This is a genomic window from Microbacterium sp. LMX7-1.2 (assembly GCF_040675935.1).
Taxonomy (GTDB): Bacteria; Actinomycetota; Actinomycetes; order Actinomycetales; family Microbacteriaceae; genus Microbacterium.
Genome location: NZ_JBEGIL010000001.1, coordinates 559,042 through 610,989, shown reverse-complemented (window position 1 = coordinate 610,989; position 51,948 = coordinate 559,042). Strand labels below are relative to the sequence as shown.

Annotated in this window: 71 protein-coding genes and 1 tRNA gene (1 of these 72 only partly in view); 27 read left to right on the top strand and 45 right to left on the bottom strand. The window is 69.1% G+C overall.

Annotation, left to right across the window (positions count from 1 at the left end; translation table 11 throughout):
- Positions 1-134: 134 nt before the first annotated feature.
- The 40 genes from MRBLMX7_RS03125 to MRBLMX7_RS02930 form a co-directional block, all read right to left on the bottom strand.
- Positions 135-482, bottom strand: a complete 348-nt coding sequence (locus MRBLMX7_RS03125) for a hypothetical protein (RefSeq protein WP_363366154.1) — start codon at positions 480-482, stop codon at positions 135-137.
- Positions 479-712 (bottom strand): hypothetical protein, encoded by a 234-nt coding sequence (locus MRBLMX7_RS03120; RefSeq protein ID WP_363366153.1) that lies wholly within the window; start codon positions 710-712, stop codon positions 479-481. The genes MRBLMX7_RS03125 and MRBLMX7_RS03120 overlap by 4 nt, the downstream gene beginning before the upstream one ends.
- Complete coding sequence (locus tag MRBLMX7_RS03115) at positions 712-870, bottom strand: hypothetical protein (protein WP_363366152.1); 159 nt, start codon at positions 868-870, stop codon at positions 712-714. Before MRBLMX7_RS03115 ends, MRBLMX7_RS03120 begins: the two co-directional genes overlap by 1 nt.
- Positions 867-1,160, bottom strand: a complete 294-nt coding sequence (locus tag MRBLMX7_RS03110; RefSeq protein ID WP_363366151.1) for a hypothetical protein — start codon at positions 1,158-1,160, stop codon at positions 867-869. The genes MRBLMX7_RS03115 and MRBLMX7_RS03110 overlap by 4 nt, the downstream gene beginning before the upstream one ends.
- Before the next feature lie 53 nt (positions 1,161-1,213).
- Positions 1,214-1,576, bottom strand: a complete 363-nt coding sequence (locus MRBLMX7_RS03105; RefSeq protein ID WP_363366150.1) for a hypothetical protein — start codon at positions 1,574-1,576, stop codon at positions 1,214-1,216.
- A 33-nt stretch (positions 1,577-1,609) separates the two neighbouring features.
- A complete protein-coding gene (locus MRBLMX7_RS03100) occupies positions 1,610-1,903 on the bottom strand; it encodes a hypothetical protein (RefSeq protein ID WP_363366149.1) in 294 nt (97 codons plus the stop codon).
- Positions 1,904-1,950: 47 nt separating this feature from the next.
- Positions 1,951-2,253 (bottom strand): hypothetical protein, encoded by a 303-nt coding sequence (locus tag MRBLMX7_RS03095; RefSeq protein WP_363366148.1) that lies wholly within the window; start codon positions 2,251-2,253, stop codon positions 1,951-1,953.
- A gap of 174 nt (positions 2,254-2,427) precedes the next feature.
- Positions 2,428-2,559 carry a hypothetical protein gene (locus MRBLMX7_RS03090; RefSeq protein ID WP_363366147.1) on the bottom strand — a complete coding sequence of 44 codons (132 nt, stop codon included), beginning with the start codon at positions 2,557-2,559 and terminating at the stop codon, positions 2,428-2,430.
- A gap of 145 nt (positions 2,560-2,704) precedes the next feature.
- On the bottom strand, positions 2,705-3,163 hold the full coding sequence (locus MRBLMX7_RS03085) for a hypothetical protein (protein ID WP_363366146.1): 459 nt from the start codon (positions 3,161-3,163) through the stop codon (positions 2,705-2,707).
- Positions 3,163-4,614: a DNA cytosine methyltransferase gene (locus MRBLMX7_RS03080; RefSeq protein WP_363366145.1), complete on the bottom strand. Its 1,452-nt coding sequence runs from the start codon at positions 4,612-4,614 to the stop codon at positions 3,163-3,165. Before MRBLMX7_RS03080 ends, MRBLMX7_RS03085 begins: the two co-directional genes overlap by 1 nt.
- Positions 4,611-5,411, bottom strand: coding sequence for a hypothetical protein (locus tag MRBLMX7_RS03075; RefSeq protein WP_363366144.1), 801 nt, complete (start codon positions 5,409-5,411; stop codon positions 4,611-4,613). The genes MRBLMX7_RS03080 and MRBLMX7_RS03075 overlap by 4 nt, the downstream gene beginning before the upstream one ends.
- A gap of 32 nt (positions 5,412-5,443) precedes the next feature.
- A complete protein-coding gene (locus MRBLMX7_RS03070) occupies positions 5,444-6,250 on the bottom strand; it encodes a hypothetical protein (protein ID WP_363366143.1) in 807 nt (268 codons plus the stop codon).
- Positions 6,247-6,729, bottom strand: a complete 483-nt coding sequence (locus MRBLMX7_RS03065; RefSeq protein ID WP_363366142.1) for a hypothetical protein — start codon at positions 6,727-6,729, stop codon at positions 6,247-6,249. The genes MRBLMX7_RS03070 and MRBLMX7_RS03065 overlap by 4 nt, the downstream gene beginning before the upstream one ends.
- A 187-nt stretch (positions 6,730-6,916) precedes the next feature.
- Positions 6,917-7,459 carry a hypothetical protein gene (locus MRBLMX7_RS03060; protein ID WP_363366141.1) on the bottom strand — a complete coding sequence of 181 codons (543 nt, stop codon included), beginning with the start codon at positions 7,457-7,459 and terminating at the stop codon, positions 6,917-6,919.
- Entirely contained in the window at positions 7,456-7,866 is a 411-nt protein-coding gene (locus tag MRBLMX7_RS03055) for a hypothetical protein (RefSeq protein ID WP_363366140.1), read from the bottom strand. Before MRBLMX7_RS03055 ends, MRBLMX7_RS03060 begins: the two co-directional genes overlap by 4 nt.
- 62 nt (positions 7,867-7,928) lie before the next feature.
- A complete protein-coding gene (locus tag MRBLMX7_RS03050; RefSeq protein WP_363366139.1) occupies positions 7,929-8,066 on the bottom strand; it encodes a hypothetical protein in 138 nt (45 codons plus the stop codon).
- Positions 8,067-8,149: 83 nt separating this feature from the next.
- A complete protein-coding gene (locus MRBLMX7_RS03045; RefSeq protein WP_363366138.1) occupies positions 8,150-8,764 on the bottom strand; it encodes a hypothetical protein in 615 nt (204 codons plus the stop codon).
- Positions 8,761-9,159, bottom strand: coding sequence for a hypothetical protein (locus tag MRBLMX7_RS03040; protein ID WP_363366137.1), 399 nt, complete (start codon positions 9,157-9,159; stop codon positions 8,761-8,763). The genes MRBLMX7_RS03045 and MRBLMX7_RS03040 overlap by 4 nt, the downstream gene beginning before the upstream one ends.
- Complete coding sequence (locus MRBLMX7_RS03035) at positions 9,156-9,410, bottom strand: hypothetical protein (protein ID WP_363366136.1); 255 nt, start codon at positions 9,408-9,410, stop codon at positions 9,156-9,158. Before MRBLMX7_RS03035 ends, MRBLMX7_RS03040 begins: the two co-directional genes overlap by 4 nt.
- Positions 9,407-9,571 (bottom strand): hypothetical protein, encoded by a 165-nt coding sequence (locus tag MRBLMX7_RS03030; protein ID WP_363366135.1) that lies wholly within the window; start codon positions 9,569-9,571, stop codon positions 9,407-9,409. The genes MRBLMX7_RS03035 and MRBLMX7_RS03030 overlap by 4 nt, the downstream gene beginning before the upstream one ends.
- Positions 9,568-9,999 carry a hypothetical protein gene (locus MRBLMX7_RS03025; protein ID WP_363366134.1) on the bottom strand — a complete coding sequence of 144 codons (432 nt, stop codon included), beginning with the start codon at positions 9,997-9,999 and terminating at the stop codon, positions 9,568-9,570. Before MRBLMX7_RS03025 ends, MRBLMX7_RS03030 begins: the two co-directional genes overlap by 4 nt.
- Positions 9,992-10,189, bottom strand: a complete 198-nt coding sequence (locus MRBLMX7_RS03020; protein WP_363366133.1) for a hypothetical protein — start codon at positions 10,187-10,189, stop codon at positions 9,992-9,994. Before MRBLMX7_RS03020 ends, MRBLMX7_RS03025 begins: the two co-directional genes overlap by 8 nt.
- A complete protein-coding gene (locus tag MRBLMX7_RS03015; protein WP_363366132.1) occupies positions 10,189-10,662 on the bottom strand; it encodes a hypothetical protein in 474 nt (157 codons plus the stop codon). The genes MRBLMX7_RS03020 and MRBLMX7_RS03015 overlap by 1 nt, the downstream gene beginning before the upstream one ends.
- Complete coding sequence (locus MRBLMX7_RS03010) at positions 10,652-10,942, bottom strand: hypothetical protein (RefSeq protein ID WP_363366131.1); 291 nt, start codon at positions 10,940-10,942, stop codon at positions 10,652-10,654. Before MRBLMX7_RS03010 ends, MRBLMX7_RS03015 begins: the two co-directional genes overlap by 11 nt.
- Positions 10,939-11,184, bottom strand: a complete 246-nt coding sequence (locus MRBLMX7_RS03005; protein WP_363366130.1) for a hypothetical protein — start codon at positions 11,182-11,184, stop codon at positions 10,939-10,941. The genes MRBLMX7_RS03010 and MRBLMX7_RS03005 overlap by 4 nt, the downstream gene beginning before the upstream one ends.
- Positions 11,181-11,474, bottom strand: a complete 294-nt coding sequence (locus MRBLMX7_RS03000; protein WP_363366129.1) for a hypothetical protein — start codon at positions 11,472-11,474, stop codon at positions 11,181-11,183. The genes MRBLMX7_RS03005 and MRBLMX7_RS03000 overlap by 4 nt, the downstream gene beginning before the upstream one ends.
- Positions 11,471-12,409, bottom strand: coding sequence for a phage recombination protein Bet (gene bet / locus MRBLMX7_RS02995; RefSeq protein ID WP_363366128.1), 939 nt, complete (start codon positions 12,407-12,409; stop codon positions 11,471-11,473). Before bet ends, MRBLMX7_RS03000 begins: the two co-directional genes overlap by 4 nt.
- Positions 12,406-13,284 carry a PD-(D/E)XK nuclease-like domain-containing protein gene (locus tag MRBLMX7_RS02990; RefSeq protein ID WP_363366127.1) on the bottom strand — a complete coding sequence of 293 codons (879 nt, stop codon included), beginning with the start codon at positions 13,282-13,284 and terminating at the stop codon, positions 12,406-12,408. The genes bet and MRBLMX7_RS02990 overlap by 4 nt, the downstream gene beginning before the upstream one ends.
- Entirely contained in the window at positions 13,281-13,529 is a 249-nt protein-coding gene (locus tag MRBLMX7_RS02985; protein ID WP_363366126.1) for a hypothetical protein, read from the bottom strand. The genes MRBLMX7_RS02990 and MRBLMX7_RS02985 overlap by 4 nt, the downstream gene beginning before the upstream one ends.
- The gene (locus MRBLMX7_RS02980) at positions 13,529-13,834 is read right to left on the bottom strand and encodes a hypothetical protein (protein WP_363366125.1); all 306 of its coding nucleotides are present in this window, start codon (positions 13,832-13,834) and stop codon (positions 13,529-13,531) included. The genes MRBLMX7_RS02985 and MRBLMX7_RS02980 overlap by 1 nt, the downstream gene beginning before the upstream one ends.
- Positions 13,834-14,145 (bottom strand): hypothetical protein, encoded by a 312-nt coding sequence (locus tag MRBLMX7_RS02975; RefSeq protein ID WP_363366124.1) that lies wholly within the window; start codon positions 14,143-14,145, stop codon positions 13,834-13,836. The genes MRBLMX7_RS02980 and MRBLMX7_RS02975 overlap by 1 nt, the downstream gene beginning before the upstream one ends.
- Complete coding sequence (locus tag MRBLMX7_RS02970; RefSeq protein ID WP_363366123.1) at positions 14,142-14,738, bottom strand: hypothetical protein; 597 nt, start codon at positions 14,736-14,738, stop codon at positions 14,142-14,144. The genes MRBLMX7_RS02975 and MRBLMX7_RS02970 overlap by 4 nt, the downstream gene beginning before the upstream one ends.
- Positions 14,735-14,875: a hypothetical protein gene (locus tag MRBLMX7_RS02965; RefSeq protein WP_363366122.1), complete on the bottom strand. Its 141-nt coding sequence runs from the start codon at positions 14,873-14,875 to the stop codon at positions 14,735-14,737. The genes MRBLMX7_RS02970 and MRBLMX7_RS02965 overlap by 4 nt, the downstream gene beginning before the upstream one ends.
- A complete protein-coding gene (locus MRBLMX7_RS02960; protein ID WP_363366121.1) occupies positions 14,875-15,195 on the bottom strand; it encodes a hypothetical protein in 321 nt (106 codons plus the stop codon). Before MRBLMX7_RS02960 ends, MRBLMX7_RS02965 begins: the two co-directional genes overlap by 1 nt.
- Positions 15,196-15,212: 17 nt before the next feature.
- Complete coding sequence (locus tag MRBLMX7_RS02955) at positions 15,213-16,403, bottom strand: AAA family ATPase (protein WP_363366120.1); 1,191 nt, start codon at positions 16,401-16,403, stop codon at positions 15,213-15,215.
- The gene (locus tag MRBLMX7_RS02950; RefSeq protein WP_363366119.1) at positions 16,391-17,101 is read right to left on the bottom strand and encodes a helix-turn-helix domain-containing protein; all 711 of its coding nucleotides are present in this window, start codon (positions 17,099-17,101) and stop codon (positions 16,391-16,393) included. The genes MRBLMX7_RS02955 and MRBLMX7_RS02950 overlap by 13 nt, the downstream gene beginning before the upstream one ends.
- Positions 17,098-17,358, bottom strand: coding sequence for a hypothetical protein (locus tag MRBLMX7_RS02945; RefSeq protein ID WP_363366118.1), 261 nt, complete (start codon positions 17,356-17,358; stop codon positions 17,098-17,100). Before MRBLMX7_RS02945 ends, MRBLMX7_RS02950 begins: the two co-directional genes overlap by 4 nt.
- Positions 17,355-17,627: a helix-turn-helix domain-containing protein gene (locus MRBLMX7_RS02940; protein ID WP_363366117.1), complete on the bottom strand. Its 273-nt coding sequence runs from the start codon at positions 17,625-17,627 to the stop codon at positions 17,355-17,357. The genes MRBLMX7_RS02945 and MRBLMX7_RS02940 overlap by 4 nt, the downstream gene beginning before the upstream one ends.
- A gap of 426 nt (positions 17,628-18,053) precedes the next feature.
- Positions 18,054-18,126 (bottom strand) — tRNA-Arg (locus MRBLMX7_RS02935).
- A gap of 16 nt (positions 18,127-18,142) precedes the next feature.
- Complete coding sequence (locus MRBLMX7_RS02930) at positions 18,143-18,949, bottom strand: SGNH/GDSL hydrolase family protein (protein WP_363366116.1); 807 nt, start codon at positions 18,947-18,949, stop codon at positions 18,143-18,145.
- A 70-nt stretch (positions 18,950-19,019) separates the two neighbouring features.
- Between MRBLMX7_RS02930 and argS the strand changes: the two genes are divergently transcribed.
- Together argS and MRBLMX7_RS02920 are read left to right on the top strand one after the other, a co-directional pair.
- Entirely contained in the window at positions 19,020-20,684 is a 1,665-nt protein-coding gene (gene argS / locus MRBLMX7_RS02925; protein ID WP_363366115.1) for an arginine--tRNA ligase, read from the top strand.
- Positions 20,685-20,735: 51 nt separating this feature from the next.
- Positions 20,736-21,587, top strand: a complete 852-nt coding sequence (locus tag MRBLMX7_RS02920; protein ID WP_363366114.1) for a DUF2993 domain-containing protein — start codon at positions 20,736-20,738, stop codon at positions 21,585-21,587.
- A 13-nt stretch (positions 21,588-21,600) separates the two neighbouring features.
- Here MRBLMX7_RS02920 and MRBLMX7_RS02915 read toward each other — a convergent pair whose 3' ends face one another.
- Positions 21,601-22,656, bottom strand: a complete 1,056-nt coding sequence (locus MRBLMX7_RS02915) for a YihY/virulence factor BrkB family protein (RefSeq protein ID WP_363366113.1) — start codon at positions 22,654-22,656, stop codon at positions 21,601-21,603.
- Positions 22,657-22,801: 145 nt separating this feature from the next.
- Between MRBLMX7_RS02915 and lysA the strand changes: the two genes are divergently transcribed.
- From lysA to MRBLMX7_RS02880, 7 genes are all read left to right on the top strand, one after another.
- Positions 22,802-24,214, top strand: a complete 1,413-nt coding sequence (lysA, locus tag MRBLMX7_RS02910; RefSeq protein WP_363366112.1) for a diaminopimelate decarboxylase — start codon at positions 22,802-22,804, stop codon at positions 24,212-24,214.
- 58 nt (positions 24,215-24,272) lie between these two features.
- On the top strand, positions 24,273-25,580 hold the full coding sequence (locus MRBLMX7_RS02905; RefSeq protein ID WP_050721293.1) for a homoserine dehydrogenase: 1,308 nt from the start codon (positions 24,273-24,275) through the stop codon (positions 25,578-25,580).
- The gene (gene thrB / locus MRBLMX7_RS02900) at positions 25,577-26,512 is read left to right on the top strand and encodes a homoserine kinase (protein ID WP_363366111.1); all 936 of its coding nucleotides are present in this window, start codon (positions 25,577-25,579) and stop codon (positions 26,510-26,512) included. The genes MRBLMX7_RS02905 and thrB overlap by 4 nt, the downstream gene beginning before the upstream one ends.
- A gap of 214 nt (positions 26,513-26,726) precedes the next feature.
- A complete protein-coding gene (rho, locus tag MRBLMX7_RS02895) occupies positions 26,727-28,664 on the top strand; it encodes a transcription termination factor Rho (RefSeq protein ID WP_363366110.1) in 1,938 nt (645 codons plus the stop codon).
- Between the two features lie 11 nt (positions 28,665-28,675).
- On the top strand, positions 28,676-29,755 hold the full coding sequence (prfA, locus tag MRBLMX7_RS02890) for a peptide chain release factor 1 (protein WP_363366109.1): 1,080 nt from the start codon (positions 28,676-28,678) through the stop codon (positions 29,753-29,755).
- Between the two features lie 117 nt (positions 29,756-29,872).
- Complete coding sequence (locus MRBLMX7_RS02885; RefSeq protein ID WP_363366108.1) at positions 29,873-30,871, top strand: hypothetical protein; 999 nt, start codon at positions 29,873-29,875, stop codon at positions 30,869-30,871.
- A 92-nt stretch (positions 30,872-30,963) separates the two neighbouring features.
- Positions 30,964-31,377: a hypothetical protein gene (locus MRBLMX7_RS02880; protein ID WP_363366107.1), complete on the top strand. Its 414-nt coding sequence runs from the start codon at positions 30,964-30,966 to the stop codon at positions 31,375-31,377.
- Positions 31,378-31,387: 10 nt separating this feature from the next.
- Here the strand turns inward: MRBLMX7_RS02880 and epsC are convergent, their stop codons facing one another.
- Together epsC and cysK are read right to left on the bottom strand one after the other, a co-directional pair.
- A complete protein-coding gene (gene epsC / locus MRBLMX7_RS02875) occupies positions 31,388-31,957 on the bottom strand; it encodes a serine O-acetyltransferase EpsC (protein ID WP_363366106.1) in 570 nt (189 codons plus the stop codon).
- Positions 31,958-31,965: 8 nt separating this feature from the next.
- On the bottom strand, positions 31,966-32,904 hold the full coding sequence (gene cysK, locus MRBLMX7_RS02870; RefSeq protein ID WP_363366105.1) for a cysteine synthase A: 939 nt from the start codon (positions 32,902-32,904) through the stop codon (positions 31,966-31,968).
- A gap of 100 nt (positions 32,905-33,004) precedes the next feature.
- Between cysK and prmC the strand changes: the two genes are divergently transcribed.
- The 16 genes from prmC (at position 33,005) to MRBLMX7_RS02790 (ending at position 48,786) form a co-directional block, all read left to right on the top strand.
- Entirely contained in the window at positions 33,005-33,865 is an 861-nt protein-coding gene (gene prmC / locus MRBLMX7_RS02865; protein WP_363366104.1) for a peptide chain release factor N(5)-glutamine methyltransferase, read from the top strand.
- Between the two features lie 50 nt (positions 33,866-33,915).
- Positions 33,916-34,620: an L-threonylcarbamoyladenylate synthase gene (locus MRBLMX7_RS02860; RefSeq protein ID WP_363366103.1), complete on the top strand. Its 705-nt coding sequence runs from the start codon at positions 33,916-33,918 to the stop codon at positions 34,618-34,620.
- Positions 34,617-35,789, top strand: a complete 1,173-nt coding sequence (locus MRBLMX7_RS02855; protein ID WP_363366102.1) for a glycosyltransferase family 4 protein — start codon at positions 34,617-34,619, stop codon at positions 35,787-35,789. Before MRBLMX7_RS02860 ends, MRBLMX7_RS02855 begins: the two co-directional genes overlap by 4 nt.
- Positions 35,786-36,289 carry a hypothetical protein gene (locus tag MRBLMX7_RS02850; protein WP_363366101.1) on the top strand — a complete coding sequence of 168 codons (504 nt, stop codon included), beginning with the start codon at positions 35,786-35,788 and terminating at the stop codon, positions 36,287-36,289. Before MRBLMX7_RS02855 ends, MRBLMX7_RS02850 begins: the two co-directional genes overlap by 4 nt.
- 146 nt (positions 36,290-36,435) lie before the next feature.
- Positions 36,436-37,218 carry a F0F1 ATP synthase subunit A gene (gene atpB / locus MRBLMX7_RS02845; RefSeq protein ID WP_363366100.1) on the top strand — a complete coding sequence of 261 codons (783 nt, stop codon included), beginning with the start codon at positions 36,436-36,438 and terminating at the stop codon, positions 37,216-37,218.
- Between the two features lie 44 nt (positions 37,219-37,262).
- Complete coding sequence (gene atpE / locus MRBLMX7_RS02840) at positions 37,263-37,496, top strand: ATP synthase F0 subunit C (protein ID WP_050721281.1); 234 nt, start codon at positions 37,263-37,265, stop codon at positions 37,494-37,496.
- Positions 37,497-37,528: 32 nt separating this feature from the next.
- On the top strand, positions 37,529-38,083 hold the full coding sequence (locus tag MRBLMX7_RS02835) for a F0F1 ATP synthase subunit B (RefSeq protein WP_363366099.1): 555 nt from the start codon (positions 37,529-37,531) through the stop codon (positions 38,081-38,083).
- A complete protein-coding gene (locus MRBLMX7_RS02830; protein WP_363366098.1) occupies positions 38,083-38,874 on the top strand; it encodes a F0F1 ATP synthase subunit delta in 792 nt (263 codons plus the stop codon). Before MRBLMX7_RS02835 ends, MRBLMX7_RS02830 begins: the two co-directional genes overlap by 1 nt.
- 47 nt (positions 38,875-38,921) lie before the next feature.
- Positions 38,922-40,562, top strand: a complete 1,641-nt coding sequence (gene atpA, locus MRBLMX7_RS02825; protein ID WP_363366097.1) for a F0F1 ATP synthase subunit alpha — start codon at positions 38,922-38,924, stop codon at positions 40,560-40,562.
- A 19-nt stretch (positions 40,563-40,581) separates the two neighbouring features.
- Complete coding sequence (locus tag MRBLMX7_RS02820; RefSeq protein WP_050721277.1) at positions 40,582-41,481, top strand: F0F1 ATP synthase subunit gamma; 900 nt, start codon at positions 40,582-40,584, stop codon at positions 41,479-41,481.
- Between the two features lie 21 nt (positions 41,482-41,502).
- The gene (gene atpD, locus MRBLMX7_RS02815) at positions 41,503-42,957 is read left to right on the top strand and encodes a F0F1 ATP synthase subunit beta (RefSeq protein ID WP_050721276.1); all 1,455 of its coding nucleotides are present in this window, start codon (positions 41,503-41,505) and stop codon (positions 42,955-42,957) included.
- Positions 42,958-42,959: 2 nt separating this feature from the next.
- On the top strand, positions 42,960-43,220 hold the full coding sequence (locus MRBLMX7_RS02810) for a F0F1 ATP synthase subunit epsilon (RefSeq protein WP_050721275.1): 261 nt from the start codon (positions 42,960-42,962) through the stop codon (positions 43,218-43,220).
- Positions 43,221-43,295: 75 nt separating this feature from the next.
- Positions 43,296-44,042, top strand: coding sequence for a YaaA family protein (locus MRBLMX7_RS02805; RefSeq protein WP_363366096.1), 747 nt, complete (start codon positions 43,296-43,298; stop codon positions 44,040-44,042).
- Positions 44,043-44,160: 118 nt separating this feature from the next.
- On the top strand, positions 44,161-44,949 hold the full coding sequence (locus MRBLMX7_RS02800; RefSeq protein ID WP_363366095.1) for a large exoprotein: 789 nt from the start codon (positions 44,161-44,163) through the stop codon (positions 44,947-44,949).
- 210 nt (positions 44,950-45,159) lie between these two features.
- Positions 45,160-45,966 carry a PP2C family protein-serine/threonine phosphatase gene (locus MRBLMX7_RS02795; RefSeq protein ID WP_363366094.1) on the top strand — a complete coding sequence of 269 codons (807 nt, stop codon included), beginning with the start codon at positions 45,160-45,162 and terminating at the stop codon, positions 45,964-45,966.
- Between the two features lie 57 nt (positions 45,967-46,023).
- Positions 46,024-48,786: an FtsK/SpoIIIE domain-containing protein gene (locus MRBLMX7_RS02790; protein ID WP_363366093.1), complete on the top strand. Its 2,763-nt coding sequence runs from the start codon at positions 46,024-46,026 to the stop codon at positions 48,784-48,786.
- A gap of 26 nt (positions 48,787-48,812) precedes the next feature.
- On the opposite strand, the gene MRBLMX7_RS02785 is transcribed toward MRBLMX7_RS02790, so the two are convergent.
- On the bottom strand, positions 48,813-49,808 hold the full coding sequence (locus tag MRBLMX7_RS02785) for an asparaginase (RefSeq protein ID WP_363366092.1): 996 nt from the start codon (positions 49,806-49,808) through the stop codon (positions 48,813-48,815).
- A 126-nt stretch (positions 49,809-49,934) separates the two neighbouring features.
- Between MRBLMX7_RS02785 and MRBLMX7_RS02780 the strand changes: the two genes are divergently transcribed.
- On the top strand, positions 49,935-50,429 hold the full coding sequence (locus MRBLMX7_RS02780; RefSeq protein ID WP_363366091.1) for an OsmC family protein: 495 nt from the start codon (positions 49,935-49,937) through the stop codon (positions 50,427-50,429).
- A 46-nt stretch (positions 50,430-50,475) separates the two neighbouring features.
- Here MRBLMX7_RS02780 and MRBLMX7_RS02775 read toward each other — a convergent pair whose 3' ends face one another.
- Entirely contained in the window at positions 50,476-51,255 is a 780-nt protein-coding gene (locus MRBLMX7_RS02775) for a lysophospholipid acyltransferase family protein (RefSeq protein WP_363366090.1), read from the bottom strand.
- Positions 51,256-51,379: 124 nt separating this feature from the next.
- On the opposite strand from MRBLMX7_RS02775, the gene MRBLMX7_RS02770 reads away from it, so the two are divergent.
- Positions 51,380-51,948, top strand: the 5' portion of a protein-coding gene (locus MRBLMX7_RS02770) for an FKBP-type peptidyl-prolyl cis-trans isomerase (RefSeq protein WP_363366089.1). It continues 418 nt past the right edge of the window; 569 of the gene's 987 nt are visible here — the first part of the coding sequence; its start codon is at positions 51,380-51,382; its stop codon lies beyond the right edge, outside the window.

Genomic DNA, 51,948 nt, shown 5'->3' with positions numbered 1-51,948 from the left:
CGACGACGTCGCCGTGTTCGCGGTCGATGATCTCGTGAGGGCGGCAGACGTGGACGTGGCCGGGCATCCCGCGGAATGCGAGGACGACGACGGCGGATGATGGGCAGCCGACGACGTCGCACGGGACTTCCTGGTTACCGAGCACGACTGACCCACTCGGTGAACTCATCCTCGAGCTGCACGACGTGGCGTGCGATCGGTGCGGGCAGCGGGTAGCGCTCGGGCTTCGGCGTGCATGCGGCGCAAGCACGGCCGCGGGCGCGGTCGAACCGTAGCCGTCGGATGCTCGGGACGCGGACACCGAGCACCCGACGCACCACACCGTGGCCGGCGAACCAGAGGCACGCGGGATCGGACACGCGGTGCTGCCGAGTGATGCGTGACCGGATGCGGAGGAGGCGGGCGATCTCGTAGAGGCGCATCCACCACGGGAGGCCGGCGACCATGCGCATGTGGTGACGCACCCAGAGGACGGACGTCACGAGCTGCCCGCCTCGGTGGATGACGAGCGGGCGTCGATCTGGTCAGCCATCTCACGGAGGACGCCCGCGAGATCGAGGGTGACCTGCGCGCCGGCATCGGCGGCCGCGTCGGCGCTCGGCTCGAGGGGCCCGACCTCGGCGACGGCGTTCGTTGAGCCGATCTCGTTCAGCACCTCGGAGTCACCGACGCGTGCGTAGAGCGTGATCGTGAGCGGCTGCTTCTCGGTCATCAGTCGATCTCCTCGTCGTCGGGTCCGCACATCATGAACGAGTGGACGCCCTCGAGCGCGAGACCGGCGGCGACGCGCGAGAAGTGCTCGGCAGCGCGGGCGACAATCTCGGGGTCGCTGGTAGTGACGCGCAGCGTGACGTTGACGGGCGCGCTCACGATGCCTTCCCCGGCGTCCAGCCCGCGGCCTCCATGAGCTCGGAGAACAGCCCCGGCTCGATGACCACGTACCCGTCGGCGTCGAGCGCCGCGACCATGTTCGTGGTCTGCCGGCGCACGGGGTCGACCTTGTGCCACCAGCGCTCGCGCACATCGGCGTCCACGATCAGCGCACGGATCTGCGGGCTCGGCGAGACATGACCCACACCGACCTCAGCGCCGCGTCGACCGGCGCACTGGAAGTCGCGCGTGAGTCCAGGAGTCTCGGGCGTCTGCCGCGGGTACTCCATCGTCCACACGTGGCGTTCGTGTGACCGTGGGTTGTCGCATTGCCGGTCGTCCATCAGACGGCCCGCAGTGCGGTCGTCGACAGGCTGACAGTGTCGCCCGCGATGCCGAGCTGCTGAATGCGCAGCAGGACGGCGGCCGCGGCGGCGAGCGACACGGCGTCGTCGTCGGGTGCGGTGCCGTCGACGTGCAGCCCGACCTCCACGGCGTACGTCGGGGAGTCGTCGGTGCGCGTCTCGGTGACGATCACGAACCCCTCACCGGTCATCCACGCGTGCATCGGTGCGGCGTGCGAGACGATCGCGGCGAGCTGGTGCGCGAGCCAGTCGGTCGCGTGCACAGCATGATCGCCGAGGAGCTGGACGGTCGGGTCGCCGGGAAGGTCGACCTCGGCAACGGTGACAGATGACACGAGCATGATGGGGTGCTCTCTTTCGATCGGTGGGCAGGGTCAGAACCACGACCGCGAGACACGGCCGAGACCAGGGTGCGGCGCACGGTTCGACCGGCGCCGGTTGCAGTCCGTGTGCGCGGCGCGGAACCCGGCCGGATCCGTCTGCAGATGCGGATGCGTCGACACGGGGAAGTAGTGGTCGAGGGAGAACGAATCGTCGGTCGACCAGTCCGGGACCGTGTAGTCGATGCGCTGACCGCACAACCAGCACGGCTCGTCATCACGCTCGCACTCGGTGCGGAACTCGCCCTTGAGACGACGAAAGCGCCGGCCGGTATCGCGGGGAGGCATGAGACCTCCCGACGCGCCGGCACGGCGCTAGGGGTTGGAGGGTGGGATCAGTTGCGCGCGGCGCGGCGCTTCACCTTTACGCGGCCGTTCGGCTGCAGCGTGTACGTGATGACCTGCCCGCCCGGAGCGAACGCGCCGAGGATCAGGAGGATGATCGGGACGATGAACGCAGTCACGATCCCCAGGAGGATCAGCAGGATGATCCCGCCGCAGCCCCACTGGTTGCGCTGGTAGATCACGACCGACGTCTCGTCGGCGTAGCGGACCTCGCGGCCGGAGCGGATCGCGTCGTCGAAGACCCGTGCGAGCTTCGGGTTCGAGGGGCGGGAGACTGCACCAGGGATCGACATGGTCGCGAGTATGCCAGACCGGGGGAGCCGGGGCGACTCTGGGGAAGTCGCCCCGGCGGGGGAAGGGGAACCAGAAATGAAGAACGGACGTCCCAAGGGTGATCCCGAAAACGTCCGCACTCTCAAGGTAGGGGAGTGCAACGGACGCGTGTCAAACACGACACGCGGCGTGTTTCAGGACGCGTGGCCGAAGTCGTGCTCGAGCGCGGTCGTGCATCCGCAGCGGAGCTGTAGCTCGTCGGTCCAGAAGTCGAGGTCCTCGTAGTAGGCCGCGACCTCGACGAGCACGGGGTAGTGGTCGGCCATCATCGTCCCTTCGCTGCGAGGTCGGCTCGTCGGGCGGCCAGGCACTCGCGGCATGTGACCGCGTGCCAGACCTTCGTCCCCGGCTCCTTGCGCCCGCAGTATGCGCGATTCGCGACGGACGTCGCGGCGTGCGTGACGTTGGCCATCAGGTGATCTTCTCGAGGATGATGAGACCCTTCGCAGTTTGGCCGCACTCCCGCCAGCCCGCGCGCTTGAAGCAGTAGCCGGGATTCGGGGAGGCGACGCGCCGCGGGTTCACGTAGGTGTAGAGCCGCTCTCCGGGCCAGCGGTCGGCGGCCCAGTCTTCGGCGTCAAGGATCATCGCGGAGGCAAGGTGCGGTGACTCGTTGCGGAACACCGAACAGTTGATCCCCTGCTGACCGGATGCATCGATGAACTTCCGCCAGACGAACAGAGCGTCGTCCTCGTGCCCGAGGAGTACCAGCTTGTGTCCGGGGCCGACGAATAGCGCTGGATCTCTGCCGTCCGCGTAGCGGCGACTCGAGTAGTGCCGCCGGTAGAGAGCCAGACCGAGCGGATCGCCATCCCGCGATTGCCGCCAGAACAGCGAACCGGTCATGGATGACGTGCTCAGGAGGGGCATCACGAGCCCGCCTCGGCGAACACGGCGTCCCATTCATCCGCGAGATGGACGGGTCGTGAGCGTTCAGTCGGGGCGACTAGGGCGCTCAGGATCGCGTAGGCGAGCAGGGGCGGGACCGCGTTACCGATCTGCAGGAACTGCTTGCCTTTCGAGCCTTGGAACGGGAACGGCTCCGGGTAGGTCTGCAAGGTCGCAGCTTCCGCGACCTCCATGCGATACGAGCCGCTACCTGCGCGGTCGCCGTACTTCTCGCGAGCGGATTCCTCGCCGAGTCGCGCGATGTCGGCGGCATTGACCTTGTGGCCAGGGGCCCACATGCGTGAGTCACCGGCGACCGTCGTCGCGGGACGATCGAACGCCCAGGCCGGGTATGACTGCAGAGTTGCGGCCTCCTCGGGCCGCATCTTCCGCGCCATACCCTCCGCGGACTCGAAGACGAACCCACCAGGCTCCTGCCCACCAGCGGAGGCACGGATGGTGAAGGCGGGCTCGTCAGCAGAGCGCCCCGGGCGGTCACCATAGCGCTCGACCATGCCCGCCCCCATGCGCTTCCGCGCAGTGGGGAACGTCTGCAGCGCAGAGGCGTCGGCAGCCTGCAGCCGGAGGATCCCGCCTTCGCGGTCATTGTCAGCGTCGCCGGACGGCGACCAGCGGCCCGCGGCGCGTTCGGCGTAGACGTTCTTGCGCGCGCCGGATCCGCCGAGCGCGGCCGGGTCGGTGCCGCCGCCTTCGGTGCCGCTCGCGACAGTCGGGTACGGGCGGCCGGTCATGCCCCAGCCCAGGGCCTCGGCCATCGACACCCACTTCTGCACGCCCGGGTCGAGGCGCTCGGGGTCGCGCGAGTAGTAGCGCGAGTGCGTCGGCACGGGCGGCGCGACAGGGCCGTCGAGTCGGGCCATGAGGATCGCGCGCTTGCGGGTCTGCGGGACGCCGTACTGCTCCGCCTGCAGGTTCCCAGTCCAGACGGAGTATCCGAGGCCGCGGAGCACCTCGGCCATCGCCTCCCACACGGGCAGGACGGTCGGCACCTGCTCGAGAGTGACGAGGCGCGGGCGGTGTGCCCAGATGTGCGCGAGGGGCGTGAGCACGAGCGCGGTGCGATCGTCGCCCAGGTCGGCACCGGCGGCGCGGAGCTTCTCGGGGTTCTTCCACGCACCCGACGCGATGAGCATGAGCACCATGTCGAGCGCCTTCCGCCCGGTCCCGCGACCAGCGACGGAGAACGTCTGGCACGGCGGCGACGCGATGTAGAGGTCGTGGAACGGCACGAGCCAGGCGTGCAGCAGGCCCGCCCACACATCGCGGTAGATCGTGCGGAAGCCGACGGCGCGGCGCGTGCGGATCGCCTCGGGCATGATCTCGACGCCGTAGTCGACGATCCCGAGCCAGCGGCAGGCGACCGACCATCCGGTGCCCGCGAAGTGGTCGACGGCGGCGATTGTGGGGGTCATGCGGAACCTTCCAGGAGAGGCGTCGTGGTGCGATCGCCGACGCGAGTCGAGAAGACGTCCCAGGCGCGCTGGATGCCTCCGCTGCCGGGGAACAGGTCGTGGAGCTCGTCCTGCGGTTCGGCGCCGAGGAGGTCGAACATCCACCGGGCGAACTGGGGCGGCTTCGCGCCGACGACACGGCCGGGGTCTGTGGTGCGGACTCCGGGACGGTACTGCAGGACGTCGATGCGTCTCGAGTACTCGGGCGACGGGTCAGACGTCGCGGGGATCCTCGCGACGTGTCGGTCGTCGACGAGCGACGGCTCGAGGTGTCGGCGATCGCCACGCGACGTGTCCGGATCCGCGACGCGTACGGTCTGCAGGGGCGACGCGTCGTGCGCGGCCGTGGTGAAGCGCGACGGATCCTTCCGGCCGCCGAAGTAGATCACCGGCTCCCACGCGTTCAGAGGTCCTCCGCTACGCGTGGCCCGCTCGCCGCGATGCCACGATGCGACACGCACGCCGCGGGGACACAGCCCGAGCACGTAGTGCAGTGCTCGCTCGGACGTCGACAGCGCCCAGCCGTCGAACGCGTCGAGCTGCTCGATGAGACGTGCGTGATCGACCTCGCCCGCGTAGTCGTCGTGGCCCTCGTAGTAGCGGCGAGAGAGTCCGGGGTAGGGCGGGTCGGCGTAGGCGAGGCGCAGCGAGAACGTACCGACGTCGGGCGCGACGCCCACGCCGCCGACGAACCGGTGACGGGCCTGACGGCAGCGAACCGAGCAGCAGATCGCGTCGGAGCGGATGCCGGCGGGCATCGGTCGACGGCACCAAGCGCAGGAGCGCGCGGTCATGAAAGCGCCTCTCTTGCGGTGCGCAGTGCGTCGGTGCGCTTCGTGGCTTCCTTGATCGCGTCGTCGAGGGCGGCGAGGGTGTAGTCCTTCGGATCCTCGGTCGCCATGAACCCGACGACGTAGTCGGCGAGCTTCGCGGCGTCGAGTTCCCATCGGACCCGCCAGGAGATTCCGAGCTCGTCGGCGCGAGCGCTGATCGCCTCGAGGACTTCGCTCACCCGGAGCTTGTCGCTGGTGGACTCGCCTGAAGCGAGCCGGAGCCGTTCGAGCTCGCGGTTCATCTCCTGCATGCGCTCGTGCCGCCAGGCCGAGAGGTTCTCGGCCGCGGTCATCTTCGCCTGCATGGACTCGCCGCCGTAGACGAGCTTGGCGAGGACGGTCGAGAACGCGGCGCGGGGGTCCCCGGTCGGGTTGAGGGCGGGCGCTTTCCGGACGACGATCATGCTGCGGCGACGCTCGCTCGTCGGCGGCGTCAGGATTCCCCACTCCTCGGGAATGTCGAGGCCCGTGATGATCGACGTGTGGGGGATGACGAGGTACCACTCATGGCAGTGCTGTAGCCACGCGTCGGCCTTCATCGGGTCGCGGAGCTCCTGCACGACGTCGGCGCGGGACACCTTCGTCTCGTAGCCGACGATGCGGCCACGCTGCGCCGAGTTCACGGGCAGCCAGAGCGCATCCGCGCGCCGGGTCGACTCGGGCGCCTGGATCTCCGTCACGAGGTAGCCGCCCACGGGCTTGTGCTTCGGCGGCTCATGGTGCCGCTGCAGCGCCGCGATCAAACCCTTCGCCGTGGCACTCACGAGAGCGCCTCGAGCGCGCGGAGGATCTCGGCATCCGTCGTCGCGTTGAACGTGCGGAGGCCGAGCCGCCCGCGGTAGGGGATCGGCTGCTCGAGCGCCCGTGGGTTCGCGAGAACGAGGTGATAGGAGCCCGCCTCGCCCCACTGTGAGCACAGGTCGTATGTCGGGGTGACGGGCAGCGGGCTGTTGAGCTTGTGGCAGCCGCCGCCGGACTCAGGACCCACGTGCACGTCGACGAGGTCGACGACGCCGATGATGTGTCCAAGGTGCAGCTCCTCGCCGTCGTAGCGGTCTGTGTCCATGCCGGCGGCGGACGCGATGTGCCATGCGCGGTCACCGGCGGGCATCTGGCGGAGACCCGCGTGGATCGCGACGGGGCCGCGGTAGGTGCCTGCGATGTTCGTCGAGCGGTTCTCGACGTCCTTCCCGTGGTTGATGATGAGGTTCGACCAGGGCGGCCGTACGGTCATGATGCGCATGAGCAGACTCCGTTCAGTGGGATCTCGAGGAAGCAGTCGGGGCAGATAGGTCGCGGCTCGGGCTCGGCTGTCGGGGTGCAACCGAAGTGCACGAGCTGGTCGTCGATGTACTCGACCTCGTCGCCGACTTCGATCGGCTCGGCGCAGGATCCGGCACAGCGGTCGGGGTGCTTGGCGTGGAAGGTCATCACGACTCGACCTCCGCGAGACGGGATGCCTCGAGTACGAGCGGCGCCGCGGTCTCCGTGCCGCCGCTGAGGCGCTCACGCACCCGCTGCTCGGCGAGGCGCTTGCTCCGGGCCTCGACCTTGGCGGTGACGGTGATCCCGTCGCCGGAAAGCAGCGAGACCGTGAACGTGCGGACGCGGCCGGGGATACCGAGCGCGTCGCACAGGCGGTCGTAGTCGGCGCAGAGCCCGAGTCGGTCGGCCATGCGACCGGCGTCCTCGAACAGCCACGCGATCCGGGGATCCTCGGGGGAGATGCCGCCGGCGGGGATCTCGCCGATCATCCGTGGGACCGGGCGCACGCGGTCCGTCGGGATCCGGAACACCATGCCGTCCCCGGGAGGGGCGGGGCGCACGTTGAGGTAGCCGGATGCGATCGAGCGTGTGCTCGTGATGACTAGCTCCTCGCCGACGACATAGCCGGCGCCGCCACCGCCGGACGCGTAGTGCCCGTAACCGTCGCGTGTGACGACGACCGTGTCGCCCTTCTTGTAGTCGTTCACGGCTTCACCTCCTCGACGGGGATGCCGCACCACGTCGCACCGTCGACGTCGAAGTTCTCCGGCAGCTCAGGACCCCAGACGGTCGCTGCTCGCTCGGCCTGCGCTGCCGTGAGCTGGATCACGCCGCGGCTCGTGACCTCCACGGCCTCGCCGAGGATCTCCTCGAGCACAGCGACGTGAATTCGCTCGGTCTCGGACAGCTCGACGTGATGGCAGGGGCACGTGCAGGGCGTCGCCTCGTCGCGCAGGATGTCCCACGCGTCCCCGATGCACGCGGCGTGCTTTCCATCGCGGCAGTCGGCCCCCAGGACCACACCACCAGCAGCATCAGCCGCGAGAGTGAACGCTCCGAGGACGTGCCCGAGGAACGTCTCGCCCGTGGGCCCGTCGACCTGTTCGGCGCTCATCGCGACGAGCCCTTCTCCTCGACGCCGGACCAGTCCGCACGCCGCAGCGGGTTTGTTGTCTTTCACGATTCCTCCTGTTCCGCCCGGAGCAGTGCGCGCACTCGCGCCTGGTACACCGGATCCGCTTTCATCCGCCCGCGCCACCACGCGAGCAGCACCTTCTCTTGCACGATCCGGCGACCCCTGTCGTCGAACCGCATCGGCATCCCCTGCCGCCGCCACCGGCGCACCGTGTCCTTCGACCGGCGCACCCGCCGCGCTGCTTCCCTGTACGTCAGCCACATCACGCACCACGCGCCTCCGAGTCGTACTGCTCGCCGCATACCCGGCACTCGACGACGAGCACCGCGCGACCCAGCGCGTCTGACAACCACTCGCCAGCGACGGCACGCTCTCCGCACGCCTCGCATGTGCGGCGCCGTGACGGGCGCTCGACGGGTGCGAGCATGTACTGCACCCGCAGCCGGCGGATCATCCCGAACAGGTGATCCTCGGCGTCGTTCATCGGCAGTCCGGAGATCTGCTCAGAGCGCTCTGTGAGCCATCTGACGACCGCGAACGCGAGCACCCGGGCCTGGTAGCCGGTGACCGCCGCTGAGAGCCCTACGGCCGCGCCAGAGCGCCGCCAGGTGACCGCGTCGGTGACGGTCTCGCCCAGACGCTCGGCGACCTCGACCGTGTACTCGATGACCGCGGCCCACAGGTCATCCGTCGTGTCGACCAGGTCGACGTTGAAGGGCAGCCGCGCTGGTCCGCCGCCCCCGCTGACTCGCTCCGACAGGCGAGCGGCCTTGATCCCGCTCGAGTCGGCGCGGAGCACCTCGAGGATGCCGGGGAGCTGGTCGAGATGCCACTCGAACCGGCGCACCCAGCGCGACACCTCGAGGTCGACGATCACAGCGTCACCGCCGACGTGTCTCCCTGGACCGCGGCGCGTGCGAACTCGACGAGGTGGATGATGACCGACACGAGGTCGCCGCGCTCTACGACGCCCTGCAGCAGCGCGGACGCCGACGCGTGCTCGTTGTTCGCGACCATCACGACCGCGCGGTGCGCATCCGCGTCGGCACGGCACGTGAGCCCCGGAGGGACCGCGTACAGCGCGCCCTCGGGGAGCGGCAGTGCCGATACCATCCACGACGCCGCGATCGCCGTCAGCGAGATCGCGAAGTTCAGCGCGTCCTCCTGCGTCCGGACATTCATCTCAGACCACTCGGTGATCGCCTCCGGGCCCTCGAGCTGCAGGCACGCGACGATCATCCCCACACGATCGGCGTCCATCCCCGAGCTCATGGCGAGTCCTCAGCGAATCGAGATCCGACGCGGTCGAGGAGGTCGTGCGCTGCGGGCTCGATCGGTCGGCCGGCGTGGTCGATCGCCGCGGCGTCCGCCTCGTCGGCGGCGGCGATGATCTCCTCGGCGAACTCCCGTGCCTCGGCGGTCGTGAGAGCCTCGCGGGCACCCATGAAGTCCACGTCGACGCCGAACTCGTCGTTCATCTCGGCGGCCGCGAGGTTGAGCGTGACTTCGCGCTGCACGGTCATCGCGCGCCCCCTCGCCCGTCGAGGACGTTCTGCTCGCGGCGCTTCTGCCGCACCTCCTGCACCTCACCAACGACGGCGAGGATGCACAGCGCGACGATCGTCAGCACCACGGCCACGACCAGCACGACGAGCGCCCACATCATCACTTCTCCCGGGTTCATGCCCGTACCCCTTCCAGTCCGACCTGGACAGGCAGCTCGCGCGCCCAGGCATCCCACTGCGCCCCGTAGACGGCACGCATCATCACCACGGCGTCAGCGGGTGAGATCACCCGGACGCCGCCTTTCGTCCCCAGCACGGCCCAGACGCCGCGAGAGAGGTAGAACACCGGCACGACGTGCGCGGTCACCCATGCGCGGATCTTCCAGCCGTAGACGAGCGCCTGCGTCTGCTTTCCGTGCTCGTACTCGCCGTTGCAGACCATGCACGCCGTGAGGAGCCCCGCGCGGCCCACACGGAACGACGTACCGCCCTGCCCGACCCGCGCCCGGTGCTGCATCGTCAGATCGACGTCGGACCCGCATGACGCGCACCGTGACCCATCGCGGTGCTTCACCGCGGCGCGGTCGGATGCCGTGACGTCAGCCATCGATCGGCCTTTCGAACGTCAGCCGTACGGTGCCCGGGCCGAGGATTGATCCGTCCCACACGGGCACGGGCTCAATCACCTCAAGGTCGACGATGTGAGACCCGACCGGCGCCTGACCGATAGCAGCGATCAGCGATCGCGGATCCGCACCGCAGTCCACACTGATGACTTCCTTCTTCGTGACGCCCATCACCGGCTCCGTCCTGCACCCGCGAGCGAGTACGTGATCTCGACCTGACGGCCGATCGACTGCACGCGGGTCGTGTAGCCCGCGAGGAGGTTCCCGACGCGACGCGCGTACTCGAACGCGGCGACCGCGACGTCGTACTCGTCCTGCAGCTCGGCCGTGTCCACCACGATGTGCGCGGTCTGCAACGTCGGAACCTTCCGGGCATGCGCGATCCGGGCTTTCGCCTTCGCACGCGCGAGCTTCGTCGCGGTCCGCCGCTTGAGGGTCTCCGCGTTCATGATGACGAGCACCATCCGCGCCGCGTGCGCCGAGATCAGCTCGAGCTCGGCGATAACCCAGTCCGGACCGCGCACCACGCCGTCGTCGAGATTCGACTCCGCGATCCGGCGCGCATCCTCGGCGTACGCCTCGATCGAATCGAAGTCGACCTGGTCGCCGTTCGGCCACACCACCGGAGTGAGCTCATCGTCCATCGGACACCTCCGGCTCGAATCGCCCGATCTCCACGACGTCGACGAGATCCCCCGGTGCACGCTCGATCACGATCTCCGCGCCGCCGGCCGTCCGCACGCACACCCGCACGACCTGGACGTGCTCGACCCACAGGACCGTCGGCGCGGCGTTCGCGAGGCGGATCCCGTCACCGGGCATCACTTCGGTCGCGGGAACAGGTCCGGGCACTGCGCCCTTCTCGGCACGCCAGTCGACGCCGAGGATCGCACCGTGCTGAGTGCGCACCAGGGGAACGCTCATCGGACGGACCTCCCTCGACGAGTGAGCAGCACGGCGCCGCCGATCGACAGGACCGCCGAGACGACCAGACCGCCGATCAGGAACCAGAGATCGCCGCCCGTCGCCGCCAGGAGGTCGACAGCCCGCTCGATACCCTCGGGCACCCGACGGACGATGGCCTCGGAGATCGGCACCGAGTGCTCCGGCGGGCACGCGTACCCCTCGCACTCGCTCGCGACGGCGAGCACCTGGACCAGGGTCATGACAGGCCCAGCGCTTCCGCGATCTGCGGGCTGACCTGCAGTGTGTAGTCGTCCTTCGGCTGCGCGACGATGTGACGGAAATGCGCCACATCGTCAGGTGCGACGCGGAACTGTCCCAGCGTGATGAGGTTCGCGATGCGCTGCTGCTCGACGAGCGCGAGCGTCGCATGCACCTGTGCCTCGCGGAGGACGATGCGCACTTCGGCATCGCCCGTGGCCTCGGTTGCCGTTGACGCGACCGTCGCGAGCATCGCGCGCGCGGCGTCTGCATGGGAGGTCTGCTTGCTCATGACTCCTGCTCCTCTCCGGTGGCGATCTCCGCCTCGATCTCGTCCTCGCACGGGCCGCAGATGCCGCCCTCCTCGCCCGCGCGCGGCTGACCGCACTGCGAGCACACATGCCCGTCCTCGGTCTCCGCCGCGGCATCCGTCGTCTCGGGATCCGCGACGGGCTCCTCGTCGACGAGCTCGGCGTCCACGACGTCGGGCTGTGCCGGATCGGCTGCCGCGGCAGCCTCCTCCTCGGCGGCGCGCGCACGGTCGGCGAGCGTCGGGATGCCGCGACGGCGACGAGGAGCGGCGGCACCCTCGGTGTCTCCCTCGCCGATCTCGACGTCCTGTGACTGCATCTCCTCGTCGGTGTAGAGACCCGAGAGGTCCTGCGGGAACGCCTTCCGGAATGCGAGAGCCTCCGCGCACTTCGCGAGCTGCCCAGGACCGCGCTGCTCCCACATCGCTGTGAGCGAGCCATTGCGCTTCGTCTGCGCGTACTCGTCCCACGTCGCGATCCCGACCATTGGCCGGTCCCAGTCGTGGCGGTAGACCTTCACGCGGGCCGCGAGCGGGTGATCGCCGTGCAGCTCCTTGATGAACGCCTGAACCCACCCGTGATCCTTCGTGAGCCACTCCGGCTCGTCCTGGCCGGCGTACACCTTCGAGCGCTCCGCGATCACCCGGAAGCCGTCGATGCCGGTCTGCACCGACCACTCGAGCCCATCGGACCCGAAGCGGCCGATGCAGTAGATCTGGCGGGCGAGCGGGTCGAGACCCGTGCGCTCGCAGATGTGCATGAACTTCGCGATCACCGGACGCGGCGCGAGGACCTTCTGCCCCTTGTTCTCGCCGTACTGGTGGATGAACACGAGCCCCGCAGCCTCGACGACCGCGGCCTCCTCGTCAGTCCACTCGGTGCGATCGGTGCTCGTCGGCATCAGCGCGGCGGTCACAGGACGTCCTCCGTGAGCGCGTCCATCTGCCGCTCATACCAGGCCGGCACGGGCAGATCCTGGATTGGACCGCCGTCCTCGTCGTCGCCAGGCCAGCGGTCGTGCTCCATGCACCATGCGAACAGGTCGATCGCGGCGCGTGCCTTCGCTTCGCCGCCGACAGCCCACGCGGGGTCTGCGAGGCGCACGACGCGCACCTCGTACGGCGGTTCCTTCTCCACGAAGATGAAGTGCATCGGCGGCAGCTCCTCGCCCGTGACGAGCTGGTACACGTACCGGTAGACCCACGCCTGCACGTCATATCCGAAGTCGATCACCGTGTTCGTGACCTTCCGCGGCCGCACGTCGGTCGTCGACTTCACGTCGAGTCCGACGTCGGAGAGGCGGTCGAACCGGCACCGGAGCTGCACGCCCGTCACAGGGTCCTGCGCGAACAGCGACACCTCGGAAAGGCCCGGGCGCTCGAGCAGCGACTTCGCCTTCGCGTTCGACAAGACCGCGTCAGCGGCACGCGTGATCCGGTAGAACACCGGCGGCTTGAGCGGCACCTTCCCCTCGGCGCGGGCCTTGTCGACCCACGCTTTCGCGTCCTTCGTGCGGACCCCACCGTCAGCCGACAACAGGTCGCGGGGGATCTGCACGATAGGAGCACCGACGCCGAGCACGCGCTCGTGGATCGCGTGCCCCTCGTCGAACGCGGGCTTCGGGGCCCGCTCCTCCTCCCGCGACAGCAGGAAGTGCTTCGGCGAGCGGAGAAGATGCTTCATCCCGGACGTGGAGAGCGCATGGTGCGCGTGGTACTCCTCCTCGTCAAGCCCCTCGATGAGCTGACCGGAGATCACCTCCGGAGGCTCCATCCGGGCGAGGGCGCTCATCGGATCTCTCCGAGCACGTTGCGGAACGTCGCGCGGCCGAGCACGACGCGCTCACGCGGCGTGCCCTCGTCGACGACGATGCGCGGACGTGACGCGAGGACCATCGGGGCGAGGAACGCGAATAGCTCGCGCGCCCCACCCCGCCGACGGTCCGCGATGCGGCGACGCTCGGTGTTCAAGGCCGGGTCGCGGTCAGCGAGGAGGCGCGGGTGCAGGGTCGCGCCGGGAAGGTACTGGACGCCCATCAGGCCGTCACCCCGCTTCCGACGATCTCGTCGACGTGCACGAGGTAGCCGAACGCGCCGACCTTCCCGTACACGACCTCGTTGTCCGTGGGCAGGCCGTTCATGCCCGAGCGGATCGAGTAGTCGATCACCGCGGGGTTCCCGTCCGAGAACATCCACGACTTGCCGGTGAGGTGGTCCCACCAGTCCTCGACGACGAAGTCGACAGGACCGTCGGCGGATCCCTCGACCTGAGGGTGACCGCCACCACGGAACTCGACCTGCACCGTCTGACCGGCCTGCGGGTGCTGCGCTTCGTGCTCCATCAGTCCACCTCCGGGAGGTCGAGCTGCTCGACGCCCGTGCGCTGCTTCATGGCGGCGTCGCGGAGCTTCGAAGCGGCGGTGATCGCAGCGGGGTCGTGCAGCGGCTCGATCGAGATCGCCTTCACCACTGGGTACGTCTCGCCCGCGAGGGTCTTCGTCACGACCTCGTCGAGCGTGTACGTCACGATCGCGACGATCGGCTGCGGATTCCCGACGGACTCGATGAGGTCCTGCTCGAGCCCGAAGAACCCGTTGCGCTCCTCCTTGGGCACTCCGCGGGCGAAGCTGGTCGGCTTGATGTCCATGTTCATTTCCCCATTCCCGCGAGCTGCTGCTCGCTGTCGATCGGCCACGCGACCTTCGCGTGAGCCGAGATCTGCTTCGCGGTGTACGGCGCCTCGAGGCCGGCGGCGTGTGCCCCAGCCCGTGCGAGTGCCACGCCATCCGCGACGTTGTGGTCCGGCACGTGCGCTTCGGGCACGAGCAGCCGGACGGAGTTCAGGACGAGGCCCTTGCGGACCGTCGACGTCGTGCCGCGCGGGATCGAATCGCTGTGCGCGAGGACCTGCCGCGTGTTCGGCGTGAGGAGAACCACAGGACCCCGTGCGCAGAGCTGGTCGACGAGCATCCAGCGGAGGCCGGCGCGCTCGTCGGCGAGCGGCGTGTATTTCGCGCCCATCGCGGGTCCCTCGACGACCGAGAGCGTGAGCCGCGGCGGCACGAACGCGAGGATTTCGGCGAGCATCTTTCGGATCCGCCGGCGGCTGGTCTCCGCGTTCTCGACCTCCGCGGGCGACGTGCGGCCGCGCCAGGTCTCCCACAGCGGCGTCGTGTCCGGCTCCCACTGCACGAGCGCACAGCCCGACACGGTCAGCGACGGGTCGACGCCGAGCACGGCGCTCACGAGACGACCATCCCGACGGCGAGGAGCACCGCGGCGCCCACGCCCGAGAGGAGAGCGACGAGCGCCCATCCGCGCAGCAGCGGCGACGGCGCGAGCTCGGGGAGACGCACAGGGCCGCTGACCTGATCGGCGCGCATCAGAAGAGCCCTCCGGCGGCGCGTCGAGCGGCCGCCTCGTCGCGCTGGGCATCCTTCGCGAGGGAGAGCAGGAAGTCGAGACCCCAGCTTTCGCGAGCGACGACGCCGTGCGCTTGGACGTACTCCGGGTACTCGTTCGAGAGCTTGTCGCGGTTCTCCGGGTCGGATGCCGAGATCAGATTCAGCAGCCGTGTGACGAAGTGCCCGGGCTCCTGACCGTACGAGCGGTCGCCGAACCACCACAGCGTGTGACGGACGACCTCGGGCGAGAGTGCGATCTGCGCCTTCTTCACGGCGACCGTGTCGACGTTGTTCCCCATGTTCCCCATCCCTTCGTTCATGCGCCTACGTGCCTTTCCCACGGCCAGATCTGGTGTTCGCCGCGGGAGACCTGCGGCGGCCACTCGCGGGACTCGCGATCGCCTCGCCACCGCACGAGCTGGAAGCGCCCGCGGCCCTCCCGGTGCCGCCGGAGACCGAGGCCGAACTCCGGCCAGCCGAGAAGCGCCGAAGAGCCACGCGGCCGCAGGTCCCGCTCGCCGCCGGCTGACGTTGAGTGGCCGGCGTGAGCCTCGATGAGCATCGCGACGCCCCGCTCCCGCAGGGAGTCGAGCGCAGCGAGCAGCGGCGCCGCGTCATCGTCGTCCTTGATCGCCCGCGGCGTCAGCCGGTACAGCGGACCGATGAGCAGCAGCTCGGGCTTCGCCTCGTCGATCAGCCGGTGGACGTAGCCGAGCGTCTCAGCGCGCGTGAGATCCATACGCGGCGTGCACTCGAGCTGCAGCATGTCCTGCGGGTCGACCATCCCGTACTGGTGCGCCTTCTGCGCCATGTACCGCACCGCACGCCGCCACTGCCGCTGCGAGTTCTCAGCGTCGACGACGAGCGTGCGCACCGGCCGCGTGTGGTGATGCTCGAACGGGTGCAGACCAGCCGCCGAGCACACAGCGATCTGGCGCAGCAGGGTCGACTTGCCGCCGCCCTCGGAGCCCGTGAGCATGAGCCGGTCGCGACGCTCGAGGAGGCCGTGCACGACCCAGTCGGGCTCGTCCTCCTGCTCGGGTACGGAGAGAAGCTCGCGCAACGTGATCAGGTTGCTCCTGCGGCTCGATCCGCGCTCACGCAGCGCCTGCAGCTCGGCGATCGCGCGGGAGATCTCATCGACGACGTCGCCGGACTGAGAGTCCATGATGCGGCCGCCGAGGTTCCGCAGCCCTCGTGTCAGCGCGGCGTTGTGGATCATGCGGGCGTAGTAGCCGGCGTTCGCTGCTGTCGGTACGGAGGAGCTCCACGCGCTCAGGTGAGCGAAGTCGATCCCGCGGACGTCCCACGCGGCGAGGTGATCGCCGACCGTGACGATATCGACGGGCGTGTGCTCGGCGACGAGTCGCACGATCCCCTCGAGGATCGCACCGAGGCGAGAGTCCGCGAAGTCGTCGGGGGAGCACTCAGCGACGACGTCGGGAAGGACAGCGGGGCGCATCATCAGCGCGCCGATGACGTACTGCTCGGGGTTCAGCGGTTCCATGCTGCCCACTCCTCTCCGGGCTCGTAGTCGTCGGAGGTGGGGCCCGCAGGACCGGGGCCGACAGGTCGGATCCGCGGCGGCAGCTCCTCGTCGTCCCAACGCCCGTCGTTGAGCCACGAAGCGGGATGCGGGATGAACTGCTTGTCGGGCAGGTTCGGATCGCGGGAGAACCGGATCGCGCCGGCCACGATGACGGCAGGGTCGGTTTCCTTCGCAGCGGAGAGGAACGCTTTCAGCGCTCGAGGCTTGGCGACCTTCCGCGGATACGCAATCCAGAACTGGCCGAATTGATCGTTAAGTACGTCACTACGTATAAGAGAGGAGTCCTCGTCGGGTTTGACACCGAATCGCGTCGGATCTGACACCTCATCTGTACGATTCGGTTCCAGATTGAAACCGGACGTATCCACCCACGGCACGAGGATCTGGAAGGCGTTCGCGTGCTTTTTCGTCCCCGGGGTGTGATCGAGCAACCCACGCTCGCGGAGCTTGGCGATCATGCGGATCAACGTCGACCGCGACACCCGAACCTTGACAGCAAGGACCGCATAGGTCATGTCGCCCTCGTCGTCGATGTAGCGGCAGCGCCCGCGGTCGTCGGCGACGTCAGCGAGCGCCAGGAGCAGCACGAGTTCGTTACCCGTGACGCCCTTCGCCTCCTGGCCGTGCCAGACCCACGACGAGACCTTGACGCTCACGACCGTCCCCGCATCCGCAGCGTGGCCCAGATGCAAACGCCGAGCGTGATCGTGCCGATGATCAGCACGGCGTCGGCCTTCATCCGGGCGATGACGAGCACGACGCACAGGAGCGTGAGCATCGCGCTCGAGAACTGGACGACCGACAGAGCCGATCCCATCGGAGTGGTCGGAGCATCCGTCCCCACGGTGCCCCGACCCTCCGCGCCCTGCTCCCCAGCAGAGGGCGTACCGGTTCCCCATTCCCCGGTGGTCATGATGACGCGCCAACAGCCGTCGCCACAGCGACCCGTCGGTCAGATTCGCGCAGCTCCTGCTCGGAGGGAAAGAACCTCTCCACAGGCACGCGCATGTCGATGGCGAGAGCCAGGATCTCATCCGCCTTGAACGACGTCCGGCCGGCGTAGCGCTCGACGAGCTGCGTTCGAGAGATGCCGATCGTCAGCGCGATGCGCTCCTGCGTGTAGCCCTTTTCGGCGGCGACACCGCGCACCTTGGCCGGGATGCCAACTCCTGGTTTCGTCATGTCGGCAAGTGTGTGCGAGATTCCGCAACAACGCAAGCCACGTCTACGGTGTGTTGCCGACTATCCGACACTCCGTAACGGTTTTCCTTGCCAAAGTGACCGGAAACTCATACACTCATGCCATGAGTATGCAGAGCAACGTCATCCCGTTCACCGACGACGCCCGACTCCTTCGTCAGGCTCGCGGCGCGTTCGTCAAGTCGTTGATCGACCAGGAAGAGCGTTCCGCGCGCTTCGTGGCCGTCCGTATCGGGCTCTCCGCCTCGTCGATGGGGGAGCGCCTCAAGGGCAAGTCGCCGTTCCTCGCCGACGAGCTCGAGAACATCGCACGCGTGCTGCGCCTCGACCCTGTCGCGTTCTACGCGCAGTACATCGCCGTGACGACGCAGAACAGCCCGGCCTCCGAGGAGACCGGGCTGGATGTTGTGCCCCCGACAGGAGTCGAACCTGCGACCTTCGGTACCGGAAACCGGCGCTCTATCCACTGAGCTACGGAGGCGTACCGAACGACGATATCACTGCTGAGGGGTGGTCTCCGACCCGGCCTCCGTCACGGGCGCGTCGCCCAGCTGAGCGAGCGCATCGGCGACCTTCTGCGCCAGGTAGCGGTGCCCGTCGGTGGAAGGATGCTTGCGTCCGATCTCGACGTCGATGACCGAGAGGTAGTTCTGGTCGGTGATCCAGTTCTCGGTCACGGGGGAGATGTACCACCAGCCGCGTGCGGCGGCGAGCTCCGACAGATCGGCGTCGATGCGCGCGGTCGCGTCGCCGACGGGGAGTTCGTGCGGGGCGGGGCCGAGGATAACGATCGTCGCTTCCGGGTACTTGGCGGCCATGGCATCCCACGCGGCGTTCACGGCCTCCCGGTAGCCCGCGACGCCCTGGGCGCGGTCGTTGATCGATCCCTGCACGATGACGAGGTCGGGGGTGAGCGCGGGGTCGAGGGCCGCGATGCGCTCTCCGAAGGTCGGGCCGTCGAGGCCGGGCTTGAGGTAGCCGCTGCCCCTCACGCCGTTCACGATCGTCTGGCCGTCGAGAAGCCCTGCGAGCACGTAGGCGTATCCCTCGGTCGGCACGGTCGCGGCCGATCCGTACGTCCAGGAGTCGCCGAACACGAGGACCGTCGGATGCTCGGGCAGGGCGAGCGGCGCCGGGGCGATCGCGACCGCGTCGTCGCCTGCTGCGGCAGCGCCGATCGGGTCTGTCGCGGGGGTGCCGATCCAGGGGCGCCACACGCCGAGGACGACCGCCGCGAGCGCGAGGAGCACGGCGATCACGACGCCTGCGAGAGGCAGACGGCGGCGGGTGGCGGCGGGAAGCATGGCATGACTGTAGATCACGTTCGGCCCTGCGCAAATTCCGCATCGCGACGCGCCGTAAACTGGGCAGTCTATGAATCCTGAAACGCTCGCCCAAGCCCTCCTCGCCGTCCTCGCCCCGATCGCCGAGGAACGACGTCCGGGCGAGCCTCTCGCGCTCGCCGCATCGGACATCGTGTTCGAGCGTCCGCGCAACCGCGAGCACGGCGACTGGGCGTCGAACATCGCGATGCGCCTCGCGAAGCAGCTCGGCACGAACCCCCGCGAGCTCGCGCAGCAGATCGCCGACGGTCTCGCGCAGGTCGACGGCGTCGACACCGCCGAGGTCGCGGGACCGGGCTTCATCAACATCCGCCTGGATGCCGCCGCCGCTGGCGCTCTCGCGAAGGTCATCGTCGATGCAGGCGAGGCCTACGGCTCGAACGACTCGCAGGCCGGCCAGACCGTCAACATCGAGTTCGTGAGCGCCAATCCGACGGGACCGCTGCACATCGGCCACACCCGGTGGGCGGCGCTCGGCGATGCGATCGCGCGCGTGCTGGCCGCATCCGGCGCGACCGTGGCCCGCGAGTACTACATCAACGACGCCGGTGTGCAGATGGAGCGCTTCGCGCACTCCGTGCTCGCTGCTGCGAAGGGCGAGCCGACGCCCGAGGGCGGCTACGCCGGCAGCTACATCGGCGACCTCGCGACGCGCGTGCTGGCGGCACGCCCTGATCTGCTGAACCTCCCGGACGAGGAGCAGCTGCTGGTGACGCGCGAGCTCGCCTACGAGTTCCAGCTCGCCGAGCAGAAGGAATCGCTGGCGAAGTTCAACGTCGAGTTCGACGTCTGGTTCTCGGAGCGCGTGCTGCACGCGAAGGACGAGAACGGCGTGAGCCTCGTGGACCAGGCCGTCGACCGGCTGCGCGAGCAGGGGCACGTGTTCGACCAGGACGGCGCCGTCTGGGTGCGCACGACCGACTTCGGCGACGACAAGGACCGCGTGATCCGCCGCTCGAACGGCGAGTACACGTACTTCGCCGCCGACGCCGCGTACTACCTCAACAAGGGCGACCGCGGCTTCGAGTACAAGCTCTACCTGCTCGGCGCGGACCACCACGGGTACGTGCACCGTCTCAAGGCCATCGCGGGCGCCGCGGGCGAGGACCCGGAGAAGAACGTCGAGGTGCTGATCGGTCAGCTCGTCTCGGTCGGCGGGGCGCGTCTCAGTAAGCGTGCCGGCAACATCATCGAGATGGACGACCTGCGCGAGTGGCTCGGCACGGATGCGCTGCGGTACTCGCTCGAGCGCTCTCCCGCGGACTCGCCGCTGGCGCTCGACCCCGAACTGCTCCAGAAGCCCTCGAACGACAACCCGGTCCACTACGTGCAGTACGCCCACGCGCGCACGCACAACGTGGCCCGCAACGCCGCCGACTCCGGCGTCGACCGCTCGGAATTCGCTCCGGAGACGCTGACGCACGAGACCGAGGCGGCGCTGCTCGGCGCCCTGCAGGAGTTCCCGCGCGTCGTCGCGTTCGCCGCGGAGGTGCGCGAGCCGCACCGTGTCGCCCGCTACCTGGAGGAGCTCGCGGGTCTGTACCACCGCTGGTACGACAACTGCCGGGTGATCCCGCTGGGCGACGAGCCCGTGCAGAGCGTGCACAGCACACGTCTGTGGCTCAACGACGCCACCGGTCAGGTGCTTCGCAACGGCCTGCACCTGCTGGGTGTGTCCGCGCCCGAGCGCAAGTAGTCGCGTTATCCGATCGGTCCGATATCCAGACCGATACGACAGGATGTCAATATGAGCGACGACAACCACACGCTTCCGTACCCCGCCGCCGACACCGAGCACTCGACGCTCGTGATCCCCGGCGAGCAGGACGGAGTGGATGCCGCCGCGCCCACGCGTCGTCGCAAGCGGTGGCCCTGGGTGCTCCTCATCGTCGTGGTAGTGCTCGCGCTGCTCGTGGTGGCGGCGGAGGCCGTCGCGCGCTCGGTGCTGCCCGGTGTGGTCCGCTCGATCGTGATCGATCAGCTCGACCTGCCCGCCGACCAGCAGCTCGACGTCGAGGCCGAGGGCATCCTGATCCCGCAGCTGATCGGCGGGCGCCTCGACAGCCTGCACCTCGCGACGGACTCGGTCACTCTCGAGGGCATCACGGGGGCGGTCGATGTGACCGCGACGGGCGTCCCGCTGCAGGGCGGAGACCTTGGGGGAGCCGAGGGGACCATCCGCATCGACGAGTCCCAGTTCACGGACATCCTCGCGAAGACGGACCTCCCGATCGACGCCGTCGCGCTCGACGCCCCCAACGCGACCGTCGCGGGTTCCGTCGCCGTGCTCGGCATCCCGATCCCGATCTCCCTGACCGTGACCCCGGGCGTCGCCGAGGGAGACCTCGAACTCACCCCGGTCGCGCTGATGGTGGGTGGACTCGAGATCGGTGCCGACCAGGTCGGTTCGTCGCTCGGTTCCCTGGGGGCGCAGCTCACCGACACCCAGCGCATCTGCATCAAGGACCAGCTTCCCGCCGGGATCCTCATCACCGGAGTGACGATCGACGGCAGCGAGGCGGTCATCGACGTGGACGTCGACGGGGCGATCGCGACCGATGCGAGCCTGCTCGAGAAGGGCGTCTGCGCACAGGGCTGAGCGAGCGCTCCGCTCAGGCGTCGTCGACCGGGGTCTTGAGCCCGGCGTCCGTCTGAGCCTTGCGCAGCGCCGCAGTGGCCAGAGCGACCTCCTCCTCGGCGCGCTGCACACGGCGCTGCTCGAAGGTGGTCGCACCGAAACGGGCGTGCACCCGATCGGCGCGCTCCTGCTCGGACGTCACGATGAACGCGCAGGCGATCAGGATCACCTGCGTCGACAGCTGCAGCCAGATGAGCAGCGCCAGGAGCGAGGCGAAGGAGGCCAATAGCGGGTTGCTCGTCGCGCCCCCGACGAACAGGCTCGACAGCTCCTGCAGCACGAGCAGGCCGACCCCGCCGATCAGCGCACCCGTCCACAGCGAGCGCCCCGAGGCGCGGGCGCCCGAGAGCACCCGGAAGATGGCGGCGACCAGCGCCGTATCGAGCACCAGCACGACCAGCAGCGAGACGATGCGGATGCCCCAGGTGGCGGCGGGGGAGTCCTCGGAGAAGCCGAACAGCCCGCTGAGCCAGGAGACGCCGAGGCGTCCGATGAACGTCACCGCGGCCGCCGCGACGAAAGCCGCGCCGATCCCGATCGCGAGGGCGAGGTTCCGGAGCATGACCCAGATGAACAGGATGTCGTCCTGCGCGGTCCCCGCGATCACGCGGACGGCCGTCCGCAGCGATCCGATCGCCGCGAGTGCGGAACCCGCGAGCGCCACAGCACCCACGATCCCAGCGATCGAGAGCGACAGCGGGGCGCGCAGGTCGTCGGGATCGATGACCCCGCCCTCGCCGATGAGCCCGGGCACGACCGACTGCACCGCGTCGATGATCGCGCGCCAGGCGTCGGGGTTGCCGGCGAGCCAGAGGGCCGCGATCGAGAAGCCGAGCAGCACGCCCGCGAACACGCTGAACAAGGCACGGTAGGTGACGCTGTCGGCGAGCATCGCGCCTCGTCGCTCCGAGTACAGCAGGAACGCGCGCACGGCACGGCGTTGCAAAGCCCAGCGGATCGCCGCCGCGGACAGGCGCGGGATGAGGCCGGGCCGGGTGGGCTCCTCGAAGGTCTTCTCACTGCTCGTCACGCCCCCACCCTACGAGTCGGAGCGCGCGGGCGCAGGGGGTTGACGCGGGGTGTCACCATGACGGATGCGGCATGGGCGGTGCCCTAGAATCGGGTCAACTCGCTGTGCCCCTCCGGCGCGAGACCCGCTCCACGATTGGTGATCCTTGCATTCCCCTGCCGACTCGCTCGCCCCGGACTGGCTCGTCGTACCCGATGACGCGAACGATCTGCCGACCTCGGTGTGGCCCGCCTCCGCCGTGCGCGACGCCGAGGGGACGCTGACCCTCGCCGACATCCCGGCGACGACGCTCGCGCAGCACTACGGCACCCCGCTGCTCGTGCTCGACGAGGACGAGGTCCGCACCAGGGCGCGCGCGTTCCGCACGGCGTTCGACGCGGCGGCCGCGGAGCACGGGACGACCGCTCAGGTCTACTACGCAGGCAAGGCGTTCCTCAGCACCGTGGTCGCGCGCTGGGTCATCGACGAGGGACTCCGCATCGACGTCTGCACCGGTGGCGAGCTCGAGGTCGCGCTCGCAGCCGGCGTGGCGCCGGCATCCCTGGGGTTCCACGGCAACAACAAGTCCGTCGTGGAGCTGGAGCGTGCGGTCGAGGTCGGCATTGGCACGATCATCGTCGACAGCGCGATCGAGATCGAGCGGCTCGCCGCGATCACCGCTCGAACCGGCGCCGTGCAGCGCGTGCTCGTGCGCGTCATCAGCGGCGTGCACGCCGAGACGCACGACTTCCTCGCCACCGCTCACGAGGATCAGAAGTTCGGATTCCCGCTGGCGGATGCCGAGGCAGCCGTCGCACGCATCCGGGAGATCCCCGGTCTGGACTTCGCCGGACTGCACTGCCACATCGGATCGCAGATCTTCGGGGTCGCGGGCTTCCGGGAGTCGGCATCCCGTGTCCTGGAGCTGCACGCCGCTCTGCTGGCCGGCGGCCCGGTACCGCAGCTCAACCTCGGCGGCGGCTTCGGCATCGCCTACACGAGCGTCGACGACCCCACGCCGATCGAGACCCTCGCGGGCGAGATCGTCGCCGCAGTGGCCGAAGGCTGCGCGGCGCGGGGCATCGCCGTCCCCGCGCTCTCGTTCGAGCCGGGGCGCGCGATCGTGGGCACGGCCGGCGTCACGCTGTACGAGGTCGGCACCACGAAGGACGTCGAGCTCGAGTCCGGAGCCGTCCGCCGGTACCTCAGCGTCGACGGAGGCATGAGCGACAACGCGCGCACGGCCCTGTACGGCGCCCAGTTCTCGGCGCGCCTGGCGTCCCGCGTCGGCGTCGGCGCCCCGCAGCTCAGCCGCGTCGTGGGCAAGCACTGCGAGTCCGGCGACATCGTCGTCGACCACGAGTACCTGCCGGATGACGTCGCACCGGGCGACCTCCTCGCCGTGCCGGCGACCGGCGCGTACTGCGCGTCCCTCGCGAGCAACTACAACCACGTCCCGCGTCCGCCGATCGTCGCGGTCCGCGACGGCCGGTCGACCGTGATCGTCCGAGGCGAGACCATCGCCGATGTCCTGTCCCGCGATGCCGGGATCCCCGCGGTGGAGTCGGCGCAGGGCTGACTGCCCGGCCGATCCGCCCGGAAAGCACCACCCGTCCCACCCCTCCGAAGGAGAAGCTATGACGACTGAGTACCGACGACTTCGGGTGGCGCTGCTCGGCGCCGGCGCGGTCGGCTCCCAGGTCGCCGCCCTTCTGCTGCGTCACGGCGACGAACTCGCCGACCGCGCGGGAGCATCGCTCGAGCTCGCCGGCATCGCCGTGCGCAACCTCGACGCGCCGCGCGACGTCGACCTGCCGAAGGAGCTGTTCACGACCGATGCCGAGTCGCTGATCCTCGGCTCCGACATCGTGATCGAGCTGATCGGGGGCATCGAGCCCGCGCGGGCGAACATCCTGCAGGCGATCGGTTCGGGGGCGGACGTCGTCACGGCGAACAAGGCGCTCCTCGCCACCCACGGCCCCGAGCTGTTCGAGGCTGCCGACCGGGTCGGCGCCTCCGTCTACTACGAGGCCGCGGCCGCCGGTGCGATCCCGATCATCCGACCGCTGCGGGACTCCCTCGCCGGAGACCGGGTGGTGCGGATCATGGGCATCGTGAACGGCACGACCAACTACATCCTCGACCGGATGGAGACCGAGGGAGCCGACTTCGCCGATGTGCTCGCTGACGCCCAGCGCCTCGGATACGCCGAAGCCGACCCGACGGCCGACGTCGAGGGCTACGACGCGGCGCAGAAGGCCGCGATCCTCGCGAGCCTCGCCTTCCACACGGCCGTCCCGCTCGACGCCGTGCACCGCGAGGGCATCACCTCGATCACCGCGTCGATGATCGAGGAGGCGCGCTCTGCGGGCTTCGTGATCAAGCTGCTCGCGGTGTGCGAGCGCATCGACGTCGACGGCTCGGAGTCGATCTCCGTGCGCGTGTACCCGGCGCTCGTGCCGCAGTCGCACCCGCTCGCCTCGGTGCACGGTGCGAACAACGCCGTGTTCGTCGAGGCGGAGGCCGCGGGCTCGCTCATGTTCTACGGCGCGGGCGCCGGGGGAGTGCAGACGGCCTCGGCCGTGCTCGGCGACGTCGTCTCCGCCGCCCGCCGACACATCGCCGGCGGCGTGGGCGTGGGGGAGTCGACCAGGGCGAACCTGCCCGTCGTCCCCATCGGCCATGTCACGACTCGCTACCAGATCACGCTGGAGGTCTCGGACGCCCCCGGTGTCCTCGCGACGGTCGCCGGCATCCTCAGCGACGGCGACGTGTCCGTCGCGACGGTCGTGCAGACCGTGGAGGGCGAGGACGAGCCCACCGCACGTCTCGTGATCGGCACGCACCGTGCCACGGATCAGGCGCTGAGCGCGACGGTCGACGCCCTCGCCGGAAGCTCCGTCGTCGAGCGCGTGGTCTCCGTGCTGCGCGTCGAAGGCGAGTGACGGTGGCCCTCGGACGCACCGTCGAGGTCACGGTCCCCGCGACCAGCGCGAACCTCGGCCCCGGTTTCGACACGCTCGGCCTCGCGCTGAGCGTCTACGACACGCTCCTCGTCACGGAGCTCCCCGCGGGCGAGCTCGACATCGAGGTGTCGGGTTCGGGCGCCGACGAGATCCCGCGCGATGCGTCGAACCTCATCGTCCGCACGATCGCGCACGTGTACGCGGATGTCGCACGCCCCATGCCGGGGCTGCGGATCGTCGCCGAGAACGGCGTCCCGCACGGGCGGGGACTCGGCTCGTCCGGAGCCGCCGTCACCGCCGGCATCCTGGCGGCCAAGGGGCTCCTCGACGGCGACGTCGAGATCGACGACACCGACATGCTGCGCCTCGCGACCGAGATCGAGGGGCACCCCGACAACGTCGCGCCCGCCCTGTTCGGCGGCCTCACGATCGCCTGGATGGGAGACCGCGGCCCGCAGCACAAGAAGCTGCTCGTGCACCGCGGCGTCTCTCCGCTCGTGCTCGTCCCCGCCTACACGATGTCGACCTCGGCCGCGCGATCGCTGCAGCCGCCGCAGGTGTCGACGGCCGACGCGGTGTTCAACGTCTCGCGATCGGCACTCCTGATCGCCGCGCTCATGCAGAGCCCTGAGCTGCTGCTCGACGCGACCGCCGACCGGTTGCACCAGGACTACCGTGCCGGGGCGATGCCCGAGACGCAGCGCCTCGTGCAGGCGCTGCGCGCGGCGGGTTTCGCCGCCGTCGTCTCGGGCGCGGGGCCCAGCGTGCTCGTGCTCGCGGACGGGCCCGGCAGCCGACAGGATGCTGTGGAACTGGCCGCTGCGACCACCGACACCCCGTGGGACGCGCTGCTGCTGGCGGTCGACGTCCGTGGTGGTACAGTGGGGACTCGAGCGGAGGGCTCCACGTAGGTTCGTGAATCTGGCCCCATTGCAACTCTGCAAGATCCGCACGCCAAACCCCTGACGCACCTATCTGTCGTGAGCGCCGCCCTCATCCTGAGCGCGGTTCTCACCGAGAGCCTGGTGCGGGGCCGGCCGGTGCCGAGCACCAGCCCGTGCGATCGTGCGCAGCACCCGTTGCGCACGTACCGCTCATGTCTTCGAGACCAAAGAGGGAGCACTCGTGGAGAACTTCTCCGAGACCCAGAACGACCAGGCGGCTCCGGCCGCCGAGGCCCCGGCATCCGCAGCGGCCCCCGCCGTGACCGAGGCGCCTGCCGAGGCCGCGCCCGCCCGCAAGCGCGCCCCGCGCCGGGCGAACACCGCGACGGCGGCCGCCAAGGCCGAGAAGGCCGCGGAGAGCGCCGCCGCGGCACCCGCGGCCGACGCCCCGGCGTCGGCTGATGCTCCGGCATCTGCTGACGCTCCGGCCGCCGATGCCGAGGCACCCAAGGCCAAGGCCCCGCGCCGCAGCCGTGCGAAGAAGGCCGACGCCGAGCCGGCGGCAGAGGCCGCTCCGGCGACGGACGCGGCGCCGGCCGAGAGCACGCCCGATGACAAGAAGCCCGCTGACGCGCCGAGCGATGCGGCGGCCGACTCCGCTGCCGAGCCCAAGAAGGGCCGCGGGCGTCGTCCCGCCAAGAAGGCCACCGCGGAGGCGGACGTTCCCGCCGCGGCCGAGGAGAAGCCCGCAGAGCAGGCACCCGCCGACGCGGCGTCGTCGAACGACTCCGCCTCCGAGGGCGCCGATGGCGAGGAGCAGGGCGGCCGCAGCCGCAGCCGCAACCGCAGCCGCAACCGCGGTCGCGGCCAGAACGGCAACGGTCAGGGCGAGCAGCAGCAGAACGCTCCCGCAGATGACGAGCAGGGCGGTAACGGTCGTGGCCGTCAGCGCAACAAGCGCCGCGGCGGCACACAGACCGACGAGTTCGAGACCGAGATCGGCGAGGACGACGTCCTGATCCCGATCGCCGGAATCCTCGACGTCCTCGACAACTACGCCTTCGTTCGGACGACCGGCTACCTCGCGGGTCCCAGCGACGTCTACGTCTCGCTCGGCCAGGTCAAGAAGTACAACCTGCGCAAGGGCGACGCGATCGTCGGCTCGATCAAGCAGCCGCGTGAGAACGAGCAGCAGGGGCGCCAGAAGTACAACGCGCTCGTGAAGGTCGACTCGATCAACGGCCTCTCGGTCGACGACGCCGCCACGCGCGTCGAGTTCGGCAAGCTGACCCCGCTGTACCCGCAGGAGCGTCTGCGCCTGGAGACCGCGCCCGAGAAGCTCACTCAGCGCATCATCGACCTCGTCGCTCCCATCGGCAAGGGTCAGCGCGGACTCATCGTCGCGCCCCCCAAGGCCGGCAAGACGATTGTCCTGCAGCAGATCGCGAACGCGATCGCGCAGAACAACCCCGAGGTCCACCTCATGGTCGTGCTCGTGGACGAGCGCCCCGAAGAGGTCACCGACATGGAGCGCTCGGTCAAGGGCGAGGTCATCGCCTCGACCTTCGACCGCCCCGCCGAGGACCACACGACGGTCGCCGAGCTCGCGATCGAGCGCGCCAAGCGCCTCGTCGAGCTCGGTCGCGACGTCGTCGTGCTGCTCGACTCGATCACGCGCCTCGGTCGTGCGTACAACCTCGCCGCCCCCGCCTCGGGGCGCGTGCTGACCGGTGGAGTCGACGCCTCGGCTCTCTACCCGCCCAAGCGCTTCTTCGGCGCTGCGCGCAACATCGAGAACGGCGGTTCGCTCACGATCCTCGCCACCGCGCTCGTCGAGACCGGCTCCAAGATGGACGAGGTCATCTTCGAGGAGTTCAAGGGCACCGGCAACAGCGAGCTGCGTCTGTCGCGCGCACTCGCCGACAAGCGGATCTTCCCGGCCGTCGACGTCAACGCGTCGAGCACCCGCCGTGAGGAGATGCTGCTCTCCGCCGACGAGGTGAAGATCACCTGGAAGCTGCGTCGCGCCCTCGCCGGCCTCGACCAGCAGCAGGCGCTCGAGGTCGTGCTCGGCAAGCTCAAGGAGACCCACTCGAACGTGGAGTTCCTCGTGCAGATGCAGAAGTCGATCCCGACGCTGCCGGCCGGCGGCCACGGGCACGACAACAACATCCGCTGAGCGGAGCGACGGTGTTCGAGTCCGTCCAGACTCTGATCGACGAGCACCGCCGGGTGCAGGAGGAGCTCTCCGACCCGGCGGTGCACGCCGATGCCGCGCGCGCCAAGCGTGTCAACCGGCGCTACGCCGAGCTATCGCGCATCGTCGCGGCGCATGAGGCGTGGGTCGCGGCATCCGACGATCTGGAGGCCGCGCGCGAACTCGCCCGTGAGGACGAGGCGTTCGCCGACGAGGTCCCGGTGCTCGAGCAGGGTCTGCAGGCGGCGCAGGAGAAGCTTCGACGCCTGCTGATCCCGCGTGATCCCGATGATGCGCGCGACGTGATCATGGAGATCAAGGCGGGGGAGGGCGGCGCCGAGTCGGCGCTGTTCGCCGCCGATCTGCTGCGCATGTACGTGCAGTACGCGGCGTCGAAGGGCTGGAAGACGGAGCTCCTCGAGCGCAACGAGTCGGACCTCGGCGGATACAAGGACGTGCAGGTCGCGATCAAGGGATCGTCGTCCGACCCCGCTCAGGGCGTGTGGGCTCACCTGAAGTACGAGGGCGGTGTGCACCGCGTGCAGCGCGTGCCGGCGACCGAGTCGCAGGGGCGCATCCACACCTCCACCACCGGCGTGCTGGTGTTCCCCGAGGTCGACGAGCCCGAGGAGATACAGATCGATCAGAACGACCTCAAGATCGACGTTTTCCGCTCGTCGGGTCCCGGCGGGCAGTCCGTGAACACGACGGACTCGGCGGTGCGCATCACCCACGTGCCGACCGGCATCGTCGTGTCGATGCAGAACGAGAAGTCGCAGCTGCAGAACCGCGAGGCTGCCATGCGCGTGCTCCGCGCTCGGCTGCTCGCGAAGCAGCAGGAGGAGCTGGATGCGGTGGCGTCGGATGCGCGCAAGTCGCAGATCCGCACGATGGACCGGTCCGAGCGCATCCGCACCTACAACTTCCCGGAGAACCGGATCGCGGACCACCGCACCGGCTTCAAGGCGTACAACCTCGACCAGGTCATGGACGGCGCTCTCGAACCGATCATCGAGAGCGCGATCCAGGCCGACGAAGAGGCGCGTCTCGCCGCCGTCGGCTCCGACTCCTGACCGTCTGTTTCTGCCGAACGGCACAAATAGCGTGCGTGCGGCGACCATTCGCCGCAAATAGATGGGCCCTGTGGACGGCCCGCACGCGCGCGGTTCCGGTTCGTGCACTCTTGCGTCATGCCACGACGCCGCCCCGAGACTCCTTCCCGACTGCCCGAGGCGTTCACGGTCGCTGAGGCCGGGCAGCTCGGCGTCGGGAGATCCGCGCTGCGGGGCGACGATTTCGAGACGATCTTCCACGGCGGCCGACGTCGTCGAGACCTCGACCCGGCCGGTCCCGACGACGCACCGTACTGGGCGCGGCGCTCCGCAGAGTTCGAGCAGCTCATCAGCGCCTACATCCCGCTCATGCCACCGCACGCGTTCCTCTGCGGGACGACGGCGGCTCATCTGTGGCAGATCCCGCTGCCGTCGAGGGTTCCCGCAGTGATCGAGGTCGGCGTGTTCCGTCTGCGTACCGCACCGGTGAGACCGGGGCTGCGGGGGCGGCAGTTCACGGCATCCTTCGTCCTCGTCACCGATCTCGGCGGCATCCGTGTCACTGACCCCGCCTCGACCTGGGCGTCGCTCGGCCGAACGCTGCGTGAGGATGAGCTGATCGTTGCGGCGGATCACGTCCTCCACATCCCGCGGCATCCCGGCGGGTTCAGACCGGTGACGGAGTCCGCGCTCGCCGACCGCGAGCGCCTCGAACGCTTCGCAGAGCGACGAGGCCGCCCCGGTGCGCCGGCGCTTCGCCGCGCTCTGGAGCATGCGCGCACGGGATCGGCGTCGCCTCCGGAGACTCAGATCCGGCTGCTCATCCGCGACGCGGGGCTGCCAGAGCCGGTCCTCGATCACGACGTCTACGACGGACGAGGCCGATTCCTCGGATGCAGCGAACTGGCGTATCCGGACCTGCGTGTGGCGATCGAGTACGAGAGCGACGGTCATCTCCTGCGCCATCAGCTCGAGCGCGACATCGACAAGTACCAGGCGTACGCCGAGGCGGGGTGGGTGACGGTTCGCCTGACGTCGGAGCACGTCTATCGCTCGCCCCACGAGGCCATCCGTCGGATCCGTGAGGCCTGTCGCCGCGCCGACCGCGACTCAGGCCCGTCTATCTCTGCCGTATGACGCAAACCGAGCGTCTGTTTCTGCCGTTCGGCAGAAACAGACGGGCGTGGAGCGCTCCCACATGCGGGCTGCGCGAGCGCTATGCTCGGGCCGTGATCACGTTCCTGTTCCGCTCGTTGATGTACGTCGTCTCGGCGGGTCTCGGCCTCATCGTCGCCGACCTCCTCCTCGACGGATTCCGGATCCAGTGGGACCGCTGGTGGGGCTTCGTCATCTGCATCCTGATCTTCGCGATCCTGCAGAGCGTGCTCGCACCTTGGGTCAGCAAGCTGGCCGACCGCTACGCGCCCGTGCTCATGGGCGGTATCGGGATCTTCTCGACGCTCATCGCGCTCGTCATCGTGGTGCTGCTGCCGATCGGCGGTCTGCGCATCGTCGATGTGACGGGATGGCTGCTCGGCGCGGTCATCGTCTGGCTCATCACGGCGCTGGGAAGCGTCCTGCTGCCGCTCATCTTCCTCCGTAAGGAGGTCGGGGAGAAGCGCGGCCGCCGAGCCGCACGCTGAGCAGGGGCGGTCAGATCGAGTACTCGGGGGCGGTCAGCAGTGCTCGCGTGTCATCGTGCGAGGTCCGTGCGCGCGGCTTGGCGGGAACGCCCACCAGCACGCTGTCGGCGGGGGCGTCGCGCGTCACGACGGCATTGGCCCCGACGACGGAGTGGGCGCCGACCGTCACCGGCCCGAGGATCTTCGCCCCGGCGCCCACGGCGACGCCGTCGCCGAGGGTCGGATGCCGCTTGCCGGCGTCCCGCGTACGGCCTCCGAGCGTCACCCCGTGGTACAGCATCACGTCGTCGCCGATCTCGGCGGTCTCGCCGATCACGACGCCCATCCCATGGTCGATGAAGAAGCGTCGGCCGATCCGCGCGCCGGGATGGATCTCGATGCCGGTGAGCCAGCGGGAGATCTGCGAGCCTCCGCGCGCGAGCAGTCGCAGCCGCCGACGCCACAGCGCGTTCCAGACACGGTGCGCCCAGATCGCGTGCAGTCCGGGGTAGAGCAGAGCGACCTCGAGGGAACTACGAGCGGCGGGATCGCGCAGCCGGGCCGCCGCGATGTCCTCGCGCATTCGACCGATGACGTCCATCGGGCGGGTCAGGCCTCGCGCAGGTGCTCGTACAGAGCGGTCGACAGGTAGCGCTCGCCGAACGACGGGATGATCACGACGATCGTCTTGCCCGCGGCCTCCGGTCGCTTGGCGATCTCGAGCGCGGCCCAGATCGCCGCGCCGCTCGACATGCCGACCAGGATGCCGTCCTTCGCTGCCGTGTCGCGTGCGAGGCGGATCGCGTCGTCGAACTCGACGTCGACGACCTCGTCGATCACGTCGCGGTCGAGGATCTGGGGAACGAAGTTCGGGCCGATGCCCTGGATCTTGTGAGGACCGGGGTGGCCCTCGGTGAGGATGGGGGAGTCCTTGGGCTCCACCGCGATGACCTTGACGCCGGGGACGCGCTCCTTGAGCACCTGGCCGACACCGGTGATGGTGCCGCCCGTGCCGATGCCCGCGACGAAGTAGTCGACGTGGCCGTCGGTGTCGCGCAGGATCTCCTCCGCGGTGGTCTTGCGGTGGATCGCCGGGTTCGCCTCGTTCGCGAACTGCTTGGCGAGCACGGCGCCGGGGGTCTTCTCCGCGATGGCCTCGGCCTCGGCGACGGCGTGGGTCATGCCCTTCGTCGGGTCGGTGAGCACGAGTTCGGCCCCGAACGCCTTCAGCAGCATCCGCCGCTCCTTCGACATCGACGCCGGCATCGTCAGGATGACCTTGTAGCCGCGGGCCGCGCCGACCATCGCGAGAGCGATGCCGGTGTTGCCGCTGGTGGCCTCCACGATCGTCCCGCCGGGCTTCAGCTGGCCGGACGCCTCCGCGGCGTCGACGATCGCGATCCCGAGGCGGTCCTTGACGCTCGACGCCGGGTTGTAGAACTCGAGCTTCGCGAGGATCGTCGCATCGACCCCCTCGGCCACTCGGTTGAGCCGGACGAGCGGGGTGTTGCCGAACGCCGTGGTGATGTCGGAGTGGATGCCGGGCATGAGGAGCCTTCCTGGATGCGGGGTGACTGATGCCCAGCCTAGGCGAGACACGATCAGGGGTCGCCAATGTGACACCCTCGTGCCCCCGTACGCTGGATCCATGCCCGACACCTCTCTTGCCTCCCTCGTGCGCGCCGCGGTGCAGCGGCTCGCTGACGCCGGGGTGCCGGATCCGCTCGTCGACGCCGAGCTCCTCGCGGGACACGTCCTGGGGATGCGCCGCGGCGAGGTGCAGGCGGCTCTGGTGCGGGGCGACACGGTCTCGGACTCCCGCTCGATCGCCTTCGACGAGCTCGTCGCACGTCGCACCGTGCGCGAGCCGCTGCAGCACATCACCGGGGTGGCGCCGTTCCGTCATCTGGAGCTCGCGGTGGGGCCCGGCGTCTTCGTGCCGCGCCCCGAGACCGAGACCGTCGTGCAGTTCGCGATCGACGCGCTGCTCGCCTCGCCCGATCCCGCGCCGATCGCGATCGATCTGGGAACAGGCTCGGGGGCGATCGCGCTTGCGATGGCCACCGAGGTGCCGCACGCGCGAGTGTTCGCGACCGAGCTGTCGCCCGAGGCCTTTCCCTGGGCCCGGCGCAACACCGCGGGAGTGCCGAACCTCACGCTGGTGAACGAGGACCTCGGCGAGGCGTTCCGCGACCTCGACGGCTCGGCGTCGGTCGTCATCTCCAACCCGCCTTACGTTCCGGATGCCGCCGTGCCCCGCGATCCCGAGGTGCGGCTGTTCGATCCGCATATGGCCCTGTACGGGGGAGAGGACGGCCTCGACATCGTGCGCATCCTGAGCGTCAGAGCCGCCGAGCTGCTGAGATCAGGGGGACTGCTGGTGATCGAGCACGGCGAGCTGCAGGGCGAAGAGATCCGCAGCATCCTCACCCGCGACGGGTGGCGGGCCGCTGCCACGCATCGCGATCTCACGCTTCGAGACAGGGCGACCACGGCCCTGCGTCCCTGACGGCATCGTCATCGGTCGCACAGGCGTCGGCCGTCTAGAATCGGAAGGTCATGTCCTCCATCTTCGACTGCGGCGACGAGTCCGAACTCCTCGCCGGCATGCGTCACGCGCGCCAGGCCATCGCTCGGGGCGAGCTCATCGTGATGCCCACCGATACCGTGTACGGCGTCGCGGCCGACGCCTTCTCGCCCGCCGCCGTGCAGCGGCTCCTCGATGCCAAGGGGCGCGGACGGAACCAGCCGCCGCCCGTGCTGATCGGCTCGAAGGAGACGCTCGCAGCCCTCGCTGAATCGGTGCCGGAACCCGTGCAACGCCTCGTCGACGCGTTCTGGCCCGGTGGTCTGACCATCGTCCTCCCCGCGCAGCCGTCCCTGGTGTGGGACCTGGGGGAGACCCAGGGCACGGTCGCCGTCCGGATGCCGGAGGGCCGGGTGGCGCTCGAACTCCTCGCCGAGACCGGCCCGCTCGCTGTGTCGAGCGCCAACCTCACGGGTCGGGACGCGGCGATCTCCGCCTACGACGCCGAGCGGATGCTGGGCGACAGCGTCGCGGTGTACCTGGCCGACGGCATCAGCAAGGAGGGCGTCGCCTCCACGATCGTCGACGCGACATCGCTCGTGCCGCGCGGCGCCGAGCCGACGACCGGCCTGGTGCGCGTGCTCCGGCAGGGCGCGATCAGTCGTGAGCGTCTCGAGGACGTCCTCGGCGACCTGCTCGAGCCGGGGCCGCCGCTGCAGCAGGACGAGGACCTGTGAAGCAGTACCTCCTGACGGCCGTCATCACCGCCGCGATCACGTTCGCGTTGACCTGGGCGGTGTGGAAGCTGAGCCTGCGGTTCAAGCTGTACCCCGAGATCCGCGAGCGCGACGTGCACAAGACGCCCACGCCGCGTCTCGGCGGCGTCGCGATCTTCCTGGGCATCGCGATCGCGATGGGGGTGTCGGCCGCGAATCCGTTCTTCGCCACGATCTGGATGCCGCCGCAGACCATGTGGTCGATCCTCGCGGCCGCACTGCTGATCGCGGTCATCGGGGTGGTCGACGACCTGTGGGATCTCGACTGGATGATCAAGCTCGGCGCGCAGTTCCTCGCCGCCGCGATCATCACGATCGGCGGCGGGCTGCAGATCCTGTCGCTGCCGTTCGGCGACCTGATCGTCTTCTCCAGCTGGCTGAGCATCACGATCACGATGTTCGCGATCGTGATCGTCATGAACGCGGTGAACTTCATCGACGGGCTGGACGGCCTGGTCGCCGGCGTCTGCCTGATCGCGAACGGCGTGTTCTTCGCGTACTCGTACATCCTCACGCGCGACACGGGCGCCTCGAGCTACTTCAACCTCGCGTCGTTCCTCGCGGCCGTGCTCATCGGCGCGTGCATCGGCTTCCTGCCCTTCAACTGGAGCCCGGCGAAGCTGTTCATGGGCGACTCCGGCGCGCTCGTCCTCGGCCTCCTCATGGCCACGTCGGCGATCGCCGTCACCGGGCAGCTCGAGCCCTCGGCGCTCGACCTCGAGCGCCTGGGCCGCTCGCAGCTGCTCGGAGCCTTCATCCCGATACTGCTGCCGTTGCTGGTCGTGCTGCTGCCGCTGCTCGACTTCGGCCTTGCGGTGCTCCGCCGCATGAACGCGGGAAAGTCGCCCTTCTCACCCGATCGCAAGCACCTGCACCACCGGATGCTCGACCTCGGGCACCGCGACCGCGACGCCGTGCTGATCTTCTACGCCTGGACCGCGATCATCTCGATCGCGGTGCTCCTGATGTACGTGGGAGCCCGCGAGGACTGGCCGGGCCAGTACCTGCCAGGGGTGGGCTTCGGCGTCCTGGGCATCGCCGCCTGCCTCGTCATCACCCTGATGCCCTCCCGTCGTAAGCGCACCACGACGGATGCCGAGTCCGACCCGACACCCGTGGAGTCACCATGAGCCCGAACCCCGTATCCAGCACCCCCATCCTCCGCAGGACCCTCGTCTGGTCGGTGGTGTCGACGGTCGTGCTCGCCATCGGCGCCGCGACCGTGGGGTACATCGTCGCGGAGGGGGAGGGGCTCGTCAGCGGCTTGCTGGGCGTGCTGATCGCGGCGGTCTTCCTCGGGATCACTGGCGCCAGCATCCTCATCGCCAACCGCTGGTACGGCGAGCCGCTGTACGTGCAGTTCTTTTTCGCCATCGTGCTCGGGGGATGGCTGCTGAAGATCATCGTCTTCTTCCTGGTCATCGTCGTGCTGAGGGATCAGCCCTGGATCCAGCCGACGGTGTTCTTCGTCTCGATCATCGCGGGTGTGCTCGTATCTCTCATCGTCGACGCCGTAACCATCGGCACCATGCGCCTGCCTCACGTCAGCGATTCCTCGCTGCCGACGGAGGTTCCGGAGGACGCGGCCCCGGGGGCCGCTCCCTCTGAGGACGGCCCCGCGAGGTCTTAGGCCACCCTCAGATTCTGATAGTGTTGACACGTGCCCGCCGCTCGCCCGCGAGCGCTTGCGCCTGAAGCACACCGACCATCGTCGCTCCGGTTCTGACCGGTGCCCCGAAGCTGGAGCCCGCGCTGTTTAATCTTGCTGCGACCCTGATGCCCCGACTCGCCACGGATGACGAGTTCCACGCTCCGTCCATCGCCGAGTTCTTCCCCGATGCCGTCTTCCACATCGGCGACCTGGTGATCAACCGGATCCACCTCGTCCAGTTCGTCGCGACCATCGCCGTGGTGCTGTTCCTCTGGCTGGGTACCCGCCGCATGCGCGTCGTGCCCGGTCGCTTCCAGAGCGTCGTGGAGATGGCGCTCGACTTCGTGCGGGTCAATGTCGCCGAGGACCTGCTCGGACGCAAGGACGGCCGCCGGTTCCTTCCGATCCTCGCCACCATCTTCTTCATGGTCCTGTTCATGAACCTCACGGGCATCATCCCGTTCATGAACATCGCCGGTACGAGCATAATCGCGGTCCCGGCGCTGCTGGCGCTCGTCAGCTACGTGTCGTTCATCTACGCAGGTGTCAAGAAGAGCCCCAAGAACTTCTTCCGCAACGCACTGTTCCCGTCCGGCGTGCCGCCGTTCCTCTACGTCATCGTGACGCCGCTCGAGATCCTCTCGACATTCATCATCCGTCCGATCACGCTGACGCTGCGACTGCTCATGAACATGGTCGTCGGGCACCTCATGCTCGTGCTGTTCTTCTCGGCCACGCAGTTCTTCGTGATCACGCTCGGAAGCGGGTGGATCGCACTCGGTGCGGGAACCCTCGCGTTCGGCTTCGCCTTCACCCTGTTCGAGGTCCTCGTGGCCTTCCTGCAGGCCTACGTCTTCACCATCCTCACCGCGGTCTACATCCAGCTCGCGGTCGCAGAAGAGCACTGAGCGGGCAGGCATCTGCCTGTCCACCCAACTGAAAGGAAAAACCCGTGGACGCAACTACGGTTCTCGCTGAACTCAACGGCAACATCGGCACCGTGGGCTACGGCCTCGCAGCCATCGGTCCCGCCATCGGCGTCGGCATCGTCGTCGGCAAGACGATCGAGGGTGTCGCCCGTCAGCCCGAGCTGGCCGGTCGCCTGCAGGTCCTGATGTACATCGGTATCGCCTTCACCGAGGCGCTCGCCTTCATCGGCATCGCGACCTACTTCATCTTCCAGTAAGTCCTCCCTTCCAGTTTCGATAAGGAGACAGGATGCTGAACGCTCTTGTCACGAACCTCGCAGCAGAGGGTGAAAATCAGAACCCTCTGATTCCCGCGTGGTACGACATCATCTGGTCGGCGGTGTGCTTCGTCGTCATCCTCTTCGTGGTGTGGAAGGTCGCCCTTCCCAAGCTCTACGACCTGCTCGACAAGCGCTCTGCCGCGATCGAGGGCAACATCGCCAAGGCCGACGAGGCTCAGAAGCAGGCCGAGGCCGCGCTCGAGGAGTACACGCGTCAGCTGGCCGAGGCACGCACCGAGGCCGGTGAGATCCGCGAGGCCGCCCGTGAGGACGGCAAGAAGATCGTCGCCGAGGCCAAGGACGCAGCCACGACCGAGGCAGCTCGCGTGACCGCGGCCGCGCACTCGCAGATCGAGGCCGAGCGTCAGACGGCGCTCGTCTCGCTCCGCAACGAGGTCGGCACGCTCGCGATCGACCTCGCCGGGGGTGTGGTCGGTGAGACGCTCTCCGACGATGCACGTGCGACGGCGGTCGTCGACCGCTTCCTCGCCGACCTCGAAGCATCCGAGAAGGCGGCTCAGTAATGGGCAGCGCGACCACTCAGGCACTCGCGGCATCCACTCAGGCGCTTGCCGCAGCGAAGGGCGTCACTCTCGACACGGCGCAGGAGCTGTTCGCAGCCGCCCGCGCCGTGGGGGAGTCGTCCCAGCTGAGCGGCGCGCTGGCCGACCCTGCGGCTGCGGCGGTGGCGCGACAGAACGTCGTGGCAGCGGTGTTCGGCTCGTTCTCGCAGAATGCGCAGGATGTGCTGAAGACGGCTGTCGCCGAGCGCTGGTCGTCGGCGAGCGAGCTGACGGACGGCATCGAGGAGCTGGCGATCCGGGCCGCGGCCATCGCGGAGCCCGGGGCCGACATCGAGGGGGAGCTGTTCGGGTTCTCCCGCATCGTCGCCGCCAACCCGGAGCTCGAGCTCGCTCTCGGCAGCCGACTCGGAGGAGAGGCCGCCAAGGGCTCGCTCATCGAGCGTCTACTCGCGGGCGGAGCCACGAGCGCCTCGACCGCGCTGATCGTCTCGTCGCTGGTGCGCCAGCCGCGCGAGCGTCGCGTGCGTCAGCTGCTCTCCCGGGCAATGCGCGTCGTCGCGAGCCAGGGCGAGCGCATCGTCGCGACGGTCTACACCGCGAAGTCGCTCACCGACGCCCAGCGCACCCGCCTGAGTGACGCGCTCTCGCGCCGCTACACGGGAACGGTGGCGCTCAACGAGGTCATCGATCCCACCGTCGTCGGAGGTCTGCGCGTGCAGATCGCGGACGACGTCATCGACGGCAGCATTTCCGCCCGTCTCGCCGATCTTCGCCAGAAGCTCGCCGGCTAACACGACTTCGCGCGGGGAACCGCGCACCCAGATACAAAGGGAAGACAATGGCAGAACTATCGATCAGCCCCGACGTCATCCGTGACGCGCTGAAGGACTTCGCCGCGGCATACGAGCCCACCGGGGCTGCGGCGACCGAGGTCGGCACCGTCATCGACGCCGCCGACGGCATCGCCCACGTCGAGGGACTGCCCGGCGTCATGGCGAACGAGCTCGTGACCTTCGCCGACGGCACCAAGGGTCTCGCGCTCAACCTCGACGAGCACGAGATCGGCGTGGTCGTCCTCGGCGACTTCACCGGCATCGAGGCGGGTCAGGAAGTCACGCGCACTGGCGAGGTCCTCTCGGTCCCCGTCGGCGACGGCTACCTCGGCCGCGTGGTCGACCCTCTCGGCAACCCGATCGACGGCCTCGGCGCGATCGCGACCGAGGGCGTCCGCGAGCTCGAGCTCCAGGCTCCCGGCGTCATGCAGCGCAAGTCGGTGCACGAGCCGATGCAGACCGGCATCAAGGCCATCGACGCGATGATCCCCGTCGGCCGCGGTCAGCGTCAGCTGATCATCGGCGACCGCCAGACCGGCAAGACGGCCATCGCGATCGACACGATCATCAACCAGAAGGCTAACTGGGAGTCCGGCGACGTCAGCAAGCAGGTCCGCTGCATCTACGTCGCGATCGGCCAGAAGGGCTCGACCATCGCTTCGGTGAAGGGCGCGCTCGAAGAGGCCGGTGCTCTGGAGTACACCACGATCGTGGCCGCTCCGGCATCCGACCCCGCCGGCTTCAAGTACCTGGCTCCCTACACCGGTTCGGCCATCGGCCAGCACTGGATGTACGGCGGCAAGCACGTCCTCATCATCTTCGACGACCTGTCGAAGCAGGCCGAGGCGTACCGCGCCGTGTCGCTCCTCCTGCGCCGCCCGCCGGGCCGCGAGGCATACCCGGGTGACGTCTTCTACCTGCACTCCCGTCTGCTCGAGCGGTGCGCGAAGCTGTCCGACGAGCTCGGCGCCGGTTCGATGACGGGTCTCCCGATCATCGAGACGAAGGCCAACGATGTCTCGGCGTACATCCCGACCAACGTGATCTCGATCACCGACGGCCAGATCTTCCTCCAGTCCGACCTCTTCAACGCCAACCAGCGTCCGGCGGTCGACGTGGGTATCTCGGTCTCGCGAGTCGGCGGTGACGCTCAGGTCAAGTCGATCAAGAAGGTCTCCGGCACGCTCAAGCTCGAGCTGGCGCAGTACCGCTCGCTCGAGGCCTTCGCGATGTTCGCCTCCGACCTCGACGCCGCCTCTCGTCGTCAGCTCTCGCGCGGTGCGCGTCTGACCGAGCTGCTGAAGCAGCCGCAGTACTCGCCGTACCCCGTCGAGGAGCAGGTCGTCTCGATCTGGGCCGGCACGAACGGCAAGCTCGACTCGATCGAGGTCGAGGACGTGCTGCGGTTCGAGCGTGAGCTCCTGGACTACCTGCGTCGCAACACCTCCGTGCTCGACACGCTGCGCGAGACCAACGTCCTCGACGACGACACGGTCGCGGAGCTGGCGAAGCAGACGGACGCCTTCATCCTGGAGTTCCAGGGTGGCAAGGGGCACGCCATCGGCGCCCCGGGCCACGAGGAGCACGCTGCGGCTGAGGCCGAGGACGTCAACCAGGAGAAGATCGTCAAGGGTCGTCGCGCGTAATCGCGTGAGGAACTGATTCATGGGCGCACAACTCAGGGTCTACAAGCAGAAGATCTCTTCTGCTCAGACGACCAAGAAGATCACGAAGGCGATGGAACTCATCGCGGCTTCGCGCATCCAGAAGGCGATGGCACGCGTCAAGGCGTCCAGCCCCTTCGCGCGGGCCGTGACGAGGGCCGTGTCGGCCGTCGCGACGCACTCGAACGTCGACCACCCGCTCACCCGTGAGCCTGAGAACATCCGCCGCTCCGCGGTCGTGATCTTCTCCTCGGACCGCGGTCTCGCCGGAGCCTTCAACTCGCAGATCCTCCGTGAGGGTCTCGAGGTGGCATCGCTCCTGCGTGAGCAGGGCAAGGAGCCGGTGTTCTACCTGGTCGGTCGCAAGGCCGTCGGGTACTTCCAGTTCCGTCGCATCGAGTCGGCCGCGGAGTGGACCGGCGACACCGACACCCCCTCGTTCCGCACGGCGGAGGAGATCTCGGCCACACTGCTCGAGGCCTTCTCGCGCGGTGCGGACGAGGGCGGCGTCGATGAGATCCACCTCGTGTACAACCGTTTCGTCAGCATGATGACGCAGTCGCCGGAGTCCGTGCGCCTGCTTCCGCTGGAGATCACGGAGGCCGACGACTCGGAGGCGGGCAGCACGGTCTACCCGCTGTACGAGTTCGAGCCGGATGCCGAGACCGTGCTCGACGCGATCCTGCCGGTGTACATCCAGAGCCGCGTCTTCAACGCCCTCCTGCAGTCGTCCGCCGCCAAGCAGGCCGCGACGCAGAAGGCGATGAAGTCCGCCAGCGACAACGCCGACAAGCTCATCACCGACTACACCCGTCTGCGCAACAACGCGCGCCAGGCGGAGATCACGCAGCAGATCGCAGAGATCGTCGGCGGCGCCGATGCCCTCTCGTCGAGCAAATAGACCCTCAGGAAAGAGACGAAAATGACCACCACCGCCACGGCTGACCAGCCGGCGACCGCGGTCGTCGGGCGCGTCGCACGCGTCAACGGTCCGGTTGTCGACATCGAGTTCCCGCACGACTCGATCCCCGACATCTACAACGCGCTGAAGACCACGATCGCCATCGGCGAGGAGTCGACCGAGATCACGCTCGAGGTCGCCCAGCACCTCGGTGACGACCTCGTGCGCGCCATCGCCCTGAAGCCCACGGACGGCATCGTCCGCGGGCAGGAGGTGCGCGACACGGGCGAGGCCATCTCGGTCCCCGTCGGCGACGTCACCAAGGGCAAGGTCTTCAACGTGATCGGCGAGGTCCTCAACGGCGAGCCCGGTGAGACCATCGAGGTCACGGAGCGCTGGCCCATCCACCGCAAGGCCCCGAACTTCGACCAGCTCGAGTCGAAGACCACCATGTTCGAGACCGGCATCAAGTCGATCGACCTCCTGACCCCCTACGTGCAGGGTGGAAAGATCGGTCTGTTCGGTGGCGCCGGTGTCGGCAAGACCGTCCTCATCCAGGAGATGATCCAGCGCGTCGCGCAGGACCACGGTGGTGTGTCGGTGTTCGCCGGTGTCGGCGAGCGCACCCGTGAGGGCAACGACCTGATCCACGAGATGGAGGAGGCGGGCGTCTTCGACAAGACCGCCCTCGTCTTCGGCCAGATGGACGAGCCGCCGGGGACGCGCCTTCGCGTCGCGCTGTCGGCGCTGACGATGGCGGAGTACTTCCGCGACGTGCAGAAGCAGGACGTGCTGCTCTTCATCGACAACATCTTCCGCTTCACGCAGGCCGGTTCCGAGGTGTCGACCCTTCTGGGCCGCATGCCTTCCGCCGTGGGCTACCAGCCGAACCTCGCCGACGAGATGGGCCTCCTCCAGGAGCGCATCACCTCGACGCGTGGTCACTCGATCACCTCGTTGCAGGCGATCTATGTGCCGGCCGACGACTACACCGACCCGGCTCCGGCCACGACCTTCGCGCACCTCGACGCGACGACCGAGCTCTCCCGTGAGATCGCGTCGAAGGGTCTGTACCCGGCCATCGACCCGCTGACCTCGACGTCGCGCATCATGGACCCCCGCTACCTCGGCGAGGACCACTACCGCGTGGCCACCACGGTCAAGCAGATCCTCCAGAAGAACAAGGAGCTGCAGGAGATCATCGCCATCCTCGGTGTCGATGAGCTCTCCGAGGAAGACAAGATCGTCGTGTCGCGTGCACGTCGCATCCAGCAGTTCCTCTCGCAGAACACCTACATGGCCAAGAAGTTCACGGGCGTCGAGGGTTCGACCGTCCCGCTGAAGGACACCATCGAGTCGTTCGACGCGATCACCCGCGGTGACTTCGACCACGTGGCCGAGCAGGCCTTCTTCAACGTCGGCGGCATCTCCGACGTCGAAGAGCAGTGGGCGAAGATCCAGAAGGAGAACGGCTGACCATGGCGCTGCACGTGAGCCTCGTCTCCGCGGACGCGGAGGTCTGGACGGGGGAGGCGAGCCTCGTGGTCGCCAAGACCGTCGAGGGCGAGATCGGCTTCATGACCGGGCACGAGCCGGTCCTGGCGATCCTCGCCGAGGGCCAGGTCCGGATCACCCAGACCGACGGCACCAAGGTGCTGGCGAACGCGCAGGACGGTTTCCTCTCCATGGAGGGCAACGACCTGACGATCGTGGCCGGCAACGCCGCCCTCGTCGCCTGATCAGTTCCACTCGTCGCGTCCGCCTCGACCCCTCCGGGGAGTCGAGGCGGACGCGTCTCTGCGTCATGAGGTCCCATGAAGATCCTGCTCCCTCCCTCCGAGACCAAGCGCACGGGTGGTGACGGCGCGCCGCTCGACGTCGCGGGTCTCGCCTTGCCCGGCCTGGGATCCGCCCGGCGGACGGTCATCGACGCCCTCGTCGACCTCGCCGCGGACGAGGATGCTGCGCGCTCCGCGCTCAAGCTCAGCGCCAAGCAGGCGCACGAGATCGCGTACAACCTCGCGCTCCGCACGGCGCCCACGATGCCGGCCGTCGATCGCTACACCGGGGTGCTGTTCGACGCTCTGGACGCGGCGACGCTCTCGGCGGCCTCGCGGCGTTGGCTGGGTGCCCACGTCTGGATCCACTCCGCGCCGTTCGGCCCCGTGGGTGCGCTGGACCGGATCCCGGCGTATCGTCTCGCGGCGGGCACCTCACTGCCCGGCGTGGCGCCCCTGCGCCGGCATTGGGCCGAGGCGACGTCTGCCGCGATCGCGACGGAGCAGCCCCCGTTCGTGCTGGATCTCCGCAGCGAGGCCTACGTGGCGTTGGGCCCCGTACCGGCAGCCGTTCCCTCCGCCTACGTGCGCGTCGTGACGGAGCACGGCCGGGCGCTCAACCACTTCAACAAGAAGTCGAAAGGGATGCTCGTGCGCGCGTTCGCCGAGGACCGTCCGCGGATCCGTTCGCTCCGCGCACTGCGAACGTGGGCGCGCGAGCGAGGCATCGATCTGCGCGATGCGTCCGACCCCGGTGTTCTGGAGCTCGTCGTCACGGAATGACCCCCGGAGACGCGTGGGGATTTCTCCCCACGCGTGTCGTTGCCCGTAATATCAGCACACCGATATGGTGGGTGTCGCAACGCGCACAGCGTCTGCTCCATCGGATCCGGAGGGGATCATGTACGACGATTACTATTACGGGCCCGGCGCAGCTGCCATCTTCGGCGTCATCGCGCTCGTGGGCTTCCTGATCGCGATCGCGGGCTATGTGCTCACCGCGGTGTTCCTGATGAAGATCTTCGAGAAGGCCGGAGTCCAGGGGAAGTGGCGTGCCTGGGTGCCCGTGTACAACTGGATGGTCTTCGCGAAGCTCGGCGACGTCTCGCCCTGGGTGGTGCTGATCGCGATCGGCCTCTCCTTCATCCCTTACCTCAACTTCCTCACCGGTCTCGCGCTGGCGGTGGTGCTGGCTCTCGCGGCTTGGCGTGTCGGCCTCAAGCTCCAGAAGGACGCGGTCTGGGTCATCCTGTGGGTGCTCCTCGGGATCGTCTGGCTCGGAATCAACGCGTTCGACAAATCGCGCTGGAACCCGAATGTCGCACCCGCTCCGTGGGGCGGTAACGGATTCTTCGCAGACTCGACCGTCTGGGAAGGAATCCCTGCTCAGCCGCGTCAGGCCGCTGCTCCCGGGTACGGCGCTCCCCAGCAGGGCTACGGCGCACCCCAGCAGGGTTACGCCCCGCCCGCCCAGCCCGGCTACGCCCCTCCGGCACAGCCCGGATACGCGCCGCCCGCAGCCCCGCAGCAGACTCCTGGCGTTCCGCCCACCGCGCCGCAGGTGCCTCCGGCAGCGCCGCAGGTTCCGCCGGCAGCTCCTCAGGTGCCGCCGGCCCCGCCCGCCGCGCCGCCCGCAGCTCCGCCCGCACCGCCGGCGGGGCCGTCCGACCCCAACCAGCCCCCGGCCTGATCGCCGACTGCAGAGCCCTCGACCTCGGTCGGGGGCTCTGTGCGTGCCCGGGCGCGACGGATCGCATCGACGATCGTGTGGAACGCTCACCGCGAGACGATAACGTGGAGGTATGGAACCAGCGTCGAGCGGGTATCACCGGCGCGGAGTCCATTACGATGTGTGAGTATCCTGGGGCCACCCGATCCAGGGGCATTTCGGAGGCGACGAGTGGCTGAGACGACGACGAGGACGCACAGCGTCACGGTGGCGCAGCATCCGCTGCTCCTGACGTGGGCGGGAGCGACCGACGTCGGACGACGTCGGGAGACCAACCAGGACGCGTTCTTCGCCGAGTACCCCCTGTTCATCGTCGCCGACGGCATGGGCGGCCACGCGGGCGGGGAGATCGCGAGCCAGAGCACCATCTCACGCCTCGAGGCGCTCGTGACCGAGGGGACCGTCGATCGAGCCGCCATCGAGCGGGCGTTGGACCTCGCGGTCGGTGACATCGCCGAGCACCCCGACACGACGGACGAAGGCACCGGGACGACACTGACCGGGATCTTCCTCGAGTTCATCGACGGCGATCCGCATTGGGTGGCGCTCAACATCGGAGACTCCCGCGTCTACCTCCTGCGCGACGATCGACTCGTCCAGGTGACGACCGACCACTCCGTGGTGCAGGAGCTCATCGCCGCGGGCAAGATCAGTCCGGAAGAGGCCGAGGGGCATCCTTACAGCAACGTCATCACGCGCGCCGTGGGCGCGAGCGAGCTGACCCCGCCGGACTATCTCGCCCTGGAGGTCCGGGCCGGGGACCGGTTCGTCATCTGCTCCGACGGGCTCACCAAGGAGCTCACCGATTACGGCATCCAGCACTTCCTGCGAGAGAACACGGACCCCGCAGCCGCCGTGGACGCGATGCTGGCCGCCGCTCTCGAGAACGGGGGACGGGACAACGTGACCCTCGTGATCGTTCAGGTCTCCGAAGTGCCGAGCGATCTCTCCTCCCCATCCGAGGAATCCGCCGAATAGCCACGGAGACCTGTGGAGGAGCGGTGCCTGTGCACCACTCGGGTGTCCACTGGAGGGATGGACTCCCTCCCGATCGTGATCCCTGCTGCGCCCGCACCGCCCGCGCGCCCTTCGCTCCCGATCATCGCCGCGCTCGTACCCGTGGCTTCGGGCGTCGTGCTCTGGCTCGTCACGGGCTCGCTGCTCTCCCTGTGCTTCGCCGCGCTCGGCCCGCTCATGCTCTTCGCGGCCGTCGTCGACGGACGCCGTTCCCGGCGAGCGGCCCGTCGGCGTGCGGAGGTCGAGGAGGAGAAGGGATGGGCTCGCGCCGAGGACGAACTGCGCGAGCGCCACGAGTCGGAGCGCATGCTCCGTCGGCACCGGGATCCCGATGTGGTGAGCGCGCTGGTGGACCCACCACTGCGCGAAGGGCGACGACCGGACCCCGAGACCGCGCTCGTCGTCGGTTCCGGCGCGCGGACGAGCGCGGTGCGTGCGGTCGGGGGCGGAGAGGGAGAGCGTGCGCGCGAGTTCCAGGTCCGCTGCGGGCGCATCGAACAGGTCCCGATCACCGCTCCGCTCGGTCGAGGCATCGCACTGCGCGGCCCCGCGGTGCTCGCGGCGGCGGCGTCGCGGGCGCTCGCCGTGCAGCTCTGTCTGCGCTTCGGCCCGTCGCAGCTCGCCCTGGTCGGCGCTGCGGTCGAGCATCTCGGACTCTCCTCTCTGCCGCATGCGCGTGCGTCCGGACGTGCAGCCTTCCGGCTGGAACTCCTGGTGCACGGTTCGTCGGCCGTCCCCGACGCCGACGCCAGGGTGTGGTTGCTTCCGCCGGGGCAGGCGGTGCCCGACGGCATCACGAGCGTGATCGACATCGCGGAAGCGCAAGGCGCGCACCTGCGCACCGCCGAGGGCGTGGTCGATGTGATGCCCGAGTTCCTCTCGCGCGGGCAGGCCGGCGCGGTGAGTTCGGAGCTCGAGGAGGAGTCCGACGACGTCTTGCCGATCCCCGATCTCGTCCTGCTCGGCGATCTGCCGCAGGAGGCGAGCGCGACCTCGCTCGCCACGACGGTCGGACGAGGCGCGGGGGAGGACATCGTGCTCGACCTCGTGGAGGACGGGCCGCATGCGATAGTCACCGGTACGACGGGATCCGGCAAGAGCGAACTCCTGGTGTCCTGGGTGACGGCGCTGGCGAGCACGTACGGCCCCGATCGCGTGGTGTTCGTGCTCGCCGACTTCAAAGGCGGCACTGCCTTCGATCCGTTGCGCGCCCTCCCTCACGTGGTCGCAGTGGTCACGGACCTCGATCCGGTAGGGGCGCGCCGCGGCGTGTCGAGCCTCACAGCCGAGTTGCGACGGCGGGAGACCGTGCTCGCCGATGCGCGTGCCCGGGACATCGTCGAGGTCGACATGCCGCGCCTGGTGATCGTCGTCGACGAGTTCGCTGCGCTGCTGCAGGAGCATCCCGATCTCGCGACGGTCTTCACCGATATCGCCGCGCGGGGACGAGCGCTGGGGATGCACCTGGTGCTGGGGACGCAGCGCGCGGTCGGCGTCGTCAGGGACGCGCTCGCGGCGAACTGTCCTCTGCGGGTGAGCCTCCGGGTCGGGGATGCCGCTGACAGCCGCGCGGTGATCGGCAGCGACGCGGCGTCCGCGATCGGCGGTGGCCCCGAATCCCGAGGCCTCGGTCTGGTTCGGCGGCCCCGCGACCAGGATGCTCGAACGGTGCGGGTGGCGCTGACCCGCAGCGAGGATGTGGCTCTCGCCGCCGCGCGATGGGACTCCTCGGCCGTGTCGCCGAGTCCATGGCTGCCTCCGCTGCCGCGCCGGATCGCTCTCGCCGACCTGCGGGAGACGACGCCTCCGGGTGCTGTCCTGCTCGGACGGGCCGACCTTCCCGAGAGCCAGGCTCAGCCGTTGGAGATCCTGCAGGTCGGGCGCGACAAGGGAATCGCGCTGATCGGCCAGAGCCGCTCCGGACGTACCGCCGCGGTCCGCGCGATCGCCGCGCAGTGGCCTGGCGCGGTCCTCGTACCGAGCGACCCGGAGGGGGCCTGGGACGTCATGTGCGACCTCGTGACCGATGGCGGGCGCGCTCAGCAGGCCGCGCTGATCCTGTGCGATGATCTCGATGCTCAGCTGGACGCGCTTCCCCACGAGCATGCGGCCCATCTCGCGCAGCTCTGGGAGAGGATCATCCGCGGGGGTTCGCAGTCCACCTTCGTCCTCACGGCCACGAAAGCCCACGGCGCGGCCGGTCGGATCCTCGACCTGCTTCCGCGTCGCGGCCTCCTTCGGACGAGCGGCCGCACCGACCATCTCGCCGCCGGGGGAGACGCGGAGGGGTATCTCCGGGACCGTCCACCCGGGCGCGCCCGGATCGGGGACCGTGAGGTGCAGATCGCCTGGGTCCCGGAGCAGCGTCTGCGATCGACACGGGCGGGGCACCTGCGAGCGACGACGCCCGCGTGGCGACCGCAGGCATCGATGACCGCCGTCGTCAGCGCCGGCGCGCCTCAGGCGATCGCGGATCTCGCCCGCGCCTTCCCCGATTACACCGTCGGCAGCCCCGCGGATCTGCGTACCGCGGCACCGGAGAACCCGGTGGTCCTCGTTGCGGACGCCGAGACCTGGCAGCGCGAGTGGGCGCTCTGGCAGCGGGTGCGCGTGGAAGGCGACGTCCTCGTCAGGGCGGAGCATCCCGTCGAACTCCGTCAGCTCACCGGGATCCGGGAGCTGCCGCCGTTCGCCCGCTCTCACGCCGGACGGGCGTGGCTGGTCCGGGGCGCCGAGTCTCCGCGACGGGTGGTGATCGATGCCTGGAACTCAGGGTCGTGAGTCGTGAGCTGTGAGCGGTCAGGCCGTCAGATGCCGGAACCGACGCGGATGCTGCCGACGACGCCACCCGCGCCGAGCACGCCCAGGGGGAGGGCGGCCGTGAGCGCAGCGAGGTCGGCGTCCGCGATGGCCCCGGAGCGGTTCAGGAGCGTCGCGGCGACGAGGGTCGAGGCACGCGCTCCGCCGTCGAGCATCTTCAGGGCGACGGTGGTGCCGTTCGGCGCGACCATGACCATGACGCCCTCGGCGCCGCCCTTCGCGAAGACGCCGAGCGTCTCGATCGCGATCGTGTCGGGACGCGCAGGACCTTCGATGGTCCAGGGGTTCTCGCGGACCGCGCGGACCAGGGAGCCGGCAACCCGGTGCAGCGCGAACGGCGAGCGGTCGGACGCCGTGCCGATGCGATGGATGGAGCGGGCGAGCCCGGTCAGCGTGATCGCGTACACGGGAGCCCCGCACCCGTCGACCGCGGTGTGGGCGACCTTCTCGCCGGTCAGCCGCTCGATGACGTCGCGGATGTGCGCCTGCAGCGGATGCGAGGGGTCGAGGTACCCCTGCGTCGGCCAGCCCGTCGCGACGCAGGCGCGCAGCATCGCCGCGTGCTTGCCCGAGCAGTTCATGCGGATGCGTTCCTGCTGACCGTGCTCGCGCACCATCTCGTCGCGCGTGGCGGTGTCGCTCGGCCACGCAGTGGGGCACGCGAGGTCGTCTTCTGTGAGGCCGCCCTCGGCGAGCACATCGCGCACGACGTCGGCGTGGCGGTCGGTTCCCACGTGGCTCGCGGTCGAGAGGGCGAGCTGCTCGCCGTCGAGTGCAGCCCCTGCCGTGATGCAGGCGACCGCCTGCAGCGGCTTGAGGCTCGAGCGCGGCAGGATCAGCGCATCGGCGTTGCCGTGGCGGGCAATGACCTCCCCGTCCGGCGAGAGCACGACGGCAGCTCCCGCGTGGCGGGACTCGACGAACCCGCTCCGCTCGACGACGGCGAGTTCCACGGCATCCTGAACGGTGAGAGTCTCCAGCACGTCGTCAAGGATATCGTCGCGGGCGCCCGGGAGAGTCCTCCAGCGGCTGGCGTCGCCCACTCGGGCGCGTTGACACAGACTGGATGCCGTCGCGACGCTGTCCGAGGGGGCTGGCAGACTGGGGGCATGGCTCACAGCACTGCGCCCCTCGGCGACCACCGCTACGCGCTGACCGCGACGTGGACAGGCAATACCGGCACGGGCACGAGCGCCTACCGCGAGTACCGCCGTGACGTCACGCTCGAGGTCGAGGGCAAGCCCGAGTTGCTGGCGTCGGCCGACAAGCCGTTCCGCGGAGACCCCTCACGCTGGAACCCGGAGGACATGCTGCTCGCCTCCTTGTCGCAGTGCCACCTGCTGTCCTACCTGCATGCATGCGTGACCGCGGGCGTCGTTGTCCTGTCCTACCGGGACGCGGCGACCGGCCTGATGCGCGAGAACGGAGCAGGCGGGGGAGCGTTCGTCGAGGTGATGCTCCGTCCGCAGGTCGTGGTCGCCGAGGCCTCCATGATCGAGGCAGCGGAGCGCGCGCACGCTCAGGCCAACGAATGGTGCTTCATCGCGAACTCGATGAACTTCCCGGTGCGCCACGAGGCGACTGTCACCGCGCACGCCGGCTGACGCCTGCCTCCTGAGGCCTGACTCCTGACGGCGAGAGTGTCGTGGATCAGCGGCGTTCGTGTGGGAGTGCCTGCTTGATCTTCTCGATCGCACCCTGTGCTGGGGCCTCGTTGTAGGCTCCGGCGAGTTCCTGCCCGGAGAGGGCGTGGATCGCGGCCATGATCTCGTCGGTCGCGAGGCGACGTGCGCGGCCGCTCTCGGCGGGGCCGTGCGGTGACAGGTCGAGCGGCTCGCCGAACCGGACCGTGATCCTCTCCTTCAGCGTCGGGACCTTGGCTCCGACCGGCATGACCTTGTCGGTGCCGATCAGACCGACCGGGACCACCGGGGCCCCCGTCTGAAGAGCGAGGAACGCCACCCCTGTGCGGCCCTTGTACAGGCGTCCGTCGGTGGATCTCGTCCCCTCGGGGTACAGCGCGACCGCAAGACCCTCGTCGAGGAGCTGACGCTGCACGTCGAGAGCGTCGAGCGCGGCCTGACCCGCGCCACGACGAACGGGTATCGCGCCGATCGACTGGAAGAACGTCTTGCTCAGCCAGCCGCTGAAGCCGGTGCCCTCGAAGTAGCTGGACTTCGCGAGGAAGTGCACGGGCCGGGGGGCCGCGACCGGGATGGCGATCGAGTCGATGAACGACAGATGGTTGCTCGCGAAGATCACCGCGCCTTCGCGCGGCACGTTGTCCCGGCCTTCGATCCGCGGGCGGTACACGCCGCGCGCGAGCGGGGTGATGAGACTGCGCCCCAGCGCGTAGGCGAATCCCGTGTGCCGTGGCTTCGCCGAGTCCTCGGGCGACGATTCGGGCTCGACGGGCTGCTCTGACGTCATCAGAGCAGAGTACCGCCGGATTCATGCTCGTGCGGGAATGAAGCACCATCGCGCGCCTCCCAGCGCGGACAAAGGGCGATGAGAGATGATGGACTGTCCCGCCCGCGAACCCTGAGGTCTCACTGTGCGCAAGCGTCCGCTCATCGTCCTGTCCACCGTCGCCGCAGCGACCCTCCTTCTGGCGGGATGCTCGGGCGACGCCGCCCCCGACTCGACGGCCGACCCGACATCGACCCCCAACACGGCGTGCATGGCCGATCTGCCATCGGGCGCGGGATCGGACGCCGTCGTTGTCGACGGCGAAGGAGCCGACGCGAAGGTCTCCGTCCCCGCGGGGACAGAGATCACCGCCGCGGAGCGGACCGTCGTGAAGGAGGGCAGCGGTGACGACCTTCACGCCGGCGACCTCGTCTCGCTGCGCTATCAGCTCGTCGATGCGGCGACGAGCGAGGTGCTCGCGAGCTCATCGCTCGGCCCCGATGGTGTCGTTCCCGCTCTGCTGAGCAGCGGACAGTCGCAGCAGCAGAACTACGACCTGACTCAGGAGTTCGCTTTCACGGCTGCCGTCGAATGCGCGCCGCTCGGCTCGCAGGTCGCGCTCGCACTGCCTCCCGTCCAGGACGGTTCGAACGCGAACATCCTCTACGTCGAGACCATCGAGAAGCTCCCGACGACCGCTTCCGGTGAGGACGT

What these genes read in the sequence shown, in the direction of transcription:
- MRBLMX7_RS03120 (WP_363366153.1), bottom strand. Translation starts at nt 712, where the DNA reads ATGACCGAGAAGCAGCCGCTCACGATCACGCTCTACGCACGCGTCGGT.
- MRBLMX7_RS03110 (WP_363366151.1), bottom strand. Translation starts at nt 1,160, where the DNA reads ATGGAGTACCCGCGGCAGACGCCCGAGACTCCTGGACTCACGCGCGAC.
- MRBLMX7_RS03105 (WP_363366150.1), bottom strand. Translation starts at nt 1,576, where the DNA reads ATGCTCGTGTCATCTGTCACCGTTGCCGAGGTCGACCTTCCCGGCGAC.
- MRBLMX7_RS03100 (WP_363366149.1), bottom strand. Translation starts at nt 1,903, where the DNA reads ATGCCTCCCCGCGATACCGGCCGGCGCTTTCGTCGTCTCAAGGGCGAG.
- MRBLMX7_RS03095 (WP_363366148.1), bottom strand. Translation starts at nt 2,253, where the DNA reads ATGTCGATCCCTGGTGCAGTCTCCCGCCCCTCGAACCCGAAGCTCGCA.
- MRBLMX7_RS03090 (WP_363366147.1), bottom strand. Translation starts at nt 2,559, where the DNA reads ATGGCCGACCACTACCCCGTGCTCGTCGAGGTCGCGGCCTACTACGAG.
- MRBLMX7_RS03085 (WP_363366146.1), bottom strand. Translation starts at nt 3,163, where the DNA reads ATGCCCCTCCTGAGCACGTCATCCATGACCGGTTCGCTGTTCTGGCGG.
- MRBLMX7_RS03080 (WP_363366145.1), bottom strand. Translation starts at nt 4,614, where the DNA reads ATGACCCCCACAATCGCCGCCGTCGACCACTTCGCGGGCACCGGATGG.
- MRBLMX7_RS03075 (WP_363366144.1), bottom strand. Translation starts at nt 5,411, where the DNA reads ATGCCCGCCGGCATCCGCTCCGACGCGATCTGCTGCTCGGTTCGCTGC.
- MRBLMX7_RS03065 (WP_363366142.1), bottom strand. Translation starts at nt 6,729, where the DNA reads ATGCGCATCATGACCGTACGGCCGCCCTGGTCGAACCTCATCATCAAC.
- MRBLMX7_RS03055 (WP_363366140.1), bottom strand. Translation starts at nt 7,866, where the DNA reads ATGAGCGCCGAACAGGTCGACGGGCCCACGGGCGAGACGTTCCTCGGG.
- MRBLMX7_RS03050 (WP_363366139.1), bottom strand. Translation starts at nt 8,066, where the DNA reads ATGCGGTTCGACGACAGGGGTCGCCGGATCGTGCAAGAGAAGGTGCTG.
- MRBLMX7_RS03040 (WP_363366137.1), bottom strand. Translation starts at nt 9,159, where the DNA reads ATGAGCTCGGGGATGGACGCCGATCGTGTGGGGATGATCGTCGCGTGC.
- MRBLMX7_RS03035 (WP_363366136.1), bottom strand. Translation starts at nt 9,410, where the DNA reads ATGACCGTGCAGCGCGAAGTCACGCTCAACCTCGCGGCCGCCGAGATG.
- MRBLMX7_RS03030 (WP_363366135.1), bottom strand. Translation starts at nt 9,571, where the DNA reads ATGAACCCGGGAGAAGTGATGATGTGGGCGCTCGTCGTGCTGGTCGTG.
- MRBLMX7_RS03025 (WP_363366134.1), bottom strand. Translation starts at nt 9,999, where the DNA reads ATGGCTGACGTCACGGCATCCGACCGCGCCGCGGTGAAGCACCGCGAT.
- MRBLMX7_RS03020 (WP_363366133.1), bottom strand. Translation starts at nt 10,189, where the DNA reads ATGGGCGTCACGAAGAAGGAAGTCATCAGTGTGGACTGCGGTGCGGAT.
- MRBLMX7_RS03015 (WP_363366132.1), bottom strand. Translation starts at nt 10,662, where the DNA reads ATGGACGATGAGCTCACTCCGGTGGTGTGGCCGAACGGCGACCAGGTC.
- MRBLMX7_RS03010 (WP_363366131.1), bottom strand. Translation starts at nt 10,942, where the DNA reads ATGAGCGTTCCCCTGGTGCGCACTCAGCACGGTGCGATCCTCGGCGTC.
- MRBLMX7_RS03005 (WP_363366130.1), bottom strand. Translation starts at nt 11,184, where the DNA reads ATGACCCTGGTCCAGGTGCTCGCCGTCGCGAGCGAGTGCGAGGGGTAC.
- MRBLMX7_RS03000 (WP_363366129.1), bottom strand. Translation starts at nt 11,474, where the DNA reads ATGAGCAAGCAGACCTCCCATGCAGACGCCGCGCGCGCGATGCTCGCG.
- MRBLMX7_RS02990 (WP_363366127.1), bottom strand. Translation starts at nt 13,284, where the DNA reads ATGAGCGCCCTCGCCCGGATGGAGCCTCCGGAGGTGATCTCCGGTCAG.
- MRBLMX7_RS02985 (WP_363366126.1), bottom strand. Translation starts at nt 13,529, where the DNA reads ATGGGCGTCCAGTACCTTCCCGGCGCGACCCTGCACCCGCGCCTCCTC.
- MRBLMX7_RS02980 (WP_363366125.1), bottom strand. Translation starts at nt 13,834, where the DNA reads ATGGAGCACGAAGCGCAGCACCCGCAGGCCGGTCAGACGGTGCAGGTC.
- MRBLMX7_RS02975 (WP_363366124.1), bottom strand. Translation starts at nt 14,145, where the DNA reads ATGAACATGGACATCAAGCCGACCAGCTTCGCCCGCGGAGTGCCCAAG.
- MRBLMX7_RS02965 (WP_363366122.1), bottom strand. Translation starts at nt 14,875, where the DNA reads ATGCGCGCCGATCAGGTCAGCGGCCCTGTGCGTCTCCCCGAGCTCGCG.
- MRBLMX7_RS02960 (WP_363366121.1), bottom strand. Translation starts at nt 15,195, where the DNA reads ATGGGGAACAACGTCGACACGGTCGCCGTGAAGAAGGCGCAGATCGCA.
- MRBLMX7_RS02955 (WP_363366120.1), bottom strand. Translation starts at nt 16,403, where the DNA reads ATGGAACCGCTGAACCCCGAGCAGTACGTCATCGGCGCGCTGATGATG.
- MRBLMX7_RS02945 (WP_363366118.1), bottom strand. Translation starts at nt 17,358, where the DNA reads ATGACCACCGGGGAATGGGGAACCGGTACGCCCTCTGCTGGGGAGCAG.
- MRBLMX7_RS02940 (WP_363366117.1), bottom strand. Translation starts at nt 17,627, where the DNA reads ATGACGAAACCAGGAGTTGGCATCCCGGCCAAGGTGCGCGGTGTCGCC.
- MRBLMX7_RS02930 (WP_363366116.1), bottom strand. Translation starts at nt 18,949, where the DNA reads ATGCTTCCCGCCGCCACCCGCCGCCGTCTGCCTCTCGCAGGCGTCGTG.
- argS (WP_363366115.1), top strand. Translation starts at nt 19,020, where the DNA reads ATGAATCCTGAAACGCTCGCCCAAGCCCTCCTCGCCGTCCTCGCCCCG.
- MRBLMX7_RS02920 (WP_363366114.1), top strand. Translation starts at nt 20,736, where the DNA reads ATGAGCGACGACAACCACACGCTTCCGTACCCCGCCGCCGACACCGAG.
- MRBLMX7_RS02905 (WP_050721293.1), top strand. Translation starts at nt 24,273, where the DNA reads ATGACGACTGAGTACCGACGACTTCGGGTGGCGCTGCTCGGCGCCGGC.
- MRBLMX7_RS02885 (WP_363366108.1), top strand. Translation starts at nt 29,873, where the DNA reads ATGCCACGACGCCGCCCCGAGACTCCTTCCCGACTGCCCGAGGCGTTC.
- epsC (WP_363366106.1), bottom strand. Translation starts at nt 31,957, where the DNA reads ATGGACGTCATCGGTCGAATGCGCGAGGACATCGCGGCGGCCCGGCTG.
- cysK (WP_363366105.1), bottom strand. Translation starts at nt 32,904, where the DNA reads ATGCCCGGCATCCACTCCGACATCACCACGGCGTTCGGCAACACCCCG.
- prmC (WP_363366104.1), top strand. Translation starts at nt 33,005, where the DNA reads ATGCCCGACACCTCTCTTGCCTCCCTCGTGCGCGCCGCGGTGCAGCGG.
- MRBLMX7_RS02860 (WP_363366103.1), top strand. Translation starts at nt 33,916, where the DNA reads ATGTCCTCCATCTTCGACTGCGGCGACGAGTCCGAACTCCTCGCCGGC.
- MRBLMX7_RS02850 (WP_363366101.1), top strand. Translation starts at nt 35,786, where the DNA reads ATGAGCCCGAACCCCGTATCCAGCACCCCCATCCTCCGCAGGACCCTC.
- atpB (WP_363366100.1), top strand. Translation starts at nt 36,436, where the DNA reads ATGCCCCGACTCGCCACGGATGACGAGTTCCACGCTCCGTCCATCGCC.
- MRBLMX7_RS02835 (WP_363366099.1), top strand. Translation starts at nt 37,529, where the DNA reads ATGCTGAACGCTCTTGTCACGAACCTCGCAGCAGAGGGTGAAAATCAG.
- MRBLMX7_RS02830 (WP_363366098.1), top strand. Translation starts at nt 38,083, where the DNA reads ATGGGCAGCGCGACCACTCAGGCACTCGCGGCATCCACTCAGGCGCTT.
- atpA (WP_363366097.1), top strand. Translation starts at nt 38,922, where the DNA reads ATGGCAGAACTATCGATCAGCCCCGACGTCATCCGTGACGCGCTGAAG.
- MRBLMX7_RS02820 (WP_050721277.1), top strand. Translation starts at nt 40,582, where the DNA reads ATGGGCGCACAACTCAGGGTCTACAAGCAGAAGATCTCTTCTGCTCAG.
- atpD (WP_050721276.1), top strand. Translation starts at nt 41,503, where the DNA reads ATGACCACCACCGCCACGGCTGACCAGCCGGCGACCGCGGTCGTCGGG.
- MRBLMX7_RS02810 (WP_050721275.1), top strand. Translation starts at nt 42,960, where the DNA reads ATGGCGCTGCACGTGAGCCTCGTCTCCGCGGACGCGGAGGTCTGGACG.
- MRBLMX7_RS02805 (WP_363366096.1), top strand. Translation starts at nt 43,296, where the DNA reads ATGAAGATCCTGCTCCCTCCCTCCGAGACCAAGCGCACGGGTGGTGAC.
- MRBLMX7_RS02800 (WP_363366095.1), top strand. Translation starts at nt 44,161, where the DNA reads ATGTACGACGATTACTATTACGGGCCCGGCGCAGCTGCCATCTTCGGC.
- MRBLMX7_RS02790 (WP_363366093.1), top strand. Translation starts at nt 46,024, where the DNA reads ATGGACTCCCTCCCGATCGTGATCCCTGCTGCGCCCGCACCGCCCGCG.
- MRBLMX7_RS02780 (WP_363366091.1), top strand. Translation starts at nt 49,935, where the DNA reads ATGGCTCACAGCACTGCGCCCCTCGGCGACCACCGCTACGCGCTGACC.
- MRBLMX7_RS02775 (WP_363366090.1), bottom strand. Translation starts at nt 51,255, where the DNA reads ATGACGTCAGAGCAGCCCGTCGAGCCCGAATCGTCGCCCGAGGACTCG.